The following is a 56891-nucleotide window of genomic DNA, read 5'->3' as shown; positions in this document are numbered from 1 at the left end:
GCCAGGTCCTCAGCAAGGCGCAAAGGGTTTTCCCAGCCCAACGGAGTCACCGCGGTTCCCAGCTCAATCCTGGAGGTGCGCTGGCTTGCCGCGGCCATGACCGCAACCGGTGAGGAGATCCCGAACTGCAGGTGGCGGTGCCGAAGCCACGCACTGTCGAAGCCGAGCCCCTCCCCGAGCTCGATGATCTCCAGCGTCGATTGGTGCCCGGCCGCAGGATCCGCGGGATCGAACAGGCCAATAGTGAGGAAACCAAGTTTGCGCAGGGGATGGTCGGGGGTGGGCATGGGCTTCCTTCACGATCGGGCGGCGGCTACTGCCCAGAATAGGCTCCGGTCCCATGGACGACGGTGGGACGTTACCTTTTGTGATGCCCTCACCGTTTGTGGTGCCGGCGCTCAGCTTGTAGTGCCGGCCCTCAGCGCAGGTGACCGCCGGGCTAGGCGCAGCTGGCGACTGGGCGAGCGGCCGCGACGATGACCTGAGCGGCAGTGTCGGGGGCAAGCGAGGAGCACTCTGGAGCAAAGTGCGCCACCCGCGCCACCTGTACGGGCTGCGCCGCCTGCGTCACGTGTGCGGGCTGGGCGGCCTGCGCCGCCTGCGCGGGCTGCGTCGGCCGCTCTGCCCGCTCCTTGGCCCGCATCCGGAGAAGAGCCACAGCGGAGATCAGGAACCACGCCACGTTGGTCACCACGGAGGGCCAGGCTCCATGGAGTGAGCCATTGACGATGAAGGCGCACGAACCAAAGAGGTTCACGGTCTGGAAGGTGGTGCCTGCCTGCAACCAGCCCATGGACACTGCCATGTAGCCGCCGAGCATTGCCACTGCGCCGGCCCAGCCAGCGACTTCGAACAGCAGTTCCATGGGAGTCCTTTCAAGATTTTGGGCACTCGGATGACGCCGGCGGGCGGCGTATGGTCCGGAGTGGAGGCTTGATTCGCTAGACGGTGTTGCGTTGCTGAATCGTGCTTTTGAGTCAATATTGAGTGACGATGACCTTTAGATCAATTGCAATATTCTGAAGACGGTGTTTAGGAGTACTTAACATGGATGTGGACCCACGCCGGTTGCTGGTTCTTCTTGCTGTCGCCCGCACTGGAGGCGTTCTGGCGGCGGCTGATGAACTGCGGATTACGCCGTCTGCGGTGTCTCAACAACTCAGCAAACTCGAGACTGAGGCAGGGCAGGCACTACTCCTGCGTACCCCCAAAGGATCAGTGCTGACACCCGCGGGCTTGGCCATGGCGGAGGCAGGGGAAGAGATAGAACGGGCACTCAACGTTGCCCGTGCCCGGATGCAAAGCGAGGTCAACATCGCAGGAGTCGTACGGGTGGGCGGATTCACCAGTTTCATGCGCACCGTGGTGATCCCGCGTCTTCCCGAATGGCGCAGCCAATACCCTCAGCTGCAGATCCAGATCGTTGAAGACAGCTTCCCTGCGGTGATGCGGCTCCTCCGCCAGCGACAGTTGGATGCTGTGGTCATCGAACAGGATTCGACGGCGGCAGAGCAGCATCCGATGGCGGCCGGAATGGTCCAGGAACCCCTGCTGGACGAGCCATGGAAGCTGGTGGTGCCCGCAGGAAGCCTGCTCGGCACGGACAACATCGATCTCAGCCGCTTGCACTTGCCGTGGCTGGGGGTGGAGCCGTCAGCCGCCAATACTGCAGTGCTCGGACGTCTCCGCCACTCGACAGGTGCCCGGATAGAGACCGTTCACCAGTACCACGACACCCTCACCGCACTGGCACTGGTCGCTGCCGGTGAGGGCGTGGCCATTGTGCCCACCCTGGCGCTCAGCGGCGTTGTCCACGATCATGTGGACATCCTGGACGTTCCGGGGTTGGGCACCCGGCATATCGCCCTGCGACGCTTCGATCGGCGACGGGCAGCCAGCCTGCCCTTGGACACGGTGGCCCGGCTCCTGAGGGAATCCGCGGCGGCGTTCGACACTCGCTCGGCATCGTGACCTGTCCCGTCTTCGCGGACGGGACAGGTCAGGCAAGCACGCGCAGGCGGCGCTAGTTCAGTGCCGGAGTGTCGGCAGGGATGACACCGGAGCCGTACAGATCCGAGGCCAGATCCTGAAGCGCCCGCAGGGCCACCCTCTGGGTGAACGGACCGTAGGAGACACGTGCCACGCCAAGTTGCTGGAGTTCAGCAGCCGGGAGGGCTCCGGGGGCTCCGATCACGGAGAGTTTCCCGTGTCCCAGGCCTTCCACCAGCGGCTCGATGACCTCTCGGGTCATGGCGCCTGGCACGAAGACCAACGAAGCTCCAGCGTCCAGGAAAGCTCGTCCCCGCGCGATGGCGTCCTGGATGCTCTCCTCAACCGGCCGGTCGCCACCCCGGGCAATCGCGTCGGTGCGCGCATTCAGCTGGAACGGGATGCCTTCGTCGGCAGCAGCCGAGATGATGGCCTGCACACGGGCAACGGCTTCATCGAAGGGCCGCAAGCGGTCTTCAACGTTCGCGCCCACCACTCCGATCCCAATCGCCCGGCGGATGGTTTCGGCAGGGTTGTCGAAGCCATCATCCAGGTCTGCGGTGACCGGGAGATCCACGGCGTCGACAATTCGCTTCACTCCGTCCAGTGCCACGTCCAAGGGCATCGTTCCATCGGCATATCCGAAGGCCGCAGCAATGGAATGCCCAGCAGTGGCGATGGCCTTCGTCTCAGGAAGTCCTGCAATAGTGCGGGCACTGATGGCGTCCCACACATTCACCACACTCAGGATTTCAGGAGCTTCGTGCAGTGCTTTCAGCTGTTGTGCACGTGCATTGGTGTTTGCTTCAGTCATGGTCGCTCTCCGTCACTGTTGTTCTCCGTGCTCCACGGGTGGGAACCAGTCCCACTTGCCACCCACAGCCTAGGCATAACGTCACACAACGCGATACCAAGCGGCTGCCGAGGGCCATGAGGGTGAGGCCCGACACGTTGCGTCGTATGTCCATGTCCTACCGACCTGCGTGAATTACGACGGCGGGTGGCTGGCTTCCGCCGCGGGTTCCGCGCCCGCGGACTCCCCCGCTGCGGGGTCCGCACCTACAACCCTGTTCCGCCCCTGGGCCTTGGCACTGTAAAGGGCGGCATCTGCCACATTGATCATGAAGGCCAGGTCCTGCACGTCCGCGCCGGTGGACGTCACGCCGTAGCTGACTGTTGGGAAGGGCAGGCCATCGGGACCCTTCATGCCTGCCAAGCGTCTACTGATTTCGGAGGCGATGGCTTCGGCCCGCTGTTGTGTCGCTCCCGGCAGCAGCAGGACGAATTCTTCCCCGCCATAACGCGCCACGAGGTCTGTCGACCTCACCGAAGAAATGCAGGCCGCAGCAAAAGCCCTGAGCGCGGAGTCGCCGGCTGCGTGACCATGCTCATCGTTGACGGCTTTGAAGTTGTCCAAGTCAGCAAGAATCAGAGCCGCACCTCGCGGGGACGACTCCGCAAGAGACCGGGCCGCCACTTCCAGGAAGGCACCCCTGTTGAGCAGACCTGTGAGGTGGTCACGGTCGGCACGTTCCCGGAGGCGTTTGATCAACTGCTTGTTGCTGAGCGTATTCATGGTGGAGGACACCGCCACCAGCAGGATCAAATGCATCAGGGCGGCCGGCGCATACCCAAAGAATGTTCGGAACTCTTCGCTGGTGGGCCCCTCCAGGACAAAGCTGATGGCCCGGAGCAGGTAGTACAAGGTCATCAGGCCGGCAATGACCGACAGGAACCTGGTAATCCTGGACCGGACGGGTTTCGCGAACCACAGTTCCAGTGCCGCCAAGGTGATGCCCAACGTCGTCAGGCACAAGTAGACCAAACCGCCAGACCACACGCTGTTCCCCGGGTCATCCAGTAAGGACGCAACACAGCTGGGAATGGACGCGGCCGCAAGCACCCAAGGATGCACGCGGTGGTCGCGCAGTGTACGTGCTCCCGCCCAAATGCAGAAGGTTCCGGCGACAATCAGGGCCTTGCCCAAGGGGTTGGCCCACTGCTGGAAGTCGGTACCGTTCAGCAGGAAGGCCGCGTTGCCAACGAAAAAGAGGCACAGGGCTACCCGCCACCACTCTGCGTAGGGCGAGCGTCTTCGCTGGGACGAAATACAGGAAATGACGATCAGGGTCAGGGTGACCAAGCCGAGGACCACCCGGACGGAAAAGGGGTCCAGGACTATTGATCCTTCTTGCAGCGAAACTGCAATCACGACGCGGCCCCGCTACCGGACTACAACCGCGGAGTTCCCTCGTGATGGCCTCATGGCTCTTTGACCTCGCAAAACATCTGATCCCCAGCAAGTTGTTCCGGACTCATGACCGCAAAGCCACAGTCAAGCACGTTTTCTCCAGTGCCGGTGGATGACGGTCGCTATGGCTCTTTAAAAGTTTTCTCGAAATTCGCGTCACGATCAGGGGTTAGGCCGCACTGTAACCGTAAGGGTTGGTCTGCCCATGACAGCGGACTATCCACATACGCCCAAAAAACCGTTGCCACCCACCCACCCTGATGGTTCGATGGGACGCATGGCAACCGCAGATACCGCAGAGAGTTATGTCATAGCGATCGGGACCAAGAAAGGCCTGTGGCTGGCAACCAGCCCGGACCGCAAAGAATGGTCCCTCTCCGGCCCGCACTTCCTGATGAGCGAGATTCCCAGCATCGGGATAGACACACGGGACGGCAAAACCCGGATCATGGTGGGCGTCAGATCGGAGCACTGGGGACCCACTGTGGCCCACTCCGATGACCTTGGCGCCACCTGGACTGAGCCCGAGCAAGGTGCCATCAAATTCCCGGACGGCACTGACGCCGCCTTGGAGCGCGTTTGGCAGATCTACCCCGACGCCGAATCCCGCCCTGGCGTTGTCTGGGCCGGGTGCGAGCCGATTTCTGTATGGAAGTCCACCGACGGCGGCGAACACTTCGAGTTGAACCGCGGACTATGGGACCACCCGCACCGCAGCGAGTGGGGTGCCGGCTATGGTGGCGCGGCGGCACACTCGATTGTGGTTGATCCGTCCGGGGAAAAGGTCCACATCGCCATGAGTACGGGCGGCGTTTACAGATCGCTCGACGGCGGGACCTCCTGGGAGCCCCGGAACAAAGGAATTTCGGCCTACTTCATGCCCGATCCCAACCCGGAGTTCGGCCAGTGTGTCCACAAGATCGCAGCGGACGCCGCCGTCGAGGGCCGCTTGTACGCTCAGAACCACCATGGCGTTTACCGTACGGATGACAACGGTGAGAACTGGGATTCCATCGCGGACGGGCTGCCTGCGGACTTCGGCTTCGTCATGTTGACGCACCCGCGGCGGGAAGGGACGGCATGGGTGATTCCGCTGAAGGCCGACGGCGAACGCATCCCGCCGGACAGCAAGCTCAGTGTCCACCGCACCAATGACGCCGGAAATACCTGGACAGAACTTCATACCGGCCTGCCGGATCACGAATACAACGCTGTCCTGCGCGATGCCGCGTCCGTGGACACGGCCGAACCCGTCGGAGTATATTTCGGCACCCGCGGAGGTGCCGTCTACGCCAGCGCCGATGAGGGCGGGACCTTTACTGAAGTGGCCTCGCACCTGCCGGACGTACTGTGCGTGAGGGCCGCCGTCGTGGTGGACAACGCAGCAGGCGTAGAAGTCCCACTGACTGCGGCGGAAGCCACTGTGATTGCCGAAGCCGCAGTGATCGTGGAGGCAGCGGCCCAGGAGATTGACCCCACTCCTGGCGATCAAGCCAGCGCGCCGGTACCTGGTTAGGCCCGTTGTGGCTGACTTTACGGTCCTGTTGCCTGGTGTCCTGCAGCCACTCGTCGGCGGACAGTCCTATCTGACTGCGTCCGCCGACGGGGCTGTGACCGTTGGACAGTTGCTTGATGCGGTGACCGGAGATTATCCGGTGCTGGCCAGGCGCTTGCGTGATGAAACCGGGGCACTCCGCCGTTTCGTGAATATTTACGTGAACGGTGATGAGGTCCGGCGTCTGAAAGGTCTTGATACGGAGGTTGCGGGCGGCCAGGAGGTCCTGATTGTCCAGTCCGTGGCCGGCGGCTGAGCAGGGTTGGGGTCAAGCCGGTTCAGGCGACGCGCCAAACACTGCATTCGTCGGTATTGATGGCTTTCCTCATACCCGAGACGTGATCCATGATCCAGACAACGCCGATTCCCGGCGCGGTTTCCTGGACCTGTCCGCGGCGGATGACCACGTCATCATAGGCGGGTCCCACGGACAGTCGGGCTTCGATCTCGTCTCCACGGTGGAGCTGGCTGATCGCGCGTATTCGTGTTGTGTGTGTTGTGACTTCCTTCAACATGGTGGCCTCCTGGGCTGGAGCTGGTGCCTGCACTTGCCGGCTATTCCAGTGTGGCGCGGCAATGTTGCCACGGTATTTCGGGGCGGTTAGGGTCCGGTTAGCATTCCGGGTTGGTTGCATTTCCGGTGACCCAGCCCCGCCTTCCCGGCGCACGGCGGCCACGGCTGTAGCCTGATCTCGGTTCTTGAGACTCACAGGAACCACAGGCTCCGTCCCCGGGGAGATTCAATGGGAGTTTTGCGGCGATCCATCGCACTGTCCACGGGCCTGGTGGTGTTCGCCACCGGCCTGTTTTTTGTTCAGGCCCCTGCCACGGCCGTTCCGGTTCCAGGACCGGATAACCCGAATGTCCAGTTCATCGAGGGCACGCCGCGTTCGGACCACACGTTCGAGACGCCACCTGCGGACGATGCACCCAAGGGACAGTCCGACGTCGACTCCATCCTCCGCGACGGTGCAGCAGCGATCGGCCCCGCCGGTGACATCCGCGTCCGGTTGGTCACGGCAAAACTGGCGGACAACGCCAACGCGGTCTCCATGGCTGACGCCGAAAAGACGGTGGCGGCCACCAGCAAGTACTGGCAGGCGATGTCGGCCAACAAGCTCTCCATGACCGTGAACAGCAAGGTTGCCGGGCACCAGTCCAAGGCGAGGTCGACCGACAGCTACAGCTCCATCATCTCCACCATCACCAGCGAGCTGAAATGGTCCGCGAGCCCATACACGGCGCTGGTGATCTACATTCCCACCACCACCCTGTCCGGGAACGCGCTTGGCGCCGGCTACAGCAGCGGCAGTTACAGTGGCCGCGTTTTGATGCCGCAGATCAGCAACTTCTCCAACAACGTGATGAGCCATGAGTTCGGGCACGTCATTGGCATGATGCACGCTGATGCCCTGCAGTGCCGCAGCGGGGCGTCCGACGTCGGTGTCAACAGCAATGGCCAGTTCACGGACCCGTCCTGCTACATCCGCGAGTACGGCGACACCACAGACATCATGGGCGCTGCGCAGTGGAACTCGCCGGTCATCAGCTCTACGTTTTGGGACTACGGCGGCCTGGGACGAGGCGACGAAATCCGCGACACCGGTGTGGCCACGGGAGTCAAGAGCTACACCCTGAAGCCCTGGGGCGGCACCGAGGCCCAGCGCGCCATCAAGTTCACGGACCCTGTGAGCCGGGAGGTCTACTACCTGGAACTCCGGCAGCCGGTAGGGGCTTACGACAGCTATCTCTCGGGCGGCAACAAAGGCGTCAAAATCGTCCAGCGGGGCGGCGCCACCATCGCCTCGTCACTGATCCTCATGCCGGACACCACACCTTTCAATGGTTGGTACAGCCAGAACCATGCCTGGCAGGCGGGCAGCACTTTCACCACCTATACGGGCACCAGGGTGACCATCAATTCGGTCAGCGCCACCTCGGCAACAGTGACCATCAACGCCGACACCAAACTGAAGACGCGGATGAGTTTTTCCGCCGGCGATTTCGACGGCGACAAGCTGGCCGACGTCCTTTCCCGCGAAGCGGACGGTTCGCTCCTGCTCTATGCAGGCCTGCCCGGAAACCGCCTTGAAGATCCCGTGCGAATCGGCAGTGGCTGGGACATTTTCAACGCGGTACTGGGCACTTCCGATTTCAATGGCGACGGCTTCGCTGACATTCTGGCGCGCAGCAGCGACGGCAGTCTGTGGCTCTACCCGGGCAACGGCAAGGGCGGTTTCCTGCCACGCAGCCAGGCAGGTGTCGGCTGGCAGGGGTTTACGGAGTTGGTGGCCCCCGGCGACTTCAACGGAGATGGCCGGGCAGATTTGGTGGCAAGTGGAACCGATGGCCGGCTTTGGCTCTATCCCGGGAACGGTTCCGGCGGATTCCTGGCCCAGCGGCAGATCGGCCAGGGCTGGGATGCGTTCACCAGTCTTTCCGCAGCGGGGACGTTCGGGGGCGGGACGGCAGGACTCCTGGCCCGTTCGTCGGACGGCACCCTCTACGTCTACCCCGGCGATGGCAAGGGGAGCCTCCTGCCGCGTACCGCCGTCGGAACTGGTTGGAACCTGGCGGGCGACATCGTCGGCGGGCAGGAATTTACCGGCGACGGCAAGGCTGACGTCCTCGGCGTCGGTTCAGGCATGACGCTTTACCCGGGTGACGGCACCGGCTTCGCGGACCGCTTGGCGATCGGATCCGGTTGGAACCAGTTCAGTCAGGTGTGGGAGGCCGGGGATTTCGACGGCGATGCTGTCGCGGACGTTTTGGCCCGCGGCACCAACGGCATCCTGTGGCTTTACCCGGGCAATGGTTCGGGTGGCTTCCTTCCGCGCGTGCAGGTGGGGACGGGTTGGAACGTCTTTACGTCAGTCTTGAGCGTGGGCGATTTCGACGGCGATAAGCACCCGGATCTTGTGGCCAGGGCCTCCGATGGGACGCTGTGGCTGTACCCGACCGACGGGAAGGCCCAGTTCCTTGCCCGCAAACAGATCGGTACTGGCTGGCAGGGCTTCACGCAGATTGTGGCGCCGGGCGACTTCTCCGGTGACGGAAAGGCCGACATCCTGGCACGCGCCGCGGACGGGACCTTGTGGCTTTATCCGGGAAATGGCGCCGGAGGATTCCAGCCGTGGAAGCAGATCGGTACCGGGTGGAATATCTTCAACGCGGTGATGCAGGGCAGCGACTTCAACGGTGACGGCCGGGAAGATGTCCTTGCCCGAGGAACGGACGGAGGACTGTGGCTCTACCCGGGCAACGGCAGCGGAGGCTTCCTGACCCGGCAGTACCTGGGCTCCGGATGGAACATGTTCACCTCCTTCGCTGCCCTCGGCAACGCGTTCACGGGCACAGGCGATCCGACGCTCGTGGGCGTGGCCGGAGATGGGACGCTGCTGCTCTACTCCGGGACGGGTACGGGAAAGTTCAAGCCAGTGGCGTTGGACCCGAGGTAGCCCGTCATCGGAGGTGAGAGAGCGCTGCTGGTTTTCCTGGGCCTCGCTGGGTGACGCAGTGTAAAAATGCCAGGCCCCTCCGAGGGTCTTGGCCGCTCAGGTTCGGAAAAGCGAAAACCCGGAATGTCAGGTGACACTCCGGGTTTTCGCTGCTTTGGTCCCAGCTGACAGGGAAGAAGCGACGGGCTTAGGCCGGCTTAGGCGTGCTGGGCGTGCTTGGGCAGGCCGAGCTCCGCTGTGGGGGTCTTGGCTGATTCGCGGGCCGTCATGGCTGAGACGGCTGCGATCACGCAGATCACGGCGGTGAAGATGGAAATCTGCACCCATCCGCCGGGCTTGGTCCCGCCCAGGGCAGTCACGATGGCCGGGGCGAACCCTGCCATGAGGAAGCCGAGCTGCGTGCCGATAGCCAGGCCGGAGAAGCGGACCTTGGTGCTGAACATTTCACCGTAGAAGGACGGCCATACTGCGTTGGCAGCGGCGTACCCGAAGGAGAAGAACACCACGGACACCAGGAACATCAGGGGCACAACGCCGGATTCCAGGGTCAGCAGGAACACGGGGGTCATGATGGCGCTTGCGAATGCGCCGTAGATGAAGACGGGCTTCCGGCCGATCTTATCCGCGAGCATGCCGAAGAGGGGCTGGGTTCCGAGGGCCACCACGTTGGCCACGACCACCAGCCAGAGCGTAATGGTGCTGTTCACGCCGGCAACGTCCTGGGCATATTTGATGGCCAATGTTCCGAAGACCGTGCTCACTGCGGCGATGAACGCGCAGCAGACCACGCGGAGGACGTCCCGCCAGTGAAGCCTGAGGAGATCGGCTACGGGGAGCTTGGAGATCTCGTTGTTCTTCTTGGCTTCAGCAAAGGCCGGCGGCTCGTGCAGGGTGCGGCGGATGAAGAACGCCACCAGAACCACCACGGCGCTGAGCCAGAACGGGATGCGCCAGCCAATGCCGTACTTGATCTCGTCAGGCAGGGCCACCACAGGAATAAAGACCAGCGCTGCCAGGATCTGGCCGCCCTGGGTGCCGGTGAGGGTCCACGAGGTGAAGAACGAGCGGCGGTTGTCCGGAGCGTGCTCCAGCGTCATGGACGAGGCACCTGCCTGCTCGCCTGCAGCCGAAAGGCCCTGGCAAAGACGGGCAAGGACCAGCAGGACGGGAGCCCACCAGCCGATGGTCTTGAAGTCGGGGAGGCAGCCGATCACGAAGGTCGCTGCTCCCATCAGGACCAAGGTGAACATGAGCACCTTCTGCCGGCCGATCCTGTCACCGAAGTGGCCCAGGATCACGGCGCCCACGGGACGGGCAATGTAAGCGAAGCCGAATGTCGCGAAGGACATGATGGCCGCGTTGGCATCGGCCGACGGGAAGAAGACGTGCGGGAAGATCAGGGCTGCGGCCGAGCCGAAGATGAAGAAGTCGTAGTACTCCACCGCGCTGCCCAGGAAGCTGGCAAGCGCAGCTTTCTTGGGTGTTCCGGCGGTGGTTTCAGTGCCTGGCGTCGCTGACGGCATTGTTTGGCTCATGGGGGTTTCCTTCTGTGACGACGATGTCGCGGATCTAGCTTCTGTGGGAAGACCAGAGCGAGGTGCGGCCGGATCATCCCGAAAGTAACCACATGGTGAGAGCTACTTGTGCAATACAGCAATAGTGGCTGTGAGTGGGGTCACTTGTCAAGAGAAGTCACCACCATCTAGAAATAGCTCTCACTATGTGAGAGCATCGAGCTATGAGTGTGAAAGAGGACACAAAGACCGACATGGTCGGCAAGGCACTGGGTTTGTTGGTGCTGCTGGGCGACGAGCCGCGCGGCGCCAGTGCGGCGGATCTGGCAAGGAGTGCCGGCCTGCCGTTCAGCACCACGTACCGTTTGCTGGGCTCGTTGACGCGCGATGGCTTCGTGGATTACGAGCCCGACGGGCGCCGCTACCACTTGGGCTTGCGCGTCTTCCAGCTCGGTCAGCGGGTATCGAACCACCATGGCTTCGCGGCCACTGCACTGCCCGTCTTGCAGCGCGTTACAGATCGCACGCATGAGGCCACCATCCTCTCCGTCCGTGATGGCAACCACCATCTGACGGTCAATAAGGTGGATGGCCCCAAGACCTTCCGCGTCACCAGCGACCCCGGTCATCTCGGGGCGCTCCATACGACGTCAGTGGGCAAGGCGATTGTGGCTTTCGAAGAAGAGATCGAGCGGAAGCGTCTGCTGGAGGAACTTCCCTTGGATCCCCTCACGGAACGCTCCATCACCGACCGCGATGCGTTCCGGGAAGAAATCGAGCAGGTCCGCAGGCAGGGCTATGCGGTGATGGATGAGGAAAACGAGGTCGGTATGCGGGCGGTCGCTGTACCGGTCCTCAACTCCCAGGGCCACGCCTTCGCCTCGCTCGCCGTCGCCGTGCCGGTCTTCCGATTGACCATGGAGGAGCTCATCGCCCACGTCCCCACTCTGCAGGAGGCTGCGGCTGAACTCGCGGCCCGCCTGCCCCAGCGCTGACCCACCCGTTGCGAGGCCCGCTCTGCGCCCCACGTGCTCGAAATGACGCGCAGAGCAGGCCCCACAACGCCCCCACATGCCTCTGCCAAACTAGGTAATTGTTCGCGATAAGAACAAGCGTGCGGAATATGAACACTTGTAGTAATCTAAATAACACCCGGTCAGGCGGCGCCCCAGAAAAGCGCCAAGAAGCCCGCGGTGCTGAAGTCAAAGGAGCTTTAGGATGAGCAACCGAGCCGAGTCCGTTCTGGTGGGCCTCATAGGCGAAGGCGTCATGCCATCGCTCACGCCGCCCATGCACGAACGCGAAGCCGATGTGCAGGGCCTTCGCTTGCTGTACCGCCCCATCGACCTGCTGGACCTCGAGCTGCCGGCCACCGCCGTCGGGGATCTCCTGACCGCCGCCCAGCGCATGGGATTCAACGGCCTGAACATCACCCACCCGTGCAAGCAGTTGGTGCTTGAGCACCTTGATGAAATTTCCGACGACGCCCGTCGCCTGGGTGCCGTCAATACAGTTCTCCTCCAGGACGGTCGGCTGATCGGCCACAACACAGACTTCTCCGGTTTCGGCGCTGCGCTCGCCACCGGACTGCCGGACGCGAAGCTGGACCGCGTGGCCCAGCTCGGCGCAGGCGGCGCCGGCTCGGCCGTAGCCTACGCGCTCCTCAAAGCCGGCGTCAGCACGCTGGACCTCGTGGATATGGACCCGGCCCGCGCTGCGGAACGTGCCGCCGAACTCGGCGGGCTGTTCCCGGAGGCCACCGTCACGCCGCGAAGCACCGACGAGCTCCCCCAGGTCATGCCCCTCGCCGACGGCCTGGTGCACTGCACCCCCATCGGCATGGCGGCCCACCCCGGCCTTCCCCTGGACATCGAACTGTTGGAACCGCGGCACTGGGTGGCGGACATCGTCTACCGCCCCATCGAAACGCAACTGGTCCGCGAGGCCCGCGCCAAGGGATGCGACGTCCTCGACGGCGGTCGAATGGCAGTTGGACAGGCGGCCGACGCCTTCCAGCTCATCACCGGACGCGAGGCCAACCGTGAACGGATGCGGGCACACTTCCTGGAGCTGATCGCCGCGGAAGACGCAGCTGCTCCCCAGTTGTCGAAGGCGGCCCACTGATGCGCACCGGAATCGCCACGGTCTGCCTGTCCGGCACGCTGAAGGAGAAAATGCAGGCCTGCGCCATTGCGGGCTTCGACGGCATCGAGATCTTTGAACAGGACCTCGTGACGTCGCCGCACAGCCCTGAAGATGTGCGCAAGATGGCCGCGGACCTGGGCCTGGGCTTGGATTTGTACCAGCCGTTCCGCGATTTCGACGGCGTCACTGCGGACCTGCTGAAGGCCAACCTCAAGCGCGCCGAGGCCAAGTTCAACCTCATGTCACGCCTTGGCATGGACACCATCCTGGTCTGCTCGAACGTTGCCACGGCAACCATCGACGACGATGATCTCAGGGCCGGGCAGCTGGCCGAACTCGCCGAGCTGGCGGGGGATCACGGCGTCAAGGTCGCCTACGAGGCCCTCGCTTGGGGCAAGTACGTCAACGACTACGAGCATGCGTACCGCCTGGTTGAAATGGTGGACCATCCCAACCTTGGCACCTGCCTGGACTCCTTCCACATCCTTTCCCGCGACTGGGACACCGCGCCCATTGAACAGATCAACGCGGAGAAGATCTTCTTCGTCCAGGTCGCCGATGCCCCCAAGCTCTCCATGGACGTCCTCTCCTGGAGCCGCCACTACCGGGTGTTCCCCGGCGAAGGCCAGTTCGAGCTCGCCAAGTTCATGGGCCACGTGGTCCGGGCCGGCTACACGGGTCCCGTCTCGCTGGAAGTCTTCAATGACGTCTTCCGCCAGTCCGACACCGAGCGCACGGCGGTGGACGCCATGCGCTCCTTGATCTGGTTGGAGGAGCAGAGCGCCAAGTGGCTCGCAAGCACCTCTGTGGAAGCCGGAACAGAAACCGCAGCCGGCAACGGCAGCGCGTCCCGCCGTCGTTATCCCATGGAACTGGCCACGCTTCCCAAAGTGAACGAACCCGCCGGCTTCAACTTCGCGGAGGTCAAGGCTGACGACACCGCGCAACTGGAGAAACTCCTGGGCCAGCTCGGCTTCGGGTTTGAGGGACGCCACCGCACCAAGGACGTCCAGCTCTGGACCATGGGCCAGGCCCGCGTGATCATCAACGAACAAGCGGCCTCGCATGCTGAACCGGCGATCGCCGCTTTGGGGTTCGACGTCGACTCTCCAGTAATTGCCTCAGCTCGCGCCCAGCAACTCAAGGCGCCGGTGGTGGCCCGCAAGGTCCAAGCTGACGAGGAAGTCTTCCAAGGCATCTCCGCACCGGACTCCACCGAGATTTTCCTGTGCCAGGGCAGCCCGGACGGGACCGCGGCGTGGACGCACGAGTTCGGCGAAGGGCTTGAACACGCTTCCAGCGCGCAGAACGCCGTGATTGACCACGTCAACCTGGCCCAGCCGTGGCAACACTTTGACGAAGCAGTCCTCTTTTACACCAGCGCGTTGGCTTTGGAACCGCAGCCGTTCGCCGAGGTTCCCAGCCCCAGTGGCTTGGTCCGCTCGCAGGTCATGGAGACCAGCAACGGCGCCATCAGGCTCGTCCTGAACCTGGCACCCGCGCAGCAGGCCCAAACAGCCCGCAAAACGTACCAGGAACACATCGCCTTCGCAGTGGACGACCTCGTGGCAACTGCCCGGTCCGCCCGTGACCGCGGGCTTGAGTTCCTGCAGATTCCGGCCAACTATTACGAGGACCTGGACGCCCGGTTCGATCTCGAATCCGGCTTCCTGGCCACCCTCAAGGAGCTCAACCTCCTGTATGACCGGGACGCCAACGGCGAATTCCTCCACTTCTACACGGCCACAGTGGGCAGTGTGTTCTTCGAAATGGTGGAGCGCCGCGGCAATTACGACGGCTATGGGGCGCCCAACGCCCCGGTGCGCCACGCCGTCCAATACGACTCGCTCCACCGGGTGTAAACCCGCCGTCGCCCCGCAAACCAAGAGAACCCATCAACCGAAAGGAGCCGGCCGTGCCGCAAGAACAGACAGCACAGGCGCTCGAATCCGAGGAACTCGTGCCGCCCGCTGAGCCACACGCCGCCCACCAAGCCAAGAAGGTGGAAACCCAGGCGGATCTCAGCGCTGAGATCAAGGGCATCGGGGACCGCTACGCCGAGGCCCTGAAGAACGGCAAAGGTCCGGAGACCATGCCGCGCCTGGACTACTCGCCGTACCGCAGCAGCATCCTGCGCCACCCCACCAAGAGCCTGCACCACGCGGACCCGGAGACCATTGAGCTTTACTCGCCGGCGTTCGGACACCAGGATGTGCACGCACTGGAGTCGGACCTGACCATCCAGCACAACGGCGAACCCCAGGGTGAACGCATCATCGTGGCCGGCCGCGTCCTCGATGGTGACGGCCGTCCGGTGGCCGGCCAGCTCGTGGAGATCTGGCAGGCCAACGCATCAGGCCGCTACATCCACAAGCGCGACCAGCACCCCGCACCGCTGGACCCGAACTTCACCGGCGTCGGGCGTTGCATCACCGGTGACGACGGCTCCTACAGCTTCACCACCATCAAGCCCGGCGCGTACCCGTGGAAGAACCACCTGAACGCGTGGCGCCCGGCGCACATCCACTTCTCCATGTTCGGCTCGGAGTTCACCCAGCGAATCGTCACCCAGATGTACTTCCCGGGTGACCAGCTCTTCCCGCTGGACCCCATTTACCAGTCCATCGTGGACCAGGATGCGCGTGACCGCCTGGTGGCGCAGTACGACCACGAGCTGACCAGCCCGGAATGGGCCCTCGGCTACAAGTGGGACATCATCCTGACCGGTTCCAAGCGCACCTGGACCGAAAACGAAGCATACGGCGACGCCGGGGACGAGGAGTAAGCGCATGAGCAAGCTGGCACCCACACCGGGCCAGACCGTAGGCCCCTTCTACGGCTACGCCCTTCCCTATGACAAGGACAACGAGCTCCTGGCACCGGGCAGCCCTGGCAGCATCCGCCTCCAGGGCACCGTGTACGACGGAGCCGGCAACGCCATCCCGGACGCCATCCTGGAAATCTGGCAGCCGGATTCCGATGGCAACGTCGTCCAGCGCACCGGTTCACTGGTCCGCGACGGCTACACGTTCACCGGGTGGGGCCGTGGCTCCGTGGGCAACTCCGGCGTGTACACCTTTACCACCGTCAACCCCGGCCCCACGGCACCGGGCGCGGCTGCGTTCATCTCCGTGGCCGTGTTCGCCCGCGGCCTCATGAACCGGCTCTTCACCCGCGTGTACCTTCCGGAAAATGAGGAAGCGCTGGCCAACGATCCGCTGTTGAGCTCCTTGGATCCTGAGCGCCGCAAGACGCTCATTGCCCGCCGCGATCCTGATGGCGGACTTACCTGGGACATCCGCTTGCAGGGTGGCGACGAGACCGTATTCCTGGATTTCCAGCAGGACGGCTCGCTGGACATTAATACGGAAAACCCGGCATGACCGACGGCGACTTCGGCCTCCTTAGCCCCGTCTCGGCGTCGCCCGCTGTGGCGGCGCTGACGGGCGACCGTGCCGTGATCACGGCAATCCTCGACGTCGAAGCCTCCTGGGCTGCCGTTCTTGAGGAGGCGGGACTGGTTCCTGCCGGATCCGCCGCTGTGGTGGCCGAAGCCGCCGATGCCGGTTCTTACGACGTTCTTTCGGTTGCCGAACGCGCGCAGGGTGGCGGAAACCCGGTGATTCCCCTGCTCGGAGACTTGCGCGCCCGCGTCCGGGAGCTGGACACCGCCGGCGTTGGTGCGAACTCCGCCGTCCACACCTCGCTGACCAGCCAGGACGTCCTCGACTCCGCCCTCATGTTCCTCGCCGGCCGCACCGTCACGGCGTTGCTGGCAGAGGTCAAGGGCACGACGACGGCGCTCGCCACCTTAGTGGAACAGCATGCGGACACGCTGTGCGTGGGCAGGAGCCTGACCCAGCACGCCCTTCCCTTTACCTTCGGGCTCAAGGCCGCCCAGTGGTTCCACGGCGTCGCCGCTGCGGCTGCCCGGTTGGAGACCCTGGAATTGCCGGTGCAGTGTGGCGGGGCGGGCGGAACGCTGGCCTCCGGTACCAAGCTCACTGCTGGTTCGGACGCAACACCGTTCACGCTTGCGGATGCGCTGGCCGCCCGGCTTGGCCTGGCAACCGCGCCCGCTCCGTGGCACACCAACCGCTTGGCCGTCACGGCCCTCGGCGACGGGCTCGCGGCGCTGATCGATTCCTTCGGCAAGATTGCTGCCGACCTGCTGTTCCTGAGCCGCCCGGAAGTCGGCGAACTTGGCGAACCGTTGGCTGCCGGACGCGGGGTTTCCTCCGCCATGCCGCAGAAACAGAACCCCGTTTTGTCCGTCTTGATCCGCAGTGCTGCACTGCAGGCACCGGGCCTTGCATCGCAGCTGCACCTTGCGGCGGCAACCTTCAACGACGAGCGGCCGGACGGTGCCTGGCACAGTGAATGGCAGGCCCTGCGCCAGCTGCTCGCCCTGGCCCTGGGCGCTGCCGGACACCTCCGCGAACTCGCGGAAGGCCTCCGGGTGTTCCCTGACGCGATGCGTAGGAACCTCGACATCTCGGGTCCGCTGCTCCTCAGCGAAGGCGTGATGGCTGCCGTCGCACCTCTTTTGGGTGAGGACGGAAAGCAGAAGCTGCAGGCTGTCGTCGACGAAACCTTGAAAGCGCCCGCCGCCGAACAGACCCGCATCTACACCAAACTGCTGCGCGAAACCGTTCCTGCGGACCAGCTCTCGGACGCAGAACTTGAGGCTCTGCTGGATCCCGCGAGCTACCTTGGCGAGGCCCGGGAGATCAGCCGACGGATCCTCGCCGCGTACCCGCGCTTTGCAGCATCCTCATCGAAGGGAGCCACTCGTGGCTAAGCCAACTATCAAGGCCGTGCTGCTCTCCCCGCAGCGCGAACTGGGAGCGAAGCCGCTCCTGGTGGTGGGCCCGTCGCTGGGCACATCGACTGTGCTGTGGACGGAAACCGCTGCCCTCCTGGGTGACGAGTACGACGTCATCGGCTGGGACCTCCCCGGCCACGGCATCTCGCCAACCACCACCGAAGGTTTCGATGTTGCGGAACTGGCGGACGCCGTCGTCGATCTCGTCGACTCTGTCTCGCCGGGCGTGAGCTTCCATTACGCCGGTGTCTCTCTGGGCGGTGCCACCGGCCTGCAGCTCGGGATTAAGCACGGCGACCGTCTCCGCAGCCTGTCCGTCCAGTGCACCGGCGCCAAACTCGGCACCCCGGAGGGCTGGCTGGAGCGCGCCGAGACGGTTCGCAAACTGGGCACGCCCGTGATGATCCAGGGCTCCGCGGAGCGCTGGTTTGCGCCCGGATTCATGGACCGGCAGCCGGACATCAGCAGCCGCCTCCTGCACGCCCTGCGCGACGCGGACCGCTTCGGCTACTCGTTCTGCTGCGAAGCCCTGGCTTCATTCGACGTCCGCGAGCAGCTCGGCAGCATCACCGTCCCCACGTTGGCGATCGCCGGCGTCGAGGACTCTGTTGCTCCGCCGTCGTTCGCCGAAGCTGTTGCCGCCGGTATTACCGCAGGCGGCGGTACGGCCCAGGCCGTAGCGCTCGACGGCGTCGCCCACCTCGCACCGGCAGAGGCGCCTGCCGCTGTGGCGGAATTGATGCGCACCTTCATGAAGGAGAACGGACTGTGAGCTCTATTTCCGAACACAACGGCGCTGTGCAGCCCGACGCAACAGCGCAGGACATTTACGACGCCGGCATGGCGGTCCGCCGCGAAGTGCTCGGCGATGCCCACGTGGACCGCGCCAACGCCGCCAAGGATTCCTTTACCGAGGACTACCAGGACATGATCACCAGGATCGCCTGGGGTGGCATCTGGACGCGGCCCGGCCTCAGCCGGCAAATGCGATCCGCGGTCACCCTCACGGCGCTGGTGGCCCACGGTCACTGGGAGGAGCTGGCCATGCACGTCAAGGCGGCCCTCAACAACGGCCTGAGCAGGGACGAAATCAAGGAGATCCTGCTGCAGACCGCCATTTATTGCAGTGTGCCGTCGGCCAACTCGGCCTTCAAGACGGCCCAGAAGGTATTCGCCGACATCGACGCGGCCACCGCCCACCCCTCCAACGAACCCAACTAGGTCGCAGTTAAGCGCGTTTAGACCCTCCAACACGCGCACTATTGCGACTCAGTTGGGCAGAGAGAACAAAGGAAATCCCATGAATCAGGCTTTTGTGTACGACGCCGTGCGCACGCCCTTTGGCAAGTTCGGCTCCGGTCTTGCCGCTGTCCGTCCCGATGACCTTGCTGCCCACGTGGTCCGCGAGTCCGTTCGCCGGGCGCCGGGGTTGGATGTTGAGCGGATCGACGAAGTGGTGTTCGGCAACGCCAACGGTGCCGGCGAGGAAAACCGCAACGTTGCCCGCATGGCTACCCTGCTGGCCGGCCTGCCCGTGTCGATTCCGGGCACCTCGGTCAACCGGCTGTGCGGCTCGTCCCTGGATGCGGCGATCATCGCTTCGCGCCAGATCAACGCCGGCGACGCCGACCTGATGCTGGTGGGTGGCGCGGAATCCATGTCCCGGGCGCCGTGGGTGCTGCCGAAGACCTCCAAGCCGTACCCGGCCGGTGACATGACGCTCGCGTCCACCACTCTGGGCTGGCGCCTGGTGAACCCGGCCATGAACAAGGACTGGACCATCTCCCTGGGCGAAGCCACCGAACGGCTACGCGAGAAGTACGGGATTACCCGTGAACGCCAGGATGCTTTTGCGGCTGATTCGCATAACCTGGCCGACGCTGCGTGGAACGAAGGCTTCTACGACTCCTTGGTCTCGCAGGTTCCGGGCACTGACCTGGTCCGCGATGAGGGCATCCGTGCCGGTTCTTCGGCGGAGAAGCTGGGCGGTTTGAAGACGGTGTTCCGGCCTGAGTCTTCGGGGCCCGACGGCGGTACGGTCACCGCCGGGAATGCCTCGCCTTTGTCTGATGGTGCTTCTGCTGCGTGGATCGGTTCGGAGGCAGCTGCTGGGATGTTGGGCCTGGAGCCCCTCGCCCGCATCGCCGGCCGCGGTGCGCATGGCAACGACCCCCAGTTCTTCGGCTTCGCACCCGTGGAGGCCGCGAACAAGGCCCTCGCGAAGGCGGGCATCGGCTGGGACCAGGTGGGCGCCGTCGAACTTAACGAAGCGTTTGCCGCGCAATCGCTGGCGTGCGTTGATGCGTGGGGGATCGACCCCGCAATCGTGAACCAGCACGGTGGCGCGATCGCGATGGGCCACCCGCTCGGAGCCTCCGGTACCCGCATTCTCGGCACGCTCGCCCGCTCACTGCAGGCTTCCGGGCAGCGCTGGGGCGTCGCGGCGATCTGCATCGGCGTGGGCCAAGGCCTGGCTGTGGTGCTCGAAAACGTAACCGCTTCGGTGAAGGGCTAAAGGTCATGTTGAATTTCATTGACACTGTCGGCGAGGCTGTCGCCGGCATCAAGGACGGTTCCACGGTGATGATCGGCGGGTTCGGCAACGCCGGGCAGCCGTTCGAACTGATCGACGCCCTCATGGACTGCGGCGCGAAGGACCTGACCGTGGTCAACAACAACGCCGGCCAAGGCGATCAAGGCCTGGCGCTGCTGATCAAGGAAGGCCGCGTCCGCAAGATGATCTGCTCCTTCCCGCGGCAGTCCGATTCCTGGCACTTCGACGCCAAGTTCCACGCCGGCGAGATCGAGCTGGAACTGGTCCCGCAGGGCAACCTTGCCGAACGCATCAGGGCCGCGGGCGCGGGTATTGGTGGGTTCTTCACGCCTACCGGGTACGGCACCACGCTGGCTGAAGGCAAGGAAACCCGCTTGCTGGACGGCAAGTGGCAGGTGTTCGAGACGCCGATCCACGCCGATGTCGCCCTGATCAAGGCACTCAAGGCTGACGGCAAGGGCAACCTTGTCTACCGCAAGACCGCCCGGAACTTCGGCCCCATCATGGCCGCCGCAGCCAAGCACACCATCGTGCAGGTCTCGGAGATCGTGCCCACCGGTTCCCTGGATCCAGAGAACGTGGTGACCCCGGGTATTTACGTCAACAGCGTGGTCCGCGTCGGCGGTTCCAGCGCAGAACAGGTGGCCTGACCATGAGCACCCAAACCAGCCTCCAGACCTCCGAGAAGCCGCTGGGCCGCGACGAACTCGCCCAATTGGTAGCCCGCGACATCACGCCCGGTTCCTTTGTGAACCTGGGTATCGGCCAGCCGACGCTCGTGTCCAACTACCTCACCGAGGAACAGAACATCACGCTCCACACGGAGAACGGGATGCTCGGCATGGGCCCGGCCGCTGAGGGCGACGAGATCGACGGCGACCTCATCAACGCCGGCAAGATCCCCGTCACCGAACTGCCCGGGGCCTCGTACTTCCATCACGCTGACTCGTTCGCGATCATGCGCGGCGGACACCTGGACATCTGCGTCCTCGGTGCGTTCCAGGTTTCCGCCATGGGCGACCTCGCCAACTGGCACACCGGCGCCCCGGACGCGATCCCGGCCGTCGGTGGTGCAATGGACCTGGCGACGGGGGCGAAGGACGTGTTCGTGATGATGACGCTATTGACCCGGGACGGCGTGTCCAAGCTCGTGGAGCAGTGCACCTATCCGCTGACCGGCGTCGGCTGCGTTACCCGCGTGTACACGGACAAGGCTGTGTTTCTCACCGGGCCCGACGGCGTCACCGTCCGCGAGACGTTCGGCTGCACCTTCGAGGAAATTCAGGAGCTCGTACCGCTGCCGTTGAAAAAGGCAGAGTAGGCCCCGCAAGTTGGGCCCTCGCGTTGTGAGGCCCGCTCTGCGCGTTTGATCCCGAGTTTGGGGCGCAGAGTAGGCCCCGCAAGTTTGGGCCCTCCCGTTGTGAGGCCCGCTCTGCCTGTCATTTGCCCCGTATAGCGCGCAGAGTAGGCCCCGCAACGCACCCTAGGATTGGTAACCATGACCGACTCCGCAGTTACCCCGCAGGCCAGCGACCAGTATGTTCAGTCGTTGGCCCGTGGGCTCGCCGTGATCCGGGCGTTCGACGCGAACAACCCGGTGATGACCCTCAGCGAAGTCGCCGCCCGTACGGACCTGACCCGCGCAACGGCACGCCGTTTCCTGCACACCTTGGTTGAGCTGGGCTACGTCCGCACCGACGGCAAGACCTTCGCGCTCACGGCCAAGGTGCTGCAGCTTGGCTACTCGTATTTGTCGGCGTTGTCCCTGCCGCAGTTGGCCCAGCCACACCTTGAGCAGCTGAGCCTGAAACTGGGGGAGTCGACGTCGGCCGCGGTCCTCGACGGCCCGGACATCTTCTACGTTGCCCGCGTCGCCACGCGTCGGATCATGAACGTCGGCATCACCGTCGGTACTCGCTTCCCGGCCTACGCCACCTCCATGGGCCGAGTGCTGCTGGCCGGACTGCCGCAGGCCAAGCTGGAGTCATACCTCACGACGGCGGAACTCACCCCGCTCACGCCGCGAACCGTCGCCAGCGTGCCCGACTTGAGGGCCGCCGTCGAGCAGGTCCGTCAGCAAGGCTGGTGCTTGCTGGACCAGGAGCTGGAAATCGGTCTGATGTCCATCGCGGCCCCGGTGTGGAACCACAACAACGGCGACAACGTCGCGGCCATCAACGTGTCCCTGCAGGCCCAGGCCGTCGCAGCCCAGCCGGATCCGGACGCATACCTCGAGTCAGTGCGGCTGGAAGTAGTGGATACCGCCAACGCCATCTCGCAGGACGTGTCGGCGAAGCACTAGGGCGTCACAGCCTACTTCCGGATCGCCGCTAACCGCGTCTCCAGGATCCGGCGCACCATCGAGTCGGGAACGGGGTTATCCGCCGAAAACCGCAGCGTCCCCGGTGACCACGAGTAGCCGCCTAGCTCCTCCGACATCTCCGGCAGGATCTGCCCGCTGAACGGGTAAAGGGCCAAGTGTTTCTTGGTTTCGAGCACGCTCAGGAAGCCCTTGCCATCAACCAGGAGCGCGGGCATTCCGTAGCTGACGCCTTCCTCGGCATCGGGGGCCAACTCACGGGCGATCCCTACGATGCGCTCCAGGATCGCTCGGTTGGCCTCGCTGACGCCCTCAAGATATTCGGTGACGGTTCCCATGGCCCAATCCTGCGCCAAAGACGGGAGTTTTTGTACAGCTCATGCCCTTAAGAAGCGGTTTTAGGGGCGGTATCTGTACAAAAACTCCGGCGGCTTAGCGCTCGGGAATGACCGCGATGCCCTGGATTTCGATCAGGGCCTCTTTCTGCCACAGCCGTGTGACACCGATGCCAGCCATTGCCGGATACTGCGATCCCGCCATCTCGCGCCAGATGCGTCCGATTTCGCGGCCGTTGGCCATGTAGTCGTCCACGTCCGTGAGGTAGATGGTCACGTTGACCAGGTCCTCGGGCTGTCCGCCGGCCTCGCGCAAGGTGGTGATGACGTTGGAGAACGCCTGCGTGAACTGCTCCACGATGCCACCGGGAACAATATTCATGTTCTTGTCCAGGGCCGTCTGCCCACCCAGGAAAACGGTGTTGCCGGCAAGAATGCCGTGCGCAAAACCTGATGGCTTGGGCAGCGATTCCGGGTTGATCGTCTGGTGGCTCATGCTGTTCCTCCTCGTTGTGGCAACTGCAAAAACTTTTGGAAAGCCTCTGTGCAGATCATTTCCGCCGTGCTACGTTGAGCATATGTGACGATCGTAAAAAAGTCGACACATCATAAAACTCGAAGGGAACCCGCAATGAAACTCGCCACCTTGCGCACGGCCAACGGAGGTACGACGGCGGCACTCGCCACGGGCGCCGACTCTTACCTCGCGCTCCCCGCCACTGACGTCGGGGCGCTCCTGGCCCAGCCGGAGTGGCGTCTTGTGATCGAGAAGGCAGCAGAGGCCGCAGCATCTACGGACCAGACCGTGATCGCAGCAGCTGACGCGGACCTCGCCCCACTCCTTCCCCGCGCCGGAAAGGTCATCTGCTGCGGCCTGAACTACGGGGACCATATCCAGGAAATGGGCCGCGAGCTTCCCGAATACCCCACGCTGTTCGCCAAGTACGCGGACACCCTGGTGGGCGCAAACGACGCTGTAGAAGTCCACGGCAGCGTCCGCGTCGACTGGGAAGCCGAGCTCGCCGTCGTCGTCGGTTCTGAACTGTTCCATGCGGATGAGGACCAGGCCAGTGAGGCAATCGCCGGGTACACCGTGGCCAACGATGTTTCCATGCGCGACTGGCAGAGCCGGACACTGCAGTGGTTCCAGGGCAAGGCCTGGGACGGCACCACGCCTGTGGGCCCGGTCATGGTCACCGCGGACGAAGCCGGGCAACACTTCGAAGTTCGCGGCTACGTCAACGGTGAGCTCGTCCAGCAGGGAAATACCAGCACCTTGGTGTTCGGCCCGGCGCAGCTCCTGTCCTACATTTCGCAGTTCACCATCCTGCGTCCAGGCGACCTTGTCCTCACAGGCACGCCCGGGGGAGTGGGTATGGGGATGACCCCGCCCCGCTTCCTCAAGGACGGAGACGTCCTCACCACCGAAATCGAAGGGATCGGCCGCCTGGAAAACCAGTTCCGGATCCAAGCGCCCGTCCTGACGAACGCCTAGAAAACGTCACACAAAAGGGAGAGACCCATGAGCCAGACCACCACCGAATACCGCCTCGAAGGCGACAACTCCATCTACGCCCAGGCTGATGGCAAGGTTGTCCCCGTTGTCACCCGCGCCGGCGCCGAAGACACCAATACTGCCCAGTCCGGTGACTGCATCCGCGTCTCCGGCGTGAGCATCCAGCACACCCCGGCAACCAAAATCTGGTTCGGCCAGGTATCCAACACTCCCGGGTACCGCTCACTTCCGCACCACCACGGCGAAGCCGAAACCGGCGGCTACGTGCTCCGGGGGCACGGCCGGATCTACTTCGGCGAGAACTACTCCGAGTTCCTGGACATGAAGGCCGGCGACTGGGTTTTCGTGCCGCCGTTCATGCCCCACGTTGAAGCCAACATGTCCGTCACCGAGGAACTCGTCTGGCTGACGGCACGCACGCCGGAGAACCTCGTGGTCAACCTCGAAGACGTTGCCGACGAAACCCTCGCCGACTACCGCCGGGCCTAGCCATGATCACTGGAACCCTGACGTCGGAGACCTTCCTGAAGGCCATGGAGCTCACGCCGGCAACGGCCGAGGTCTTCGACGAAGCGTATGAAGCAACCACCCAGTACGTGCCGTGGCCAAAAGCCTACGGCGGCGACATGGTGGCACAGGCCGCAGCCGCCATGATGCGCTCCGTGGGCGCTGACCGGACCCTGCACTCGATGCACAGCTACTTCATGCGTCCGGTGGATATCGGTTCCAGTGTCCGGTACGAAGTGGAACATTTGCGGGACGGCCGCGGGTACTCCACCCGCACTGTCCGCGGCTTCCAGAACGGCAAGCCCGTCTATGCCGCCATGGGTTCCTTCCAGGTTCCCGAAGACGGACCGGACTTCCAACCAGAGGCTCCGGCCGCCGTCGAGCCTGAATCGCTGCGTACAGCTGCGGAAGCGCTGGACGGGACCGAGGGAGCGGCCGCAGACTATTGGTCCACGGGTCGAAGCTTCGACATGCGGCATATTCCCGGTCCGGTATACATCGAGCTTGAAGGCGGTGCGGTGCCTCAGCAAGCCATCTGGGTCAAAGCCTTCGACGCCCTGCCCGACGACGCCGACCTCCACCGCGCGGCCCTCGCCTACGTCTGCGATTACACGATTTTGGAGCCGCTGCTCCGGGTCAACGGATTGAACTGGTCCAGTCCCGGACTCGCCACCGCCAGTCTTGACCACTCCATGTGGTTCCACCGGGACGGGCGTGCGGACGAATGGATCCTCTACGCCCAGGAAGCCATCTCAGGCCAGAGCAACAGGGGCCTGGCCATGGGCCGCTTCTTCGACCAGCAAGGAAGGCTCCTCGCCACCGTCGCCCAAGAGGGCATGATCCGCGCCGGCGCCTGAACAGCTTTATACCTCCCCAACCAACAGCTTCAACGACGCACCACTGAAAGGAACGGCCATGAGCATGATGCCATCGGCCCACGTGGACACGTTCACCCGCGACCACCTGCCGCCCGCCGATACCTGGCCTGCGCTTGAATTCACCCTCCCCGAACTCCATTACCCGGAACGGCTCAACGCAGCCGCGGTGCTGATCGACGACGCTGTCGACCAGTACGGCGCGGACCGCCCGGCCCTGTGGACCCCCGACGGCTCGGTCTGGACCTACGGTCAGCTCCAGAAGCGCTCCAACCAGGTGGCCCAGGTCCTCACCGAAGACCTCGGTGTTGTTCCCGGCAACCGCGTGCTCCTCCGCGGCCCCAACAATCCGTGGATCGTCGCTGCCTGGCTGGGCGTTCTGAAGGCCGGCGGCGTAGTGGTCACCACCATGCCCATGCTGCGTTCCACCGAGGTTGCCACGCTCATCCAACTCACCAAGCCGACGGTCGCCATCTCGGACCACCGTTTTGTGGACGAGCTCGCGATTGCGGCAGGGGATGACGTCACCGTTCTGACGTACGGGGCCGGTAACGGATTCGACGACGACGGCGACCTCGCCTCCCGCTGCCAGCACAAGAGTGGCAAGTTCACGGCAGTGGACACGGCCGCCGACGACGTCGCCTTGCTCGGTCCGACGTCGGGCACCACCGGGGTGCCCAAGGTGACCATGCACTTCCACCGGGACATCCTGGCCAACGCCGATACTTTTGCCCGCTACATCCTGCAGCCCACCGCGGAGGACGTCTTCGCCGGTTCGCCACCCTTGGCCTTCACTTTTGGGCTGGGGGGTTTGGTGGTCTTTCCCCTCCGGTTCGGGGCGTCGTCGCTCTTGACCGAGAAGGCAGGGCCCGTGGAATTGGCGGAGCACGCCTCGAAAGCCGGGGCCACCATCCTGTTCACCGCCCCCACTGCGTACCGCGCGATCCTCAAGGAAAAGCGCGGTGATCTCCTCCGCGGCCTGCGTATCGCTGTCTCGGCGGGGGAGCACCTGTCCAAGGAAACGTGGGAAGCCGTGCACGAGGCCACCGGGCTGCGGCTCGTCAACGGCATCGGTGCCACGGAGATGCTGCACGTCTTCATTTCCGCTGCCGGCGACGACATCCGTCCGGGAACCACGGGCCGTGCCGTGCCCGGATACCGGGCTACCATCCTTGACGACGACGGCAACGAACTCGGCCCGGACACCATCGGCCGCCTGGCCGTGATCGGCCCCACCGGATGCCGCTACCTGGACGACCCCCGCCAGTCGAACTACGTGGTCCGCGGGTGGAATGTCACGGGAGACACCTTCGCCATGGATGCGGACGGGTACTTCACGTACCAGGCCCGCTCGGACAACATGATCGTTTCCTCCGGCTACAACATTGGTGCGCCGGAGGTCGAAACGGCCATCGACCAACACCCGGATGTGGTGGAAAACGCGGTCATCGGAATCCCGGATGAAGAGCGCGGCAGCATCGTCTGCGCGTTTGTCGTCCTGCGTGAAGGCGTCACTGGCGACGCCGGCAAGCGCAAGGAAATCCAGGACTTCGTGAAGCAGACCATCGCCCCGTACAAGTACCCCCGGGACGTCCGCTTCGTCACCGAACTGCCGCGCAATCCCAGCGGCAAACTCCAGCATTTCAAGCTCCGCGACGGCCTTCTGAAGGCGAACGCGAGCCAGACCGAACTTACCCCCGCCGGCCAGAGCCAGGCCTGAGAAGGAGCAACACCCATGAAAATCGCAATCGTTGGAGGCGGCCCCGGTGGCCTGTACTTCGCAGCACTGATGAAGCAGCTGGACCCGTCCCACAACATCACTCTTTGGGAACGCAACGCTGCCAGCGACACCTTTGGCTTCGGCGTCGTGTTTTCCGATGAGACCCTGGGCGGCATCGGAAATGCCGATCCCGTGGTGGCCGAGTACATGAGCCGCCGCTTCGCCCGCTGGTCCGATATCGACATCCACTTCCGCGACCAGATGATCACGGTGGGCGGCCAAGGCTTCGCTGCCATGAGCCGCAAGGAACTGCTGGAACTGCTGCAGCGCCGCTGCATCGAACTGAACGTGGACGTGCGCTTCAGCACCCTGGCTCCTGCCATTGAGGAACTTGAAGCCAACTACGATCTTGTTCTTGCCGCTGACGGCATCAACTCGCAGATCCGCGCCAAGTACGCTGACTCTTTCAAGCCGAACCTGGATCCCCGGACCAACAAGTTCATGTGGCTTGGCACGGACCAGGTGTTTGAGGCCTTCAAGTTCTTCGTGAAGGAAACCGAGTGGGGCGTCATGCAGATCCACGGGTACCCCTACTCGGATGAGGGTTCCACGTTCATCGTGGAAATGCACCAGGACGTGTGGCACGCGGCAGGCTTCGACGAGACCGCCAACGAGGTCTTCCCTCCAGGCGTCTCGGACGAGAAGGCAATCGCCAAGATCCGTGAGATCTTCGCCGAGGAACTGAACGGCTATGAGGTCCTGACCAACAACTCCAAGTGGATCAACTTCACCACGGTCCGCAACGAGAACTGGCGCCACAACAACGTGGTGCTGCTGGGCGATGCCGCCCACACGGCCCACTTCTCCATCGGTTCGGGCACCAAGCTGGCCATGGAGGACTCGTTGGCACTGGCCGCTTGCCTGCACGAGCACGCTGATGTTGAATCCGCGCTGGCGGCATACGAGGCTGAGCGCCGGCCTGTGGTTGCGTCCACCCAGCGTGCAGCGCAGGCATCGCTTGAGTGGTTTGAGCGTATCGGGCAGTACAAGGACCAGGACCCCACCCAGTTCGCGTTCAACCTGCTTACCCGCAGCCGCCGCATTACTCAGGAAAACCTGCGCCTCCGCGATTCCGAGTTCGCGGATGCCGTGGACCGCGACTTTGCTGAATCCCAGGGACTCACCGAGGTGGCTCCGGCCATGTTCCAGCCGTTCCGCATTGGTGGGCTGGAGCTGAAGAACCGCATTGTGGTCTCCCCGATGGACATGTACTCAGCCACGGATGGCATCCCGGGCGACTTCCACAAGGTCCACCTCGGCTCCAAGGCCCTTGGTGGTGCCGGCCTGGTCATGACCGAAATGGTCTGCGTCTCCGCAGCCGGCCGGATCACCCCCGGCTGCAGCGGTTTGTACTCGGACGAGCAGCGTGACAGCTGGAAGGAAATCGTGGACTTCGTCCACAGCCGTTCCACCGCCAAGATCGGTGCCCAGCTGGGCCACTCAGGCCGCAAGGGTTCCACCAAGCTCATGTGGGAAGGCATCGACCAGCCGCTCGAGTCCGGCAACTGGGCCGCCGTCGGTCCCTCAGCCCTGCCGTACAGCCCGGAGAACCAGACTCCCGTGGAGTTGGATCGCGCCGGCATGGACGCCATCAAAGCGGAGTTCGTCGCTTCCACCGTCCGTGCCGACGAGGCAGGGTTCGATCTCCTCGAAATCCACGCTGCCCACGGCTACCTGCTGTCCTCCTTCCTTTCGCCGGTGTCCAACAAGCGGACCGACGAATACGGCGGCAGCTTGGAGAACCGGCTGCGGTTCCCGCTGGAAGTGTTCGACGCCGTTCGCGCAGCGTGGCCTGCCGGCAAGCCGGTGACGGTGCGCATCTCCGCGACTGACTGGATCGAGGGTGGCAACACTTCCGACGATTCCGTGGCAATCGCCCGCGCTTTCGTGGCACACGGTGCTGCCGGCCTGGACGTCTCCACCGGACAGGTCGCCAAGGAAGAGAAGCCCGCCTTCGGCCGCAGCTACCAGACCCCGTTCGCCGACCGCATCCGTCAGGAAGTGGCCGCACCGGCAGGCGTGGCGGTGATCGCCGTCGGCGCCATCTCCACCTACGACGACGTGAACTCCATCCTCCTCGCAGGCCGTGCGGACCTTATCGCTTTGGGCCGTACGCACCTCTACGATCCCCAGTGGACCCTCCACGCCGCCGCAGAGCAGGAGTACCAGGGGCCCGGCGCTGACTGGATCCCGCAGTTCCGTGCCGGTCGCCGTAAACCACCGAGCTCCCGCACTGACGCAGTTCGTCCGCGTCTGTCCTTGCTGAAGGAAGCCGAGATCGAAGAGGCCAACACCCACCTCCGCTGGACTCCCGAGTCCGCAGCCGCATCGGTTTTGGTGAAGTAGCCATGGCCACCGCACCCGTCAACAACTGGAATGTGCCCAAGAAGACCACCGGTCTGGTGTTGTTCTGCTGCTGGCTCGCGATCCTCGCCGAGGGCTACGACGTCGGCGTCCTCGGAGCCATTCTTCCGGCCCTTGCCGAGTACAAGGAATGGAACCTCAGCCCGCTGGCCTTGGGCGGCTTGGGCTCATATGCCTTGATCGGCATGCTTATTGGAGCCCTGTTCATCGGTACGCTCAGCGACCTCGTGGGGCGCAAGAAGATGCTCCTGGCCTCCATGGCGATCTTCACGCTCACCCAGGCCGGTGCTGCCTGGGCTCCGACCCCGGAGCTCTTCGGACTCTTCCGGCTCATCGGTGGTTTGGGCATGGGCGGTGTCATTCCGGTGGCAGCAGCGCTGACCATTGAATACTCGGCGCCGAACAAGCGCTCCTACAACTACGGACTCATGTATTCCGGCTACTCGCTGGGAATCGTCGCCGCTGCCTTGGCCGCCCTGTTCGTCCTCCCCATGGGTGGCTGGCGTGCGGTCATCGCGATCGGTGCGGCGCCTGTGGTGCTGATTCCGATCATCTGGAAGTTCCTGCCTGAATCCCTGGAATTCCTGGAATCCAAGGGCCGCAAGACCGAGGCCAGGGCGTTGGCCACCAAGCTGAACATCGCCAACTACACGCCTGTGGTCCCGGTTGCCCCGGCAGCTGACGGCCAGGCTGATCCGTGGTGGAAGACCATCACCACCATGTTCTCGCCGAAGTACTTGCGCTCCACGGTGTTCTTCTGGATCTCCCTCTTCTGCGGTCTGGTCCTCGTCTACGGATTGAACACGTGGCTGCCAAGCATCATGAAGAAGGCCGGCTATGACCTCGGTTCTTCCTTGACCTTCCTTCTGGTCTTCAGCCTTGCTTCCGCCATCGGTGGCCTGCTTCTGGGCCGCGCCGCAGACAAGTACGGCAAGAAGCTCATCCTGGTGGTGTTCTACATCCTGGGCGGGCTGGGCATCATGCTGCTCGTCTTCCCGAACACCATGGTGGTCAACCTGCTGTTCGTCGCCTTCGCTGGTGTCGGTTCCATCTCCACGTCGCTTGTGCTCACCGGGTACATCGCCGACTACTACCCGGCCAAGGTCCGTGGCACGGCAACGGGCTGGGCCCTGAGCTTCGCCCGTCTGGGTGCCATCTCCGGGCCGTTGATCGGTGGCTGGATCGCGGGTTCCAAGTTGCCTTTCGAGGCCAACTTCGCGATCTTCGCCGGCATCGCAGTACTGGCGGCCGGTGCGGTGGCGATGATTCCCAAGCGGCAGCCTGAGGTGCCCGTCGCCGCCGTCGAGGTTGATTCCGACGACGCCACCGTCAACGCCCGCTAGGAGCAATCATGGACAGGTTTCCGGAGGCGTGCGTCGAGCGAACGGTGGAATGGGTGGACACCGACGCCTCCGGACACCAGCACAACTCGGCCATCCTGCGCTGGGTTGAGGCTGCGGAAGCCGAGCTCTTCCGCTCGCTGGAGTTGCCCGACTATTTCCCCAGCGCTCCGCGCGTCCAGCAAGTCATCAATTACAAGGCCAAGCTGTGGTTCGGCCAGCGCATCACCGCCACGGTGAAGATTCAGGCGCTCGGCCGGACCTCGCTGACCATGGCTTTTGAGGTAACGTCCGACGCCGGCGAGGTTGCCGCCTACGGGACGGTCACCACCGCGCACGTCCCCCAAGGCGCGACGTCGGCGCAGCCGTGGCCGGAGCATCTGATCCGCGCCGTCGGGGCGGACCGCGCCGTTCCATCCGCCGAATAGCTCCGCGAGGTGGCAGTTAATGACAATGCCAAGCTCTGGGACTGTCATTAACTGCCGTCTCGGCGCGGGGGTTGGTTACGCTTAGCCGGTGGAGCAGCTCTACGCGATTCTCGCGTGCATAGTCCTTGGTTGTTTAGCCGTTTTTCAGTTGGCATTGGCTGCTGGTGCGCCCATAGGGCGGTTCGCCTGGGGTGGACAGCATGACGTCCTGCCGCGGAAGTTGAGGATTGGCAGCATCGTGTCCATTCTGCTGTACGCACTCTTCGGCTATACGGCGTTGGCACAATCCGGCCTGGTGCCGGTGCTGGTCAGCCAACCCTTTACCGCAGTTTTCATGTGGGTCCTCACCGCCTACTTCACCGTGGGCGTCGCCATGAATGCGATCTCCCGCAGCAAGGCCGAACGTTTCGTCATGACTCCTGTGGCGCTGGTTCTTGCGCTCCTCTTCCTGCTTCTATCGCTGGGCTGATCCCGACCGCATAGAACACCCGCTTCCCGCGACACTCCAGTTAATCCGTATGTTGCGCCCGAACATGGGCTTTAAATGCCAACTCGGCGGGGGCCAGCACCCCACCTATGATGAACTGGACTGGCGCCTGATCGGGGGCGCGGAAATGAGGATCCTTCGATGTTCGCCGTCCCGGCACCCCCGGTGCGCCACCAACAGCTGCTCGTGACGATCTTCGGCCTCTATGGCCGGAACGCGGGCGATGCGTTGCCGGTCTCTGCTCTGATTTCCATGCTGGGATCACTAGGCTACGACGCCCCGGGTGTGAGGTCCTCGGTTTCACGGCTGAAGGCCAAGGGTGTGCTGAAGAGCGTGCGCGAGGGGGGAATCGCCAAGTACAAGATTTCCGAGTCCATCAGCGACGTGTTCCGTGAGGGTGACCGGCGGATCTTCGCACCGGAACCGCCCGCCCCGGTGGACACCTGGGTCCTTGCTGTCTTCTCCGTGCCGGAATCCATGCGCAACCGCCGCCACCAGCTCCGTTCCGCGTTGCTGGCTTTGGGGTTCGGTTCCGTGGCCAACGGGGTGTGGATCGCGCCGGCCCACAAGCTGGAGCAAGCCCGGGAGCGGCTCACCGCCGGGGGACTGATTGAGTTCGTGGACCTGTTCCGGAGCGACTACGTTTTTGACGGCCCCATGCGACCCAAGATCTCGGAGTGGTGGGACCTCAAGGAGCTCGACGAGCAATTCACCGAGTTCCTTGGGCTGTACGGAGACGCAGAGCAGCAATGGACGGAGAAGGTAGGCGACGATCCCGAAAGGGCGCTGGCTGATTCCACCGAAGAGCTGCGACGCGACGCCTTCCGCTATTACATTCCGATGCTCACCATGTGGCGGAAATTCCCTTATCGGGACCCCAACCTTCCCACGGACTACCTCCCGCCGGAATGGCACGGCCCGGCGGTGCGGAGGACGTTCCAGGCAGTTCATCGCCTGGCGGCGCCCCTGGCCGCGGCGCACGCACATGAGATCATCGCGGAAGCCCTGGACCCCGCAGCAGCCTGACTAGTCGTTGGTCCGCGGTGCGTCGATGACGCCGAACACTTCACCCTGCGGCGCCCGGACCACCACCATCCGGCCCAGGGTGGCTTCCGCTACGGGGCCCAGCAGGGTGGCGCCCAACTCGACGGCCCGGGTTGCCGTCCCCGCAACGTAGTCGCTGGCGAACCAGGTCATCCAGTGGTTGGGGGCGGTATCCGGGAGGGCCGTGTCGTGTTGCATTCCGGCCACTTCCCGGCCATCCAGCGGCCTGCGGATCGTGGAGTAGACAAGGCCTTCTTCGGTGACGTCCTGGTAGCTGACAGCGAAGACCTCCGAGTAGAAGGACCGGGCCGCGGAGTAGTCGCGGGTATGGAGTTCATTCCAGCACAGGCAGCCGTGCTCATTGACGCGTTCAGCGCCGATGTGGGTGCCGGCCTCCCAGACGCCGAACGCAGCACCAACACTGTCGGTGGCCAGGGCCATGCGGCCGGATTCCATGACATCAAAGGGCGGGGCCAGGAGTTGCCCTCCGGCCGCGCCGATCTTTTTGGCCGTGAGGTCAACATCGTCCGAGGCCAGGAAGGTGGTCCAGGCTGTGGGCATGCCCGGATCCTGTTTGGTGCCTACACCGGCCACGGCGCGGCCCCTGAGGTGCGCCAGTTGGTAGTCTCCTGCTTCCTGCCCGCCGGACACGAACTCCCAACCGAAAAGGTCTGCGTAGAACGCTCTTGCCGCGGCGGGATCGTCAACACCCAGGTCCACCCACATGGGGGTTGCTGCGGGCCAGCTCGAAATCTTGGTGGACATGGGACTCCTCGGGGTCGGGGCGCTGGGGGAAGCTGCTTCCCCAGATGCCCGATGCGCCAGGCCACTGAGGAAGCAGCCACCCATAAAGTGCGCCTCAAGCCCGATTCATGACACCGTTTCTTCGCTCTTTTTCAGGGCTGCATCCCTTGCAGCAGCCCATAAGAATGCGGCGGGCAAGCGTCAGCCGCTTGCCCGCCGTCGTGCGTTAAGGGTTTAGACCGTTCGGGTCGCCTTGGCGAGGTTGTCCTGGAGTTCGACGGCGGTCTGCCGGATGACGTATGCGGGGCGATCGCGTTCGACGCGCCAGCTGTCCTCCAGCGGGCCGACGTTGACCGTGTCAAAGCCGAATTCGTCGTACAGCTTGGTGACCAGCTCGGCGGCTTCCGGGAAGTCGCTGGAGGTTGCCAGCGCGCGGCGGTTCGGCGTACCGGCAGGGCTGCCGTCGGTAGTGATGTCCTTGGCGAAGATGTGGTTGAAGCCCTTGGCCACCTTGGAGGTGGGGAGGTGCTTTTGGAGCAAGCCGGAAGTGGTGGCTTCGCCGTTGTCCAGCTCGGGGATGCGGCCGTCGCGTTCCCAGTAATAGTTGTTGGTGTCGATGACGATCTTGCCCTCGAGCGGCTCTGCCGGGATGCTCTGATAGTTCTTGAGCGGCACGGTCACGACGGCGAAATCGCCTGCCGCTGCTGCCTCGGCCGCCGTGGCGGCACGGGCGCGCGGCCCCAGTTCCGCAACGAGTTCGGCGAGTGTTTCGGGGCCCCTCGAATTGCTGATGACGACGTCATAGCCCAATTCCACGGCCTTGCGGGCGACCTGGCTGCCAATGTGTCCTGCACCGATGATTCCGATTGTTGTCATGTCCTTGCCAACAAGAAGTTGCAGGCGCCTATTTCCCGCGTGACGAAATATGTCGATCGGTCCTATACTAAGTAGTCTTACTATGGGGTGTGTCGTTGAGGCAAGGAGGTCGGTATGGCCGGGCACTTGGAACTGGTAGAGACCCCCGACGGAGGATTTCGCATACTGGTGTTGGACGGCAGCGACGCACTGATGGGTCTTTCAAAGCGTTTTTCGTCGCTGGATGAGGCTATTGAGGGAGTGTCTGCCATGAGGGAAGTGGCCGGGACGGGTCTGCTGCGAACGGGATCCGCGGAGCGGTATGCAGGCCTCATGCTCCAGGAACCAGTCATCGATCCTACCCTTGCGGCGCAGGGCATCCAGACTGAAACGAAGGTGGTTGGCCATGACAAGTGATTCAGCATCACCAAAGAAGCGCGGGGTCCTCTTCGATGTGGACGGAACCCTGATCGATTCCAGCTACTTCCATGCAATGGCGTGGTGGCAGGCGTTCCGGCGTGAAGGGTTGGACATCGAGATGTCCGCCATCCATCGGCGGGTGGGCATGGGAGGTGACCGCCTGATCCAGAGCCTTGTGCCCGACTGCACGGAGGACCTGCAGGAAGATTTGAAATCGGCCCATGGCGCAGTGTTCTCAACGTTCTGGCCGACGCTGCGGCCGTTCGACTCCGTGCGCGACCTCCTCTCAGCGTGCGCCGGATCCGGGCTTGCGGTTGGGTTGGCATCGTCAGCACAACAGCGCGACCTCGAAGTGAGCCGGCACATCCTCGACGCCGGATCCTCCATCGATGCGTGGACCAGCTCCGACGACGCCAAGGAGAGCAAGCCTGCGCCGGACATCCTGATCGCCTGCCTGGAGAAGCTTGGCGTCGGCCCGGAGAATGCGGTTTTTGTCGGCGACGCAGTGTGGGACGTCAAGGCGGGTGCGGCCATCGGCGTTCCCGTGATTGCCCTGACGTGTGGCGGAATCAGCGAGGCAGAACTGCGTGACGCGGGTGCCGCAGAGGTCTACGACAACCCGCGGCACTTGCTGGAGCATCTGGAAAGCAGCATCATCGGCCGGTTGGCGGCGGGCACGCTCAAATCCTAACGCGTGAGCTTGGCGGAATCCGGTTCCTGGTCGCCGATGTGGCCCGGGGCGTTGGCGGCGAGGACACGCTGCACGAACGCACTGTATTCCTCCATGTAATGCCGCAACAAGGCCGCGGTTCCTTCGTCCTTAACTGAACCGTCGTCGTCGTACGCGTCTGCGACGAAGCGGATGTAAGCCTCAGGTGCGTTCAGCTGCGGCGCGTCCAGGAAGCTCAACACGCTCCGCATGGACGACTGCATCACCGCGGTTCCGATACCGCCCGGTGATGCGCCGATAATTCCGGTGGGCTTCCGGGCGAACGAGTTGGTGCCCCAAGGGCGGGAACCCCAGTCGATGGCATTCTTGAGCGCACCCGGGATGGAGCGGTTGTATTCGGGGGAGATGAACAGGATGCCGTCCGAAGCCGCGATGGCATCCTTCAGCTCGCGGCCCGCCGGTGGGAAATCGGCGTCGTAATCCGAGCTGTAAAGAGGGAGGTCCTTAATGGCGATCTCATGGAACTCGAGCTCCGCCGGCGAGACGCTGATGAGCGCCTTGGAGAGGACCCGGTTGATGGAATTGCTCGCCAGGCTTCCCACGAAGTAACCGATTTTGAAGGTGTCCATAATGGCGTTCCTTTCCGACGGCACGGCCGGAACCGGCTCGTCGACGGTGTGGTGGCTGGTTGCCCCCAGCTTCCACCGACCCTAGTGGAGTTGTGCACATAGCGCAGCCCCCCTACTCCCGCCGGGACCCTCGCGGTCATAGACTCATGCCAACTGGGTTCTGGACAGTACGGGAGAGTTTGGGAAGAGGGGTGGCGGGTGAAAGCAGGCATAGCGCGCGAGGTGCTCGACGGCGAGCGACGTGTGGCCGCCACGCCGGAAACAGTCAAGCAATTGGCGGGATTGGGGCTCGACGTACAGATCGAGTCCGGTGCTGGATTGGCCTCCGGGCACAGCGACGACGAATACCGGCAAGCAGGTGCCACCGTAGTGCAGTCGCTGGACCTCGGGGCCCTGGATGTCTACTGCCACGTGCGTCCCATGGAACCGTCGACGGCGGGAGCCCTCCGCCGGGGGGCAGTCACCGTAGGTTTGGGGTCGCCGTCCTCCGAGTTGCCGACGGTCCGGGCGCTCGCCGCGGGCGGGATCACGTCCTTTGCCCTCGAGCTGGTTCCCCGCATTTCCCGTGCCCAATCCATGGATGCGCTGACATCCCAGGCCCTGGTGGCTGGGTATCGGTGCGTCCTTGAGGCGGCCATGCGGTTGCCACGGTTCTTCCCGCTGTACATGACGGCGGCCGGGACCATTCCGCCCGCCCGTGTGCTGGTGTTGGGTGCAGGGGTTGCCGGACTGCAAGCGATCGGCACAGCCAAGAGGCTCGGGGCCAGGGTTTCCGCGAACGACATCCGCCCGGCGTCGGCGGACGAAGTAGCGTCCATGGGTGGCACGTTCATCAAACTGGACCTGGAAACGGCCGAGGCATCCGGTGGATACGCCCGCGAGCTCAGCGCAGACCGCGGCGCGTTGCAACGGGCACTCCTGACGCCGCACGTTGCCCAAGCCGATGTACTGATTACCACCGCCGCAGTTCCCGGCAGGAGGGCTCCGCTCCTGGTGAGCCGCGAGATGGTGCAGGGCATGCGCCCAGGCTCCGTGGTGGTGGACCTGGCGGCAGAATCCGGCGGGAATGTTGAGGGAAGCATTCCGGGACAGGACATCCCCGTGCCCACCGCAGACGGCCAAGGCGTTGTGACACTCGTGGGAATCAAGGACGCAGCGTCCACAATGCCAACAGACGCTTCCCGGCTCTACGCCAAGAATGTGGCCAACCTGCTGGCGCTCATGACCCGCGATGGCGTGGTTTCGCCTGACTTTGACGACGAAGTAGTGGCGGGCACCTGCCTTACCCACGCTGGCGAGGTCCGGCATGCACCCACGTCGGAGGCACTCACCGCGCTCGCAGGTGAAACAGCACCTTTTGGCACTACCCGTCCCGGAACTGAAGGAGTGCGCTGATGGATGGCATAAGCCTGCTGACGATCACTGTGCTGGCCGTGTTTGTGGGCTTCGAGGTTGTTTCCAAGGTCTCCAGCACCTTGCACACGCCGCTCATGTCCGGTGCGAACGCGATCCACGGCATCATCCTGGTGGGAGCCATCATCGTTGCCGGACAGGCTGCTGATCCGTGGGTGCTGGCGGTCGCCCTGTTGGCTGTTGTCCTGGCCACAGCCAACCTCGTGGGCGGGTTCGTGGTGACCGACCGCATGCTGGAGATGTTCCGCGGAAGGCAACGGCCGGCGTCGAAAGTTGAGCCGGCCGGCCCTGGCTCCGCTGCAACCGTGACGAAGGAGCGCCAACCGTGACGCTGCTCAATCCCACGTGGACGGCACTCATCTACCTGGCCGCGGCGGCGTGCTTCATCCTCGCGCTCAAGGGGCTGAACTCACCGAAAACGGCACGTCGGGGCAACCTGATTGGTGCCTTTGGCGCCCTGTTGGCCGTGGTCACGGTCTTCGTTTCCGTGAAGTTGGACAACATTCCCTGGATCCTTGGTGCCATCGCGGTGGGTTCCGGTGTGGCAGCGCCGGTGGCCCGCCGGGTACAGATGACCCAGATGCCGCAACTCGTGGCACTCTTCAACGGTGTGGGCGGTGGTGCTGCGGCGCTGGTTGCCCTGCTGGAACTTTCCCACGCGGACGATCCCTGGGTTCGCCTGGCCATCGTCTTTACACTGCTGGTGGGTGCAGTCTCCTTCGCTGGTTCCGGTGTCACCTTCGCCAAGCTCCAAGGGCTCATGACCACCCGTCCCGTCACATTCCCGGGCCTGCCCGCACTGATGGCCGTGGTGCTGCTGGCCGCAGTGGGTGCCGGTGTGGTGGTGATACTGAACGGCTCGCTGGTTTTGGCGTTGGTGCTCCTGGTCCTGGGGCTTGTTACCGGCATCCTCTTGGTTCTTCCGGTGGGCGGTGCTGACGTGCCGATCGTCATCTCGCTCCTGAATGCTTTTACCGGCTTGGCTGTCGCGGCATCGGGGCTGGTGCTGGGCAATGTTCTGTTGCTGGTCGCTGGAACGTTGGTGGGAGCCTCTGGCACCATCCTGACCCGGGCCATGGCGGCTGCGATGGGCCGGAGTGTCGCAGGGATAATGTTCGGCGCTTTCAAGGGTGGTTCGACGGCAGGCTCCACCGCTGTGAGTGAGCGGCCGGTGCGGTCCTCAAGCGCAGAGGACGTGGCAGTGCTGCTCGGTTATGCCCAGCGGGTCATCATCGTGCCTGGATACGGACTCGCAGTCGCCCAAGGACAGCACACTGCCGCCGAACTCGCCCTGGCCTTGGAAGCACGCGGAATTGAGGTGGATTTCGCCATTCATCCCGTGGCCGGACGAATGCCCGGACACATGAACGTGCTGCTGGCTGAGGCCAACGTGCCCTACGAATCGCTGAAGGAAATGGGCGACATCAACTCCGAATTCAAGACGGCCGATGTCGCTTTGGTGGTGGGCGCCAACGACGTGGTCAACCCTGCCGCGAAGACCACCTCCGGCTCACCGATCTACGGAATGCCCATCCTTGAAGTTGCCGACGCCCGGCAGGTGGTGTTCCTTAAACGTTCCATGCGCCCGGGATTTGCCGGTATCGAAAACGAACTCCTCTACGAACCCCAAACCACTTTGCTGTTCGGAGATGCCAAGGATTCACTAACCAAGGTCCTGGGCGCGGTGAAGGGACTCTAGGAAAAACCCTCGAACCGCGTCATGTACTGAACAGTGGCGGCACAAGTCTTTACAGAAAGCTTGTAAAGCACCGCTAGGAGTCATCGACGTGCAGGACAGTAACAAGAAATCGTCGCCCGGGACGCGTTTGGGCCAAGCCGAGGGCAGGGCCGTGACCAATTGGCGGGTCCTTGTGGGGCAGACGGTGCAGGTCTGGCGTTACAACGAGGTTGTGGACCAAGGCTGCGTGGAGTCCGTGACCTATGACGGCAAGGTCCTCTGGCTTGCCCAAAGCGGGCCCATAGAGCGGAGATTGGTGGAAAAAGAACGGGGAACCGGTCTCAGGATCCGGCTCGTGGACTGACCGCAATGGCTGGGGCGCACTAGCTGAGCCTGATAGCTGTGCCCGCCGGTCCGGCCTTCCAGCCCAGCGGACTTCCCGGCCCGTCCGCCGTCGTCCTAAGCTGGGCTGCACGAGCTACCAGATTCAGCCAAGCCACCAATCCCAGCGAGGTGAGCCATGACAGTGAAACTCAACAAAAAGGCCTTTGACCATGCAAAGCACCTGGTCAAGGACGGCAAGGTGGTCAAGGACACCCGCGACGACTGGAGCGAGCATGCCCCGTCCACCAAGGAAGAGAATGCCTTCCTGGACAAGCACGGGCACGCCGAATACTCCAAGTGGTTCCTCGGTGTGGACGACGAGCACCCGGACGACCAAAAGGGCCACTACAAGTTCCCCATTGGCGACTTCAAGAGGATTCACCGCTGCGGTGTGATCGCCGCCGAGAGCAGGGCCGGCCAGTACGACTACGACGATATTCGTGATGCCCTGGCAAAACTCCTTGAGACAATCGACCAGGACTGAAACCCTGTGGGGTTCAGCAGGGCATGCTCTCCTGGGCCGCCGGGCTGTGCGCCAGGATCTCCGCGAGCTCGGCCAACCTGTGCGCGCGTGCTGATTCCGCTGGCGAGAACGGTTCGCCCGGCCGGGAAAAGACCAGTGGACCATGCCAGGCCGTCGGGATCTTGAGGGTGTCAGTGGGTGGCCCGACGCCGGTACTTGCCTGGGGTGCCGGGCGCTCGGGGTCGAGTGGGACCACTTTGGCGGAGAGAAGCTCGGCGACTGCGTGTGGAAGTTCACTGGGATTGCCGGCGATGCGCGTTGCGAGGCTCAGGGCCTTGGTTTGGCCGTCAGCCATGGCCAAAGCGGTGGTGGGCCACACCTGGGACCCGTGCCCACCGCCGTCGTGCAGTGCTTTCAGCAGGTCGAACTCAGTAACCTCGCCCGGGGCGGAGAGGACAAACTCGTCCATCACCGTTGCGCCGGGTCCCGTGGCAGCGGGCCCACTCCCGGCCATGGGGTGGACGTGAAGACTGAGGATGTTGCTGTTCAGCTTGGCCAAGGATTGGGTGATCTTCTGCAAGGACCCAGGTTGGTCGAAAAGAACGGTGCGCGCACGCCATAGGGCGGGTGCCAGGTTCAGCGTGCGCCGCTGGCGGAGGGCCGGCGCGTGCAGCCAGCGTCGGAGGACCTTGGCAGCGGACGGTTCAGCCACCCAAATGACCAATACCGTGGCGGTGGCTGCCAGCAGCAGGACCTTGGCCACGTAGGGCAGATGGGTGCCAACCACTGCCGCATGGACCAGCAATTCGATGGGAAGCATCACCGCGATGTTCGCCAGCGTGAGCCGGGCTTTGGTCGGTTCGGGCAGCTGACCGCAGGCATCGCAGAGAAGATCCGCGGTGACGGGAGTACTCGGGTTGGGCTTCATGTTTTCATGCTTCCCTGCCCGCGTTTCGCGCCGGTTGCTTCTGCGTCACGTTCTGGGGACTGGCAGGTTTCCGTGGACTGGATTGCTTCCGGCAGCGGACGCACGTTCCTTGCCCGGCCGGTGCGCGTTTCACGCCGGCCGCCAATGCAAGAACCCGGCGTTCTCGCGGGAGAACGCCGGGCTCAGGCCAAGCAATGGGTCCGGTCCGTCGCGCGGACCCCCCCGGTTTAGCGGGTGCGGTCGGAATCGAAGTCCGGGTCCAAGTCGGAAGCCTGGCCTGCGTTACGTGCGGCAGCGGCGTCCTTGAGGAGATCGCGGATTTCGGCCAGAAGGGCAGTATCTGCCGGCAGCGGCTCTTCCTCAGGCTCCTCGGTGGAGAGGCGGTCCTTGACCAGCGAATTGATCTTGTTCATGGGCGCCACGAAGATGAAGTAGACCACGGCAGCGGTGATCACGAAGGTCACCAGCGCGGTCAGCACTGCACCGAAATCGACGAACGTGGCCGGGTTGTTTTCCCAGATCTTGAAGCCCAGGCCCTCGGCGTTCATGCCGCCGGCGGCGGCGATCACAGGGTTGATGATGTGGTTGGTGAAAGCTCCGACGAGTGCCGTGAACGCGCTGCCGATAACCACGGCGATGGCCAGCTCGATCACGTTGCCGCGAAGTATGAAGTCCTTGAAACCCTTGAACATGGATGATCCTCCGATTGGGTGCGAGTGTCTGCCTCCAGCAGAGATCAAACTACCACTCGGAGGTTTCCAGCTGGCGCAACCGGGATGTGAGAGAGGGATGGTGGGGAGGGCTTGGGATGTGAGAGAGGATCCGGGGGGAGGGCTTGGGATGTGAGAGAGGGTTGGTTCTCTCACATCCCGTCAGGCAAGATGTACTCGGCAGGCAAGCAGTACCCGTCAGGCGAGCAGGGACCGCGTGTGGTCGTTGAGGAACATTCCGCGGGGGTCGAACTCGCGGCGGACCTGGATGAACGTGTCCAGCTCCGGGTAGAGGCGTTCCAGGCGGCTGCGGGTCATGAAGTGGATCTTCCCCCAGTGAGCGCGTGGCTCGAATTCCTGCAGGACGGCATCGGCGTCGCGGAAGAACTGCCAGTAGTCGGTGCCGGGCTCGGTGGTCAGGGTGATGACGGTGCTGTCGCGGCCTTGGAACTGTGACATGTAGGCGTCGTCGGACTTCACCCACCGGACTTCCACGGGATACTTCTGCTCGGGGTACTTGCTGCGGATCAGGTCCTGGATGGCCTCGACGGCCACCAAGCCGTCTTCGCTGCGCACAAAGTACTCGAGCTCGTGGAACTGGGTAGTGAAGCCACCAGGGTAGATCCGGTAGGAACGGTCCAGTCGTGCACCCTCGACGGCGGAGAGCCGGCTTTCGTCCTGGATGGATGCCACGTTGTACCGCTTGGTGTAGCTGCGGCCGCCCATGCTGTGGTCCGGGGAACCCGGCAGGTCCAGCAGTTCGCAGGAGTCGTCCTCCGGGCACCACAGGAACGAGTAGTGCCTGTTGTCATCAATATCGGCCTGCCACGTGGAGGTGGTTTCCGCCCACGTGGGGTACGTGATCTGTTCCTGCAGGTAGTAGCTGTCTTCAACGGCCAACTCCACTTCCAGGAAGATCCCCAAAGTGCCAAGGGCTGTCTGTGCGGCGCGGAGTTCCCTCAGCTGGCCTTCGCCGATCTCCACGATCTCGCCGTAGCCGTTGATCAGTTTCACCCAGCGCAGTTTGGAGGAGAAGCTGCCCAGATCCTTGCCGGAGCCGTGGGTGCTGGTGGCCAGCGCCCCTGCGATCTGCTGTTTGTCGATGTCGCCCTGGTTGCTGAGCGCCAGTCCCTTGTCCCACAGGGCATCCCCGAACGCATTGATGGTGGTACCGGCCAGCGCGCGGGCTCGGCGTCCCACCTGATCAGTGCCCGTGATGGCCGAGAGTCCGGACATGTCCATCAGGACGCCGCCGGTCTGGACCAACGGTGAGGATGAGTGCCCTGAGCCGACCGCCCGCACAGGCAAGCCTTCGCGGATGGCGAAACGGACGGCGTCGAGCGCTTCTTGTTCGTTCCTGGGCCGCACGGTGAAGGCGGGCGTCGCGCTCTGGTTGCCGCCCCAGTTGGTCCACGTGGCGTCCGTGGTGAAGGGGGCTGTGGGAGTGGCTGCGGCCGGTGCATCCGATCCCCGGGAAGCATGAGTGGTCATGGTGAAAGCTCCGTTGCTTGTCTGAGGGCTTACGCGCCGTGGTTGATCATGACGTGCTTGGTGCGCGAGTAATCATCCAGGGCGTAGAGCGAGAGGTCGCGGCCGTAGCCGGAACCTTTGAATCCGCCCCACGGTACCTCGCACGCCAGGACAAGGTGCGCATTGACCCACACCGTGCCGAAGTCCAACTGCTTGGGAATGCGGAGGGAAAGGCTTGAATCGCGCGTCCACACCGAGGCTGACAGGCCGTACGGGCTCTCATTGGCGCGGGTGACGGCTTCTTCGGTGGTGCTGAAGGTTTCCACCGTGACCACGGGGCCGAAGATTTCGTGCGTGGCGATGTGTGCGCCGGCGGGCACGTTGCTGATGACCGTGGGCTCGATGAAGTAGCCGGGTCCTTCCAGTGCGGAGCCGCCAAGAGCGATGTTGAGCCCGGCGGCACGCGCCTCAGCCAGCGATTCCTTGACCCGCTCAAAGTGCGGGAGGGAGATCATGGGGCCGATTTCGACGTCGTCGCCGGCGTCGGGAGCGCCGATCACCAGGGTGCTGGCCTCCCGGACCAAGTGCTCGGTGAACTCTTCGGCCACGGACTCGTGGACCAGGACGCGGCAGGCAGCACCGCAGTCCTGGCCGGCGTTCCAGTAGCCGGCGTTGCGGACGCCGGCAGCGGCGGCGCGGAGGTCGGCGTCGGGGAAGACCACAACGGGAGCCTTGCCGCCGAGTTCCAAGTGGACGCGTTTGACGGATTTCGCGGCGGTTTCGGCCACGGCCTGGCCACTGACGACACTTCCGGTCAGTGCAACCAAGGCAATGTCGGGGTGTTCCGACAGGCGCTGGCCCACGGTCCGGCCACGGCCTGTGACCACGTTGAGGATGCCGTCCGGAATGCGTCCGGCCAGCACCTCCACCAACTTCAGCGTGGACAACGGGGTCTGTTCGGAGGGCTTGATGACAATGCTGTTTCCGGCCGCGAGGATGGGTGCGATCTTCCATGCAGCCATCAGCAGCGGGTAGTTCCATGGGGTGATGACACCCACCACGCCCACCGGTTCGCGCAGGATCACTGAGGTGTGGTCCGTGGCGTAGTCACCGCCGGCCATGGAGGTCAGGGTGCGTGATGCTCCGGCCATGAAACGGAAGGTGTCGATGGTGCTGGAGACATCGTCCTCAGAAACGGCGTGAGGCTTGCCGGTGTTGGCCGACTCGATGGCCTGGAACGCTTCCCGGTTCTCCTCAATGATGTTCGCAATGAGGTTCAGGACATCCGCGCGTTCCTTCGGGGTGGTGGCACCCCAGGTCTTTTGGGCCACGACGGCGGCGGCAACAGCGGCGTCCACGTCACGGGCGGTGCCCGCCTGGACGGAGGCAATGACGTGCTCGGTGGTGGGATCCACGACGTCGATGGAGTGGCCTGAGGAACCGGGGACAAAGGAACCGTTGATGAAGTGGCCTGCCGGAGGCAAAGGCAGCCGCAAAGGAAGTTGCTGGGGGAGAGAGGTGTTGAAGGCGTCTGAGCGTCGGACGGTGAACTGTTCGGTCTGGGTGGTCATGAGGATTCGCTTTCAGAGGAGGGCTGGTCAGATGAGGGCTGGTCAGGGGGAGTGACTGGTCAGATCAGGTCTGGGGTGAGCGCAGTGGCTGGAAAGGGAGCGGCTTCTGTCTTCTTGCCGAAGACCCGGGCCGCGAAGTAATACAGGGGAGCGACCACGACGAGGCCGACGATCCACGAGATGTCCACGCCACCCATAGCGGCGGCCAGAGGGCCTGTGTAGATGGCGGTTGCCGAGAAGGGCACCTGGATGAGGGCGCCTGCTATGTAGGAGCCGATGGCGACCCAATTGAACCGCCCGTACACGCCGCCGTCGCGCTTGAAGAAGTCTTCAACCCGGTACTCGCCGTGCCGCAGAAGGTAGTAGTCCACCAGGTTGATGGCCGTCCACGGCACCAGGACGTACATCAGGAAGGACAGGAAGTTGGTGTAGAAGAGGATGAAATTGTCGCGGGCAAAGAGGGCGATGGAGACGGCGACGACGAAGAGGATGATCGCGGCGATGCTGCGGGTCTTGGCTCGCGGTAACCAGGAGGGCTTGAACGTCTGCCCGATGGTGAGGGTGCACAGGACGCCGCAGTACAGGTTCATGGCGTTCGAGGCCGCTACGCCCAGGCAGAAGATGCCCACGATGATCAGGGTCCACGGCTGGAGCAGGGCTCCCAGGCTGCCGACGATTTCGACGTCGCCCGTGCTCATGGAGACGGCGAGCGTACCCACCAAAGCGCCAAGGATCATGGGGAACAGCGTTCCCAGCACGCAGCCTGAGTAGGAGGCCCAGAATGCCGGAGCGGAGCCAGTGCCCTGCGGCATGTAGCGGGAGTAGTCGGAGACGTAGGGGGCGTAGGCCAACTGCCACAGGGCGGAGACGGAGATGGTGCCCATGAAGCCCACCCAGTTGAAGTTGCCCGTCTCCAGGAAGTTCCCAGGCAGTCCGTGAACTATCAGGATCCAGCCGAAGGCAAGCAGCAGGGCCAGGCCGGCCGCGACGCTCAGGACGCGAGCATAGGCGTGGATGAGGCGGTAACCGAAGATGGTGGCGGTCACGCTGACCACCCCGATGATGATGATTCCGGCGTCGACGCTGATGCCCGGGCTGACGGCGGCCATCGCTTCACCCCCGAATACGAGGTTCGCTGCGAAGAAACCGACGTACATGACCACTACGATGACCACGATCAACAAGGCCCCGAAGGAGCCGAACTGGCCACGGGTCTGGATCATCTGCGCCACCCCCAGTTGCGGGCCTTGGGCCGAGTGCAGCGCCATGAAGATGCCGCCCACTACATTGCCGATGATGATGCCCACGATCGCCGGGACGAAGCCGAGGCCAAACACCGTGGTGGCGAGTCCGCCGGTCACGATGGTCATGATCATGATGTTGGAGCCGAACCAGATGGTGAACAGGTCCCGGGCCTTGCCGTGCCGCTCGTTGGCGGGGATGGGCTGGATGGTTTTGTCCTCCAACCGGGGAACCTCAGTTGTTGGTGCGGTGCTCATGATGCGGTCCGGGATGCTGAAGCGAGTTCACGAACAACAGCGGTGTCTGCTTTGCTGCGGTTCACCATCAGCCCCAGAAGGTCGAACACCAGGGTGGCTGCGGCAACCGTGGTGATGTCAGCGTGGTCATACGCCGGGGCGACTTCCACGACGTCGGCGCCCACGATGTTGATGCCGTTCAGTCCGCGGAGCAAGGCCAGGAGTTCGCGGGAGTGGAGCCCGCCCATTTCCGGGGTGCCCGTGCCGGGGGCGAAGGCCGGGTCAAGGACATCAATATCGATGGAGACGTACACCGGCGTATCACCGAGCCGGTCCTTCACCCGCTGGATGGCCGCCGGAACGCCGATCACATCAAGGTCCGAGCAGCGAATGATCTGGAACCCGAATTCGTGGTCCCGGAGGAAGTCGTTGCGGTCATAGACCGGGCCGCGGATGCCGACGTGCATTGACTTATCCTCCACCAGCAGTCCTTCCTCGAACGCCCGCCGGAAAATAGTGCCGTGCGTGATGGGCTGGTCGAAGTAGGTATCCCAGGTGTCCAGGTGGGCGTCGAAGTGCAGCAGCGCCACTGGACCGTGGACCTTGTTCAGGGCCCGCAGCATGGGCAGGGCGATGGTGTGGTCACCACCGATGGAGATGAGTCGCTTGTCCCCGCTGAGCCCGTTGCCACCGCTGATCAGGGGCAAAGCCTGCTCTTCGATCTCTCGGACAGCCCGGGCGATGTCATAAGGGGTGCAGGCGATGTCGCCGGCGTCCACCACCTGGGCCTCGTACACCGGTTCAACGTCGAGCTCCGGGTGGTACCCCGGACGGAGGAGGCGGGAGGCCTCGCGGACTGCGGCAGGGCCGAAACGGGCGCCGGGCCGGAAGGAGGTTCCGCCGTCGAACGGTACGCCGACAATCGCAATGTCGTAGTCCGGAACACGGTCGATCTGGGGGAGGCGGGCGAAGGTACCGAGTCCTGCATACCGGGGGACTTTGGTTGCGTCGACAGGGCCGATGGGCTGGTGGGTTGTCATTGACGGATCCTTGGGTTGAGGGGTGCTCGCCGTTGAGCGGGAAGTAAGTAATTCCATTCTTGGTGACGCGGATCACTCCGGATAGCGCTACATTGACTACAAATAGTCGAGGCGTTTAGACGAATGTCTAAGAGCCGCTACGTGCGGCGCTGAATCAGCCGTCAACGTACAGAACGGAGTGCTGGAGATGGCAATAACTGTGGCCGAACTCGTGGCTGAACCGCAGCTCGGCCTCACGCTCCTGGCGGGATCGGCCGGCCTGGACAACCGGATCACCTGGGCCCACACCTCGGACCTGCCCAGACTGTGGGAGTGGGTGACGGGCGGCGAGCTCATGATGACCAATGGCCTCTCCATTCCCCCCGACGCCCACGGGCAGGTGGCGCTTGCCGAGGCGTTGATGGACAGTGGTGCCAGCGCGTTGGCGATCGGCGAAAAGATGCACGCACCGCCGCTTGCGGACGAGTTCTTGGAGGCTTGCAACCGGCTCCCACTGCCCCTGATCAACATCCCGTATCCGCTGCCGTTCATCGCCATCGCCCGCTCGGTGGCCGAGTCCTCCTTGCTCGAAGAATCCCGTCGGCTGCGGCAGACGGCCCGCGTTTACGATCTCCTCCGCACCGCCGGAGCCTCCGAAGACCACTGGCAGAGCCTGGTCCAGCGGCTCGCCACCGAACTCGACGCGGACCTGTTCGTGGTGGACCGCCGATGCCTCCATCCCTGGCACCCCGATGGGCACGCACTCCCGGTGTTCCTCGCCGAAGAGTGGGCTCCGTTGTCCGGGCAGGTTGGCCTGGCGGGCAAGAACTTCCAGTGGCACCGTATCCGCGGCAGGCATGTGCTCACCATGGACATTCCCACCCACGCCAACGCGCTTCTGGTAGTGCTGCCCAACAGCGAACCGCACCCGGACGCCGTCGTACTTCTTCACGCCGCAACCGTGCTGGGACTGCAGCTTTCGCGCATCGTTTTGTCGCTGGAAAGCCGCCACCGGCTGGCCGGCGAGTTCCTGCTGCAAGCCATGGACGGACGCTTGGGCGCAGCGGAGATGGAGAGCCGGCTCGCAGCTTTTGAGGTTCCGCCCCAAGGTTTCCTGCTCGCCTCCATGACGGCGGGTGCCGGAGGCCGAACGGCGGCCGCCGCGGATAAAGCAACGGACGACGGCGGCAGGCTGGCTAGCGTGCACATCGAACTGTGGCGGCACGGGGTTGCGTCGGCGTCGTTGAAGCGGAACAACAGGCTTCACGTGGTGGTCCCCGCAGACGTGCCGGACAGCGTCCTGGTGCACTGTGCAGGGGAAGATGCGGCGATCGGAATCAGCGCGCCGGCTACCGTGGCAAACATCCAGCGTGCCCTGCAGGAGTCCCTGTGGGCGCTCGGTTCGGCCCGTGCGAACACGGTGGGGCTGGCCCGTTATGAGCAAGGCCCATCGTGGCTGGGGCTCACCAGTTTTGAGGAAGGAACCGCGCTGGTCAGGCGGCTGCTGGGCCCAATCTTCGACTACGAGCAGGGCCAGGAAGGCGATCTCATTCTGACGCTGAGGACCTATTTGGACTCACAGCGGTCGTGGCAAAAGACCGCGACGGCGTTGTTCGCGCACCGGCAAACCATCATCTATCGGATGCGGAAAATCGGCGAGCTGACGGGGCTGGACATGGGTGAAACGTCCACCGTGGCCCAGCTGTGGTTCGCCCTGCAGATCCACGAAGCGATGCATCAGTAGTCACACCTTGCTTGCGCTTTTTCAAAACAACCAGCTATGGTGTGAAGCGTGTCACTCATGGTGATGCAACGCTTTTGATCTGCGGCGGGAGAGTCCTGCCGGTACATCCAGTCAGGCGCCGTAGGAGCAAATCCTCCCCAGGAATCTCTCAGGCCCATGTACCGCCGCGGTTAGGCAACTCTGGAAAGCAGCCCGGGAAACCGGGTTCACCGACGGTGCAAGCAGGCAACCATTCCTGCGGAATCTCTCAGGTCCAATACAGAGCGGGGAGGAACCCCACATCATCGTGGCGCTCACTGGGCGCCTGAATCATGGAGTTCCTCTTGACTGTTCAATCAACCCCCACCGCCTTCGCGGACCGGCACATCGGCGCTCGCCGCCAGGCCGACGTTGACACCATGCTCAAGGCCATCGGCTACGACTCTGTCGACGGCCTGGTAGATGTCGCCGTCCCCGATTCCATTCGCCAGGAAACTGCCCTGAGGCTTTCGAGTGGAAACGACGCCCTCACCGAGGTGCAGGTCCTCGCCGAGCTCCGCAAGCTCGCTTCCAAGAACAAGACCGCTGTCCAGATGATCGGCCAGGGCTACTACGACACCGTGACGCCCCCGGTGATCCGCCGCAACATCCTGGAAGCTCCGGCTTGGTACACGGCCTACACGCCGTACCAGCCGGAAATTTCGCAGGGCCGCCTCGAAGCGCTGCTCAACTTCCAGACCATGGTGCAGGATCTTACCGGTCTTCCTGTAGCCAACGCCTCGTTGTTGGATGAAGCCACCGCCGTTGCCGAGGCTGTGCTGCTGATGCGCCGCGCCAACAAGTCCAAGATTGCCAAGGACGGCAAGACTGTCCTGGACGCTGATCTCCTCCCGCAGACCATCGCCATCGTGAAGGGCCGGGCCGAGGCGCTGGGCTTCGAAGTCCAGATCGCCGACCTTTCGGCTGGCCTTCCCGACGGTGACATCAACGGCATCGTCCTGCAGCAGCCCGGGGTTTCCGGCCGCGTGTTCGACCACTCCTCTGTGATTGCCGATGCCAAGGAACGCGGTGCGCTGGTCACCGTCGCCGCAGATTTGCTGGCGCTCACCCTCATCACGCCCCCGGGCGAACAAGGTGCGGACATCGCCGTCGGAACTGCGCAGCGCTTCGGTGTTCCGCTGTTCTTCGGCGGCCCGCACGCTGCCTACATGGCCGTCCGCGAAGGCATGGAGCGCACGCTTCCCGGCCGCATCGTGGGCGTCTCCAAGGACAACGCCGGCGTCCCCGCCTACCGCCTGGCACTCCAGACCCGCGAACAACACATCCGCCGCGAAAAGGCCACGTCCAACATCTGCACCGCGCAGGCGTTGCTCGCCATTGTTGCCTCGATGTACGCGGTGTACCACGGCCCCGAGGGCTTGAAATCGATCGCCGAAACCGTCCACGGCCACGCCCGTGTTTTGGCTTCGGCCCTGCAGAAGGCCGGCCGCGAACTCGTCTCCGAGTCCTTCTTCGACACCCTCACTGTCCGTGTCCCGGGCAAGGCTGACAAGGTCATCGCGGCCGCTGAAGCCCGCGGCATTAACCTGCGCCTCATCGATGCGGACACCGTTGGCGTTTCCGTTGATGAAACCACGACGCCGGAGGTCCTCTCCGCGGTGGCCGTCGCTTTCGGTGCCGGCCCGGTAGGGGACGCCTCCGGGTTCGAACTGCCCGCTGACGTGGTCCGAGTGAGTGATTTCCTGCAGCACCCGGTGTTCAACACGCACCGTTCCGAGACGCAGCTGTTGCGCTATATCCGCAAGCTGTCGGACCGGGACCTCGCACTGGATCGCACCATGATCCCGCTGGGTTCGTGCACCATGAAGCTGAATGCCACCGCTGAGATGGAGGCGATTTCCTGGCCGGAGTTCGCCTCCATCCACCCGTTCGCTCCGGACCACCAGACAGCGGGTTGGCGGGAGCTGATCGAGGACCTGGAAGCGGACCTCACCGAGATCACGGGCTATGACCAGGTTTCCATCCAGCCGAACGCGGGTTCCCAGGGCGAGCTCGCCGGACTGCTGGCTATCCGCGGTTACCACCTGTCCCGCGGTGACGAGCAGCGTACTGTCTGCCTGATCCCGGCGTCGGCCCACGGCACCAACGCGGCGTCTGCTGTGCTGGCGGGGATGAAGGTCGTTGTGGTGGCCACGGCTGCTGACGGCACCATTGATCACGCGGACCTTGCGGCGAAAATTGAGGCCCACCGCGATGTGTTGTCGGCCATCATGATCACCTACCCGTCCACGCACGGTGTCTACGACGCCGACGTCCGCGAGGTGTGCGATTCGATCCACGCCGCCGGTGGCCAGGTCTATGTTGACGGCGCCAACCTGAACGCGCTGGTTGGTCTGGCCCAGCCGGGCAAGTTCGGAGGCGACGTGTCCCACCTGAACCTGCACAAGACCTTCTGCATCCCGCACGGCGGCGGCGGACCCGGTGTTGGCCCTGTTGCTGCGAAAGCCCACCTGGCTCCGTTCATGCCGGGCGACGCGAACAAAGCGTCCCATGAGGAAGGCCACGGCGTTGCCATTTCCGCCTCACGCTACGGCTCCGCCGGTGTCCTGCCGATTTCCTGGGCCTACGTGAAACTCATGGGTGGGCAGGGCCTGACGGAAGCTACCAAGTCGGCGCTTCTTGCGGCCAACTATGTTGCCTCCCGCTTGGATGAGCACTTCCCCGTCCTCTACACGGGCGAAGGCGGACTTGTGGCTCACGAGTGCATCCTGGACCTTCGTGAGCTGACGGCCCGCACGGGTGTTACAGCCGAGGATGTTGCCAAGCGCCTGATCGACTTCGGCTTCCACGCCCCCACCCTGGCGTTCCCGGTGGCGGGCACGTTGATGGTGGAGCCGACGGAGTCCGAGGACCTGGCCGAGATCGACCGTTTCATCGAAGCCATGATCACTATCCGCGCCGAGATCGAGCAGGTCGCCAGCGGTGATTTCACTGTTGAAAAGTCGCCGCTGCGCAACGCACCGCACACGGCTGCCGCCGTCGTCAGTTCCGACTGGGACCGTGACTATCCGCGTGAGCAGGCAGCGTTCCCCGTCCACCACCTCAAGCAGGACAAGTACTTCCCGCCGGTTGGTCGCATTGACGGCGCCGCAGGTGACCGCAACCTTGTGTGCTCCTGCCCTCCCCTCGAAGCCTTCGAGAACACTGCTGACTTCGAAAACTAAGGACTCCTGACATGCCTGAGAACTACACAGCCCTGTACGAGCAACACAAAAAGGCCGGCGCATCGTTTACGGACTTCGGCGGCTGGCAGATGCCCCTGAAGTACGAGTCCGAGCTCGCCGAGCACCACGCCGTCCGCAAGTCTGCGGGCCTGTTCGACCTCTCCCACATGGGCGAAGTGTGGGTTACCGGCCCCGACGCGGCTGCCTTCCTGGACTACGCGCTGGTGGGCAAGCTGTCCGCGATCGCCGTGGGCAAAGCGAAGTACTCGCTGATCTGCAACAACGATGGCGGCATCATCGACGACCTCATTACCTACCGTCGCCCCTTTCCCGGGGAGGGCGTGGACAAGTACTTGGTGGTCCCGAACGCGGGCAACGCCAAGGTGGTGGCCGCGGCGCTGCTGAAGCGTGCGGCAGGTTTCGACGTCGTGGTGGAAGATGCCTCCGTGGAGACTTCGCTGATCGCGGTGCAGGGCCCCAACGCCGAAGCCATCCTGCTGAGCCTGGTTCCCGCCGATCAGCACGCGCTGGTCACCGAGCTGAAGTACTACGCTGCGGTTGAGGTGTCCATCAATGGGCAGGAGTTGCTGCTGGCCCGCACCGGCTACACCGGCGAAGACGGCTTCGAGATCTACGTCCCGAACCTCGACGCCCCGGGCCTCTGGGAAGCACTGCTCGAAGCCGGCGAAGGCCGCGGCCTCATCCCAGCAGGCCTCGCAGCCCGCGACTCGCTGCGCCTGGAAGCCGGCATGCCGCTCTACGGCAACGAGCTCTCCGTCCACATCAACGCCTACACCGCAGGCCTCGGCCCCGTTGTTTCCCTGGCCAAGGAAAGTGACTTCATCGGCCGCGACGCACTCACCGCCATCAAGGCAGCCGGCGTCGGATCCACCATCGGCCAGAAGCTGGTGGGTCTCAAAGGAACCGGCCGCCGTGCCGCCCGCGGACACTACTCTGTCCTCAAAGACGGCTCGCTCATCGGCGAAGTCACCTCCGGCCAGCCGAGCCCCACGCTCGGTTACCCGATCGCCTTGGCGTATGTCGACGTCGAGCATTCGGAGCCGGGCACCGTCGTGGAGGTGGACTTGCGAGGCAAGGCCGAACCGTTCGAGGTAGTCGCCCTGCCGTTCTACAAGCGCCAAAAATAAGCAGACCAGAAGTAAGGAATCGGAATGAGTAAAGTAGTTGCCGAGCTGAAGTACTCGGCTGAGCATGAGTGGGTTGCCGTCGATGGTGACGGGCCTGTGGGGGTCGGGATTTCTGCGGTTGCCGCTGATGCCCTGGGTGACATTGTGTACGTGGATCTGCCCGAGGTTGGTTCCACGGTGACCGCTGGCGAGACGTGTGGCGAGGTGGAGTCCACCAAGTCGGTCTCTGACCTGTACTCGCCCGTCACGGGTGAAGTGACCGAGATCAACGACGCCGTTGTCAGTGATCCGGCGCTTATCAACAACGACCCCTATGGTGCGGGCTGGCTGTTCAAGGTGGCCGCCACGGAGGAAGGGCCGCTCATGTCGGCCGAAGAATACGCTGCAACGAACGGTGGAGAACTGTGAACCCGGTATCTGTGACTGAGTACCAGCAAGTGGTGTCGGCGTCGTTGGATGCCCAGCTGTCCGAGCTGGATCCTGAGATCGCCGCGAAGATCGACGACGAACTGGGTCGCCAGCGCGACGGCCTGGAAATGATCGCCTCGGAGAACCACACGGCCGTCGCCGTGATGCAGGCACAGGGTTCGGTGCTGACGAACAAGTACGCCGAGGGCTACCCGGGCAAGCGCTACTACGGTGGCTGCGAGCACGTCGACGTGATCGAGCAGCTCGCGATTGACCGCATCAAGGCACTGTTTGGCGCGGAGTTCGCGAACGTCCAGCCGCACTCCGGTGCCCAGGCCAACGCCTCGGTGATGCACGCGCTCATCAAGCCGGGCGACACCATCATGGGCCTCAACCTGGCCCACGGCGGCCACTTGACCCACGGCATGCGGATCAACTTCTCCGGCAAGCTCTACAACGTGGTCCCCTACGGCGTTCGCGAGGACACCCACACGGTGGACATGGCCGAGGTGGAAGCCCTGGCGCAGGAGCACAAACCGGCACTCATCGTGGCCGGCTGGTCCGCTTATGCGCGGCAGCTGGACTTCGCTGAATTCCGGCGCATCGCCGACTCCGTGGGCGCCTACCTGATGGTGGACATGGCCCACTTCGCCGGGCTCGTGGCAGCCGGTCTCCACCCCTCGCCGGTCCCGCACGCGCACGTCACCACGTCCACCACTCACAAGACGTTGGCCGGTCCTCGTGGCGGCATCATCCTCTCCAACGACGCCGACATCGCCAAGAAGATCAACTCGGCCGTGTTCCCGGGCCAGCAGGGCGGACCGCTGGAGCATGTGATCGCGGGCAAGGCCGTGGCGTTCAAGATCGCCGCATCAGAAGAGTTCCGTGAACGCCAGGAACGTGTCCTCGCAGGTGCCCGCATCCTCGCAGAGCGACTCGTCCAGCCCGACGTCGCCGCCAAGGGCATCAGCGTGGTCTCCGGTGGAACGGACGTGCACCTGGTCCTGGTCGATCTCCGCAACTGCGAACTCGACGGCCAGCAAGCCGAAGACCGCCTCGCCACCATCGACATCACCGTCAACCGCAACGCCGTCCCCTTCGACCCCCGCCCGCCCATGGTCACGTCCGGACTGCGCATCGGCACCCCGGCGTTGGCGACGCGCGGCTTCGGCGAAGCAGCCTTCCGCGAAGTTGCGGACATCATCGCCGAGGCACTGATCGCCGACGCCGACGCGGACCTTTCCGGGCTGCGTCACCGCGTTGATGTGCTTGCGAAGGCGCATCCGCTTTACCCGGGAGTCGCGGACCTGGGCTAGTAGCCCGTCGGGTTCGCCCATTCGGGTTCGGTGGCCCGTTGGGGCCGACATCCTCCGCGGGCTCGGTCGCATAGGCATCCGCTGGGCGGATGCGATGCTCCCTTGGACGCCCGCTTCCGGATGCCGGCCCCAAGGGTCCCGGCCGGGTTGCACAGAGTTGGGTTGCACAGATGGGGCACGACTCGCGGGTTCGCTTGGTTGTCAGTGGATCCAGCTGCCGGGGGTGTTCTTCGGGCGTTGGTTTGGGGTGTGGGGTCCGCTCCGTTTGTTGGGGGCGGGGCGGGTTCAATGTTGTTTTACTTAGTGAGGAAATAGCCATGGCCGTTGGGGTCTTCGATCTGTTCTCTGTAGGCATTGGTCCGTCGAGCTCTCATACTGTGGGGCCGATGCGCGCCGGGGCGGTGTTTGCCCGTGAGCTTCGAGAGTCCGGAGTGCTTGAATCCGTTGCCGGTTTGCGGGTTGATCTGTACGGCTCGTTGGCCGCAACCGGTAAGGGACACGGCACCTTCACGGCCGTTCTGCTGGGGCTGGAGGGATACGACCCCGAGGAGATCCTGCCTGACGAGGTGGAGGAGCGGCTGGCTTCCATTGCGGAGACGGGAAAGCTCAACCTGGGCGGCGGCACGCTCCTGGATTATGCGGTGGAGGATATGGTGTTGCATCCGTTGACGGTGTTGCCGCGGCATACGAATGGGATGAAGTTTGCTGTTTCTGATGCTGAGGGGAACATCGTGCGGGAGGCGACGTTCTTTTCGGTTGGTGGCGGGTTCATTGTCCGTGAGGGTGAGGAGAACGCCGCGCAGCAGGAGTTGGAGGAGTCCAAGAAGGAGTTGCCGTTGCCGTTCCGGACGGCGGCGGAGTTGTTGGGCCGGTGCCAGTCCAAGGGTTTGGGGATCAGCGACATCATGTTCATCAATGAGCGGGCGTCCCGGTCCGAGGAGGAGATCCGGGAGGGTTTGCTGCATATCTGGCAGGTGATGGAGGCCTGTGTTGAAACCAGTTTGAAGCGTGAGGGTGTGCTTCCTGGTGGGTTGCGGGTCCGGCGTCGTTCTCCTGACTGGTTGGAGCGGCTGCTGAAGGAGGACAAGGACCGGAACGATCCGAAGTATTGGCAGGAGTGGGTGAACCTGATCGCCCTGGCGGTGAACGAGGAGAACGCTTCCGGTGGCCGGGTGGTGACGGCGCCGACCAATGGTGCGGCGGGGATTATCCCGGCGGTGCTGTATTACGCGTTGAATTATGCGCCGGGCATGGATAAGGCCAGCCAAAAGGACAAGGACGATGTGGTGGTGAAGTTCTTGCTCACTGCCGGTGCTGTGGGTGTGTTGTATAAGGAGCAGGCGTCCATTTCGG

The 56891-nt window shown here is 63.9% G+C and carries 55 protein-coding genes and 1 riboswitch (1 of these 56 running past the window's edge); of the genes, 38 read left to right on the top strand and 17 right to left on the bottom strand.

The genetic code is table 11. From position 1 onward, the window contains the following. A protein-coding gene (locus RQH14_RS05940) for an LLM class flavin-dependent oxidoreductase (protein WP_311212413.1) crosses the window boundary here: on the bottom strand, window positions 1–287 show its 5' portion. The gene continues 745 nt to the left of window position 1, outside the view; 287 of the gene's 1032 nt are visible here — the first part of the coding sequence; it begins with the start codon at window positions 285–287; the stop codon falls past the left edge of the window. Between the two features lie 152 nt (window positions 288–439). After that, entirely contained in the window at window positions 440–865 is a 426-nt protein-coding gene (locus RQH14_RS05935) for a hypothetical protein (RefSeq protein ID WP_311212412.1), read from the bottom strand. 182 nt (window positions 866–1047) lie between these two features. Between RQH14_RS05935 and RQH14_RS05930 the strand changes: the two genes are divergently transcribed. After that, window positions 1048–1971: a LysR family transcriptional regulator gene (locus tag RQH14_RS05930; RefSeq protein WP_311212411.1), complete on the top strand. Its 924-nt coding sequence runs from the start codon at window positions 1048–1050 to the stop codon at window positions 1969–1971. Window positions 1972–2023: 52 nt separating this feature from the next. Here RQH14_RS05930 and RQH14_RS05925 read toward each other — a convergent pair whose 3' ends face one another. Together RQH14_RS05925 and RQH14_RS05920 are read right to left on the bottom strand one after the other, a co-directional pair. After that, window positions 2024–2803, bottom strand: a complete 780-nt coding sequence (locus RQH14_RS05925) for an isocitrate lyase/phosphoenolpyruvate mutase family protein (protein ID WP_311212410.1) — start codon at window positions 2801–2803, stop codon at window positions 2024–2026. A 174-nt stretch (window positions 2804–2977) separates the two neighbouring features. Beyond that, the gene (locus RQH14_RS05920) at window positions 2978–4201 is read right to left on the bottom strand and encodes a GGDEF domain-containing protein (protein WP_311212409.1); all 1224 of its coding nucleotides are present in this window, start codon (window positions 4199–4201) and stop codon (window positions 2978–2980) included. Between the two features lie 307 nt (window positions 4202–4508). Between RQH14_RS05920 and RQH14_RS05915 the strand changes: the two genes are divergently transcribed. Beyond that, window positions 4509–5756 carry an exo-alpha-sialidase gene (locus RQH14_RS05915; protein WP_311212640.1) on the top strand — a complete coding sequence of 416 codons (1248 nt, stop codon included), beginning with the start codon at window positions 4509–4511 and terminating at the stop codon, window positions 5754–5756. 7 nt (window positions 5757–5763) lie between these two features. Next, entirely contained in the window at window positions 5764–6051 is a 288-nt protein-coding gene (locus RQH14_RS05910) for a MoaD/ThiS family protein (RefSeq protein WP_311212408.1), read from the top strand. A gap of 22 nt (window positions 6052–6073) precedes the next feature. On the opposite strand, the gene RQH14_RS05905 is transcribed toward RQH14_RS05910, so the two are convergent. Then, window positions 6074–6310, bottom strand: coding sequence for a hypothetical protein (locus RQH14_RS05905; RefSeq protein WP_159707992.1), 237 nt, complete (start codon window positions 6308–6310; stop codon window positions 6074–6076). A gap of 228 nt (window positions 6311–6538) precedes the next feature. On the opposite strand from RQH14_RS05905, the gene RQH14_RS05900 reads away from it, so the two are divergent. Further along, window positions 6539–9253 (top strand): FG-GAP-like repeat-containing protein, encoded by a 2715-nt coding sequence (locus RQH14_RS05900; protein ID WP_311212407.1) that lies wholly within the window; start codon window positions 6539–6541, stop codon window positions 9251–9253. Between the two features lie 197 nt (window positions 9254–9450). Here RQH14_RS05900 and RQH14_RS05895 read toward each other — a convergent pair whose 3' ends face one another. Beyond that, window positions 9451–10788 carry an MFS transporter gene (locus RQH14_RS05895; RefSeq protein ID WP_311212406.1) on the bottom strand — a complete coding sequence of 446 codons (1338 nt, stop codon included), beginning with the start codon at window positions 10786–10788 and terminating at the stop codon, window positions 9451–9453. Window positions 10789–10991: 203 nt separating this feature from the next. Between RQH14_RS05895 and RQH14_RS05890 the strand changes: the two genes are divergently transcribed. The 12 genes from RQH14_RS05890 (at window position 10992) to RQH14_RS05835 (ending at window position 22593) form a co-directional block, all read left to right on the top strand. Then, on the top strand, window positions 10992–11762 hold the full coding sequence (locus tag RQH14_RS05890) for an IclR family transcriptional regulator (RefSeq protein WP_311212405.1): 771 nt from the start codon (window positions 10992–10994) through the stop codon (window positions 11760–11762). 223 nt (window positions 11763–11985) lie between these two features. Next, a complete protein-coding gene (locus RQH14_RS05885; protein WP_311212404.1) occupies window positions 11986–12891 on the top strand; it encodes a shikimate dehydrogenase in 906 nt (301 codons plus the stop codon). Then, entirely contained in the window at window positions 12891–14774 is a 1884-nt protein-coding gene (locus RQH14_RS05880) for a TIM barrel protein (RefSeq protein WP_311212403.1), read from the top strand. Before RQH14_RS05885 ends, RQH14_RS05880 begins: the two co-directional genes overlap by 1 nt. Before the next feature lie 53 nt (window positions 14775–14827). Beyond that, window positions 14828–15697: a protocatechuate 3,4-dioxygenase subunit beta gene (pcaH, locus tag RQH14_RS05875; RefSeq protein ID WP_311212402.1), complete on the top strand. Its 870-nt coding sequence runs from the start codon at window positions 14828–14830 to the stop codon at window positions 15695–15697. 4 nt (window positions 15698–15701) lie between these two features. Further along, complete coding sequence (gene pcaG / locus RQH14_RS05870; protein ID WP_311212401.1) at window positions 15702–16295, top strand: protocatechuate 3,4-dioxygenase subunit alpha; 594 nt, start codon at window positions 15702–15704, stop codon at window positions 16293–16295. Further along, window positions 16292–17713, top strand: coding sequence for a lyase family protein (locus RQH14_RS05865; protein WP_311212400.1), 1422 nt, complete (start codon window positions 16292–16294; stop codon window positions 17711–17713). The genes pcaG and RQH14_RS05865 overlap by 4 nt, the downstream gene beginning before the upstream one ends. Continuing rightward, on the top strand, window positions 17706–18509 hold the full coding sequence (locus RQH14_RS05860) for an alpha/beta fold hydrolase (protein ID WP_311212399.1): 804 nt from the start codon (window positions 17706–17708) through the stop codon (window positions 18507–18509). Before RQH14_RS05865 ends, RQH14_RS05860 begins: the two co-directional genes overlap by 8 nt. Beyond that, window positions 18506–18958: a 4-carboxymuconolactone decarboxylase gene (gene pcaC, locus RQH14_RS05855; RefSeq protein ID WP_311212398.1), complete on the top strand. Its 453-nt coding sequence runs from the start codon at window positions 18506–18508 to the stop codon at window positions 18956–18958. The genes RQH14_RS05860 and pcaC overlap by 4 nt, the downstream gene beginning before the upstream one ends. 79 nt (window positions 18959–19037) lie before the next feature. Next, complete coding sequence (locus tag RQH14_RS05850) at window positions 19038–20252, top strand: thiolase family protein (protein ID WP_311212397.1); 1215 nt, start codon at window positions 19038–19040, stop codon at window positions 20250–20252. A 5-nt stretch (window positions 20253–20257) separates the two neighbouring features. After that, the gene (locus RQH14_RS05845) at window positions 20258–20941 is read left to right on the top strand and encodes a 3-oxoacid CoA-transferase subunit A (protein WP_026547714.1); all 684 of its coding nucleotides are present in this window, start codon (window positions 20258–20260) and stop codon (window positions 20939–20941) included. Window positions 20942–20943: 2 nt separating this feature from the next. Further along, a complete protein-coding gene (locus RQH14_RS05840; protein ID WP_311212396.1) occupies window positions 20944–21612 on the top strand; it encodes a 3-oxoacid CoA-transferase subunit B in 669 nt (222 codons plus the stop codon). Window positions 21613–21789: 177 nt separating this feature from the next. After that, on the top strand, window positions 21790–22593 hold the full coding sequence (locus RQH14_RS05835; protein WP_311212395.1) for an IclR family transcriptional regulator C-terminal domain-containing protein: 804 nt from the start codon (window positions 21790–21792) through the stop codon (window positions 22591–22593). Between the two features lie 11 nt (window positions 22594–22604). Here the strand turns inward: RQH14_RS05835 and RQH14_RS05830 are convergent, their stop codons facing one another. Further along, complete coding sequence (locus RQH14_RS05830) at window positions 22605–22949, bottom strand: DUF1801 domain-containing protein (protein WP_311212394.1); 345 nt, start codon at window positions 22947–22949, stop codon at window positions 22605–22607. 94 nt (window positions 22950–23043) lie between these two features. Then, window positions 23044–23442 carry a RidA family protein gene (locus RQH14_RS05825; RefSeq protein ID WP_089596898.1) on the bottom strand — a complete coding sequence of 133 codons (399 nt, stop codon included), beginning with the start codon at window positions 23440–23442 and terminating at the stop codon, window positions 23044–23046. A 135-nt stretch (window positions 23443–23577) separates the two neighbouring features. On the opposite strand from RQH14_RS05825, the gene RQH14_RS05820 reads away from it, so the two are divergent. The 9 genes from RQH14_RS05820 (at window position 23578) to RQH14_RS05780 (ending at window position 33269) form a co-directional block, all read left to right on the top strand. Then, window positions 23578–24441 (top strand): fumarylacetoacetate hydrolase family protein, encoded by an 864-nt coding sequence (locus RQH14_RS05820; protein WP_311212393.1) that lies wholly within the window; start codon window positions 23578–23580, stop codon window positions 24439–24441. Window positions 24442–24468: 27 nt separating this feature from the next. Continuing rightward, the gene (locus RQH14_RS05815) at window positions 24469–24951 is read left to right on the top strand and encodes a cupin domain-containing protein (protein ID WP_311212392.1); all 483 of its coding nucleotides are present in this window, start codon (window positions 24469–24471) and stop codon (window positions 24949–24951) included. Window positions 24952–24953: 2 nt separating this feature from the next. Further along, entirely contained in the window at window positions 24954–25826 is an 873-nt protein-coding gene (locus RQH14_RS05810; protein WP_311212391.1) for an acyl-CoA thioesterase domain-containing protein, read from the top strand. Between the two features lie 58 nt (window positions 25827–25884). Further along, complete coding sequence (locus RQH14_RS05805; protein WP_311212390.1) at window positions 25885–27564, top strand: AMP-binding protein; 1680 nt, start codon at window positions 25885–25887, stop codon at window positions 27562–27564. Window positions 27565–27579: 15 nt separating this feature from the next. Continuing rightward, on the top strand, window positions 27580–29970 hold the full coding sequence (locus RQH14_RS05800) for a bifunctional salicylyl-CoA 5-hydroxylase/oxidoreductase (RefSeq protein ID WP_311212389.1): 2391 nt from the start codon (window positions 27580–27582) through the stop codon (window positions 29968–29970). A gap of 2 nt (window positions 29971–29972) precedes the next feature. Further along, on the top strand, window positions 29973–31331 hold the full coding sequence (locus RQH14_RS05795) for an aromatic acid/H+ symport family MFS transporter (protein ID WP_311212388.1): 1359 nt from the start codon (window positions 29973–29975) through the stop codon (window positions 31329–31331). Window positions 31332–31339: 8 nt separating this feature from the next. Further along, complete coding sequence (locus RQH14_RS05790) at window positions 31340–31756, top strand: acyl-CoA thioesterase (RefSeq protein ID WP_311212387.1); 417 nt, start codon at window positions 31340–31342, stop codon at window positions 31754–31756. Window positions 31757–31994: 238 nt separating this feature from the next. Beyond that, the gene (locus RQH14_RS05785) at window positions 31995–32225 is read left to right on the top strand and encodes a hypothetical protein (protein WP_311212386.1); all 231 of its coding nucleotides are present in this window, start codon (window positions 31995–31997) and stop codon (window positions 32223–32225) included. A 159-nt stretch (window positions 32226–32384) separates the two neighbouring features. Next, complete coding sequence (locus tag RQH14_RS05780; protein WP_311212385.1) at window positions 32385–33269, top strand: PaaX family transcriptional regulator C-terminal domain-containing protein; 885 nt, start codon at window positions 32385–32387, stop codon at window positions 33267–33269. Here RQH14_RS05780 and RQH14_RS05775 read toward each other — a convergent pair whose 3' ends face one another. Further along, window positions 33270–34052, bottom strand: coding sequence for a VOC family protein (locus RQH14_RS05775; RefSeq protein ID WP_311212384.1), 783 nt, complete (start codon window positions 34050–34052; stop codon window positions 33270–33272). A 213-nt stretch (window positions 34053–34265) separates the two neighbouring features. After that, window positions 34266–34907 carry an NAD(P)-binding domain-containing protein gene (locus RQH14_RS05770; protein WP_311212383.1) on the bottom strand — a complete coding sequence of 214 codons (642 nt, stop codon included), beginning with the start codon at window positions 34905–34907 and terminating at the stop codon, window positions 34266–34268. A 114-nt stretch (window positions 34908–35021) separates the two neighbouring features. Here RQH14_RS05770 and RQH14_RS05765 point away from each other — a divergent pair, with 114 nt between their 5' ends. Together RQH14_RS05765 and RQH14_RS05760 are read left to right on the top strand one after the other, a co-directional pair. Further along, window positions 35022–35303 carry a hypothetical protein gene (locus RQH14_RS05765; RefSeq protein WP_311212382.1) on the top strand — a complete coding sequence of 94 codons (282 nt, stop codon included), beginning with the start codon at window positions 35022–35024 and terminating at the stop codon, window positions 35301–35303. Further along, on the top strand, window positions 35293–35997 hold the full coding sequence (locus RQH14_RS05760; RefSeq protein WP_311212381.1) for an HAD family hydrolase: 705 nt from the start codon (window positions 35293–35295) through the stop codon (window positions 35995–35997). Before RQH14_RS05765 ends, RQH14_RS05760 begins: the two co-directional genes overlap by 11 nt. On the opposite strand, the gene RQH14_RS05755 is transcribed toward RQH14_RS05760, so the two are convergent. Then, window positions 35994–36605: an NADPH-dependent FMN reductase gene (locus RQH14_RS05755; RefSeq protein WP_311212380.1), complete on the bottom strand. Its 612-nt coding sequence runs from the start codon at window positions 36603–36605 to the stop codon at window positions 35994–35996. The two genes, RQH14_RS05760 and RQH14_RS05755, sit on opposite strands and share 4 nt — an antisense overlap. 198 nt (window positions 36606–36803) lie before the next feature. On the opposite strand from RQH14_RS05755, the gene RQH14_RS05750 reads away from it, so the two are divergent. From RQH14_RS05750 to RQH14_RS05730, 5 genes are all read left to right on the top strand, one after another. Continuing rightward, window positions 36804–38000, top strand: coding sequence for a Re/Si-specific NAD(P)(+) transhydrogenase subunit alpha (locus RQH14_RS05750; RefSeq protein WP_311212379.1), 1197 nt, complete (start codon window positions 36804–36806; stop codon window positions 37998–38000). Next, the gene (locus RQH14_RS05745) at window positions 38000–38347 is read left to right on the top strand and encodes an NAD(P) transhydrogenase subunit alpha (RefSeq protein WP_311212378.1); all 348 of its coding nucleotides are present in this window, start codon (window positions 38000–38002) and stop codon (window positions 38345–38347) included. Before RQH14_RS05750 ends, RQH14_RS05745 begins: the two co-directional genes overlap by 1 nt. Further along, window positions 38344–39717 carry an NAD(P)(+) transhydrogenase (Re/Si-specific) subunit beta gene (locus tag RQH14_RS05740; protein ID WP_311212377.1) on the top strand — a complete coding sequence of 458 codons (1374 nt, stop codon included), beginning with the start codon at window positions 38344–38346 and terminating at the stop codon, window positions 39715–39717. The genes RQH14_RS05745 and RQH14_RS05740 overlap by 4 nt, the downstream gene beginning before the upstream one ends. Before the next feature lie 88 nt (window positions 39718–39805). Then, the gene (locus RQH14_RS05735; protein WP_311212376.1) at window positions 39806–40060 is read left to right on the top strand and encodes a hypothetical protein; all 255 of its coding nucleotides are present in this window, start codon (window positions 39806–39808) and stop codon (window positions 40058–40060) included. A gap of 156 nt (window positions 40061–40216) precedes the next feature. Then, entirely contained in the window at window positions 40217–40564 is a 348-nt protein-coding gene (locus tag RQH14_RS05730; RefSeq protein WP_311212375.1) for a hypothetical protein, read from the top strand. A 13-nt stretch (window positions 40565–40577) separates the two neighbouring features. On the opposite strand, the gene RQH14_RS05725 is transcribed toward RQH14_RS05730, so the two are convergent. The 6 genes from RQH14_RS05725 to speB all read right to left on the bottom strand — a co-directional run bounded on the left by RQH14_RS05725 (window position 40578) and on the right by speB (window position 47740). Next, a complete protein-coding gene (locus RQH14_RS05725; RefSeq protein WP_311212374.1) occupies window positions 40578–41471 on the bottom strand; it encodes an amino acid-binding protein in 894 nt (297 codons plus the stop codon). Between the two features lie 227 nt (window positions 41472–41698). Continuing rightward, window positions 41699–42163 (bottom strand): large conductance mechanosensitive channel protein MscL, encoded by a 465-nt coding sequence (gene mscL / locus RQH14_RS05720; RefSeq protein WP_311212373.1) that lies wholly within the window; start codon window positions 42161–42163, stop codon window positions 41699–41701. Window positions 42164–42379: 216 nt separating this feature from the next. Next, the gene (locus RQH14_RS05715; protein WP_311212372.1) at window positions 42380–43672 is read right to left on the bottom strand and encodes a D-arabinono-1,4-lactone oxidase; all 1293 of its coding nucleotides are present in this window, start codon (window positions 43670–43672) and stop codon (window positions 42380–42382) included. A gap of 29 nt (window positions 43673–43701) precedes the next feature. Continuing rightward, complete coding sequence (locus tag RQH14_RS05710) at window positions 43702–45222, bottom strand: aminobutyraldehyde dehydrogenase (protein ID WP_311212371.1); 1521 nt, start codon at window positions 45220–45222, stop codon at window positions 43702–43704. Between the two features lie 59 nt (window positions 45223–45281). After that, the gene (locus tag RQH14_RS05705) at window positions 45282–46721 is read right to left on the bottom strand and encodes a cytosine permease (RefSeq protein ID WP_311212370.1); all 1440 of its coding nucleotides are present in this window, start codon (window positions 46719–46721) and stop codon (window positions 45282–45284) included. Beyond that, complete coding sequence (gene speB, locus RQH14_RS05700) at window positions 46718–47740, bottom strand: agmatinase (protein ID WP_311212369.1); 1023 nt, start codon at window positions 47738–47740, stop codon at window positions 46718–46720. The genes RQH14_RS05705 and speB overlap by 4 nt, the downstream gene beginning before the upstream one ends. Window positions 47741–47927: 187 nt before the next feature. Here speB and RQH14_RS05695 point away from each other — a divergent pair, with 187 nt between their 5' ends. The 6 genes from RQH14_RS05695 to RQH14_RS05670 form a co-directional block, all read left to right on the top strand. After that, window positions 47928–49463 carry a PucR family transcriptional regulator gene (locus RQH14_RS05695; RefSeq protein ID WP_311212368.1) on the top strand — a complete coding sequence of 512 codons (1536 nt, stop codon included), beginning with the start codon at window positions 47928–47930 and terminating at the stop codon, window positions 49461–49463. A 75-nt stretch (window positions 49464–49538) separates the two neighbouring features. Beyond that, a riboswitch (glycine riboswitch) is annotated at window positions 49539–49637 on the top strand. A gap of 149 nt (window positions 49638–49786) precedes the next feature. After that, window positions 49787–52666 carry an aminomethyl-transferring glycine dehydrogenase gene (gene gcvP, locus RQH14_RS05690; protein WP_311212367.1) on the top strand — a complete coding sequence of 960 codons (2880 nt, stop codon included), beginning with the start codon at window positions 49787–49789 and terminating at the stop codon, window positions 52664–52666. Between the two features lie 11 nt (window positions 52667–52677). Further along, complete coding sequence (gcvT, locus tag RQH14_RS05685) at window positions 52678–53814, top strand: glycine cleavage system aminomethyltransferase GcvT (RefSeq protein WP_311212366.1); 1137 nt, start codon at window positions 52678–52680, stop codon at window positions 53812–53814. 24 nt (window positions 53815–53838) lie between these two features. Then, entirely contained in the window at window positions 53839–54222 is a 384-nt protein-coding gene (gene gcvH / locus RQH14_RS05680; protein ID WP_311212365.1) for a glycine cleavage system protein GcvH, read from the top strand. Then, entirely contained in the window at window positions 54219–55538 is a 1320-nt protein-coding gene (gene glyA, locus RQH14_RS05675) for a serine hydroxymethyltransferase (RefSeq protein WP_311212364.1), read from the top strand. Before gcvH ends, glyA begins: the two co-directional genes overlap by 4 nt. A 317-nt stretch (window positions 55539–55855) precedes the next feature. Then, window positions 55856–56891, top strand: a 1036-nt coding sequence (locus RQH14_RS05670) for an L-serine ammonia-lyase (RefSeq protein ID WP_311212363.1), incomplete at its 3' end; no start/stop codon positions are given.

Source organism: Arthrobacter sp. WCS2018Hpa-7, from assembly GCF_031843805.1.
In the GTDB taxonomy this organism is placed as follows: domain Bacteria; phylum Actinomycetota; class Actinomycetes; order Actinomycetales; family Micrococcaceae; genus Arthrobacter.
Note: the sequence above shows the minus strand (reverse complement) of the source record. Positions and strands in the feature narration are given on the sequence as shown.

Coding starts and splice junctions, on each gene's coding strand:
- RQH14_RS05805 (WP_311212390.1), top strand. CDS start 25,885: ATGAGCATGATGCCATCGGCCCACGTGGACACGTTCACCCGCGACCAC.
- RQH14_RS05800 (WP_311212389.1), top strand. CDS start 27,580: ATGAAAATCGCAATCGTTGGAGGCGGCCCCGGTGGCCTGTACTTCGCA.
- RQH14_RS05825 (WP_089596898.1), bottom strand. CDS start 23,442: ATGAGCCACCAGACGATCAACCCGGAATCGCTGCCCAAGCCATCAGGT.
- RQH14_RS05745 (WP_311212378.1), top strand. CDS start 38,000: ATGGATGGCATAAGCCTGCTGACGATCACTGTGCTGGCCGTGTTTGTG.
- RQH14_RS05925 (WP_311212410.1), bottom strand. CDS start 2,803: ATGACTGAAGCAAACACCAATGCACGTGCACAACAGCTGAAAGCACTG.
- RQH14_RS05865 (WP_311212400.1), top strand. CDS start 16,292: ATGACCGACGGCGACTTCGGCCTCCTTAGCCCCGTCTCGGCGTCGCCC.
- RQH14_RS05760 (WP_311212381.1), top strand. CDS start 35,293: ATGACAAGTGATTCAGCATCACCAAAGAAGCGCGGGGTCCTCTTCGAT.
- RQH14_RS05710 (WP_311212371.1), bottom strand. CDS start 45,222: ATGACCACCCAGACCGAACAGTTCACCGTCCGACGCTCAGACGCCTTC.
- RQH14_RS05755 (WP_311212380.1), bottom strand. CDS start 36,605: ATGGACACCTTCAAAATCGGTTACTTCGTGGGAAGCCTGGCGAGCAAT.
- RQH14_RS05695 (WP_311212368.1), top strand. CDS start 47,928: ATGGCAATAACTGTGGCCGAACTCGTGGCTGAACCGCAGCTCGGCCTC.
- RQH14_RS05765 (WP_311212382.1), top strand. CDS start 35,022: ATGGCCGGGCACTTGGAACTGGTAGAGACCCCCGACGGAGGATTTCGC.
- RQH14_RS05845 (WP_026547714.1), top strand. CDS start 20,258: ATGTTGAATTTCATTGACACTGTCGGCGAGGCTGTCGCCGGCATCAAG.
- RQH14_RS05705 (WP_311212370.1), bottom strand. CDS start 46,721: ATGAGCACCGCACCAACAACTGAGGTTCCCCGGTTGGAGGACAAAACC.
- RQH14_RS05850 (WP_311212397.1), top strand. CDS start 19,038: ATGAATCAGGCTTTTGTGTACGACGCCGTGCGCACGCCCTTTGGCAAG.
- RQH14_RS05725 (WP_311212374.1), bottom strand. CDS start 41,471: ATGAAGCCCAACCCGAGTACTCCCGTCACCGCGGATCTTCTCTGCGAT.
- RQH14_RS05835 (WP_311212395.1), top strand. CDS start 21,790: ATGACCGACTCCGCAGTTACCCCGCAGGCCAGCGACCAGTATGTTCAG.
- mscL (WP_311212373.1), bottom strand. CDS start 42,163: ATGTTCAAGGGTTTCAAGGACTTCATACTTCGCGGCAACGTGATCGAG.
- RQH14_RS05930 (WP_311212411.1), top strand. CDS start 1,048: ATGGATGTGGACCCACGCCGGTTGCTGGTTCTTCTTGCTGTCGCCCGC.
- RQH14_RS05905 (WP_159707992.1), bottom strand. CDS start 6,310: ATGTTGAAGGAAGTCACAACACACACAACACGAATACGCGCGATCAGC.
- RQH14_RS05795 (WP_311212388.1), top strand. CDS start 29,973: ATGGCCACCGCACCCGTCAACAACTGGAATGTGCCCAAGAAGACCACC.
- RQH14_RS05900 (WP_311212407.1), top strand. CDS start 6,539: ATGGGAGTTTTGCGGCGATCCATCGCACTGTCCACGGGCCTGGTGGTG.
- RQH14_RS05935 (WP_311212412.1), bottom strand. CDS start 865: ATGGAACTGCTGTTCGAAGTCGCTGGCTGGGCCGGCGCAGTGGCAATG.
- RQH14_RS05885 (WP_311212404.1), top strand. CDS start 11,986: ATGAGCAACCGAGCCGAGTCCGTTCTGGTGGGCCTCATAGGCGAAGGC.
- RQH14_RS05775 (WP_311212384.1), bottom strand. CDS start 34,052: ATGTCCACCAAGATTTCGAGCTGGCCCGCAGCAACCCCCATGTGGGTG.
- RQH14_RS05895 (WP_311212406.1), bottom strand. CDS start 10,788: ATGAGCCAAACAATGCCGTCAGCGACGCCAGGCACTGAAACCACCGCC.
- RQH14_RS05815 (WP_311212392.1), top strand. CDS start 24,469: ATGAGCCAGACCACCACCGAATACCGCCTCGAAGGCGACAACTCCATC.
- RQH14_RS05820 (WP_311212393.1), top strand. CDS start 23,578: ATGAAACTCGCCACCTTGCGCACGGCCAACGGAGGTACGACGGCGGCA.
- RQH14_RS05790 (WP_311212387.1), top strand. CDS start 31,340: ATGGACAGGTTTCCGGAGGCGTGCGTCGAGCGAACGGTGGAATGGGTG.
- gcvT (WP_311212366.1), top strand. CDS start 52,678: ATGCCTGAGAACTACACAGCCCTGTACGAGCAACACAAAAAGGCCGGC.
- pcaG (WP_311212401.1), top strand. CDS start 15,702: ATGAGCAAGCTGGCACCCACACCGGGCCAGACCGTAGGCCCCTTCTAC.
- gcvH (WP_311212365.1), top strand. CDS start 53,839: ATGAGTAAAGTAGTTGCCGAGCTGAAGTACTCGGCTGAGCATGAGTGG.
- RQH14_RS05715 (WP_311212372.1), bottom strand. CDS start 43,672: ATGACCACTCATGCTTCCCGGGGATCGGATGCACCGGCCGCAGCCACT.
- RQH14_RS05880 (WP_311212403.1), top strand. CDS start 12,891: ATGCGCACCGGAATCGCCACGGTCTGCCTGTCCGGCACGCTGAAGGAG.
- RQH14_RS05840 (WP_311212396.1), top strand. CDS start 20,944: ATGAGCACCCAAACCAGCCTCCAGACCTCCGAGAAGCCGCTGGGCCGC.
- RQH14_RS05770 (WP_311212383.1), bottom strand. CDS start 34,907: ATGACAACAATCGGAATCATCGGTGCAGGACACATTGGCAGCCAGGTC.
- RQH14_RS05810 (WP_311212391.1), top strand. CDS start 24,954: ATGATCACTGGAACCCTGACGTCGGAGACCTTCCTGAAGGCCATGGAG.
- RQH14_RS05730 (WP_311212375.1), top strand. CDS start 40,217: ATGACAGTGAAACTCAACAAAAAGGCCTTTGACCATGCAAAGCACCTG.
- RQH14_RS05890 (WP_311212405.1), top strand. CDS start 10,992: ATGAGTGTGAAAGAGGACACAAAGACCGACATGGTCGGCAAGGCACTG.
- RQH14_RS05915 (WP_311212640.1), top strand. CDS start 4,509: ATGGGACGCATGGCAACCGCAGATACCGCAGAGAGTTATGTCATAGCG.
- RQH14_RS05780 (WP_311212385.1), top strand. CDS start 32,385: ATGTTCGCCGTCCCGGCACCCCCGGTGCGCCACCAACAGCTGCTCGTG.
- RQH14_RS05830 (WP_311212394.1), bottom strand. CDS start 22,949: ATGGGAACCGTCACCGAATATCTTGAGGGCGTCAGCGAGGCCAACCGA.
- speB (WP_311212369.1), bottom strand. CDS start 47,740: ATGACAACCCACCAGCCCATCGGCCCTGTCGACGCAACCAAAGTCCCC.